The 56,151-nt window shown below is 70.3% G+C and carries 49 protein-coding genes and 1 pseudogene; 30 read left to right on the forward strand and 20 right to left on the reverse strand.

From position 1 onward, the window contains the following. Window positions 1-457: 457 nt before the first annotated feature. Both ACZ6CZ_RS31435 and ACZ6CZ_RS31440 read right to left on the reverse strand, forming a co-directional pair. Entirely contained in the window at window positions 458-1,666 is a 1,209-nt protein-coding gene (locus tag ACZ6CZ_RS31435) for a hypothetical protein (protein WP_469027950.1), read from the reverse strand. Between the two features lie 515 nt (window positions 1,667-2,181). Beyond that, window positions 2,182-3,990 carry a serine hydrolase gene (locus tag ACZ6CZ_RS31440; RefSeq protein ID WP_469027953.1) on the reverse strand — a complete coding sequence of 603 codons (1,809 nt, stop codon included), beginning with the start codon at window positions 3,988-3,990 and terminating at the stop codon, window positions 2,182-2,184. Between the two features lie 1,127 nt (window positions 3,991-5,117). Here ACZ6CZ_RS31440 and ACZ6CZ_RS31445 point away from each other — a divergent pair. Further along, the gene (locus ACZ6CZ_RS31445) at window positions 5,118-5,912 is read left to right on the forward strand and encodes a nucleotidyltransferase domain-containing protein (protein WP_469027955.1); all 795 of its coding nucleotides are present in this window, start codon (window positions 5,118-5,120) and stop codon (window positions 5,910-5,912) included. 53 nt (window positions 5,913-5,965) lie between these two features. Continuing rightward, window positions 5,966-6,154, forward strand: a pseudogene (locus ACZ6CZ_RS31450) (F0F1 ATP synthase subunit beta); the annotation flags it as partial. A gap of 184 nt (window positions 6,155-6,338) precedes the next feature. On the opposite strand, the gene ACZ6CZ_RS31455 reads toward ACZ6CZ_RS31450, so the two are convergent. Beyond that, complete coding sequence (locus tag ACZ6CZ_RS31455) at window positions 6,339-7,070, reverse strand: hypothetical protein (protein WP_469027957.1); 732 nt, start codon at window positions 7,068-7,070, stop codon at window positions 6,339-6,341. A gap of 302 nt (window positions 7,071-7,372) precedes the next feature. Then, entirely contained in the window at window positions 7,373-8,608 is a 1,236-nt protein-coding gene (locus tag ACZ6CZ_RS31460; RefSeq protein ID WP_469027960.1) for a hypothetical protein, read from the reverse strand. A 399-nt stretch (window positions 8,609-9,007) separates the two neighbouring features. Here ACZ6CZ_RS31460 and ACZ6CZ_RS31465 point away from each other — a divergent pair, with 399 nt between their 5' ends. Then, window positions 9,008-9,313, forward strand: coding sequence for a hypothetical protein (locus tag ACZ6CZ_RS31465; protein ID WP_469027962.1), 306 nt, complete (start codon window positions 9,008-9,010; stop codon window positions 9,311-9,313). Between the two features lie 48 nt (window positions 9,314-9,361). On the opposite strand, the gene ACZ6CZ_RS31470 is transcribed toward ACZ6CZ_RS31465, so the two are convergent. The 3 genes from ACZ6CZ_RS31470 to ACZ6CZ_RS31480 all read right to left on the reverse strand — a co-directional run bounded on the left by ACZ6CZ_RS31470 (window position 9,362) and on the right by ACZ6CZ_RS31480 (window position 13,378). Beyond that, a complete protein-coding gene (locus tag ACZ6CZ_RS31470) occupies window positions 9,362-10,126 on the reverse strand; it encodes a class I SAM-dependent methyltransferase (protein ID WP_469027964.1) in 765 nt (254 codons plus the stop codon). Between the two features lie 454 nt (window positions 10,127-10,580). Then, the gene (locus tag ACZ6CZ_RS31475) at window positions 10,581-11,852 is read right to left on the reverse strand and encodes a lipase/acyltransferase domain-containing protein (protein ID WP_469027967.1); all 1,272 of its coding nucleotides are present in this window, start codon (window positions 11,850-11,852) and stop codon (window positions 10,581-10,583) included. A 266-nt stretch (window positions 11,853-12,118) separates the two neighbouring features. After that, window positions 12,119-13,378 (reverse strand): cytochrome P450, encoded by a 1,260-nt coding sequence (locus ACZ6CZ_RS31480; RefSeq protein ID WP_469027969.1) that lies wholly within the window; start codon window positions 13,376-13,378, stop codon window positions 12,119-12,121. Window positions 13,379-13,652: 274 nt separating this feature from the next. Here ACZ6CZ_RS31480 and thrS point away from each other — a divergent pair, with 274 nt between their 5' ends. Then, the gene (gene thrS / locus ACZ6CZ_RS31485) at window positions 13,653-14,915 is read left to right on the forward strand and encodes a threonine--tRNA ligase (RefSeq protein ID WP_469027972.1); all 1,263 of its coding nucleotides are present in this window, start codon (window positions 13,653-13,655) and stop codon (window positions 14,913-14,915) included. A 45-nt stretch (window positions 14,916-14,960) separates the two neighbouring features. Here the strand turns inward: thrS and ACZ6CZ_RS31490 are convergent, their stop codons facing one another. Beyond that, a complete protein-coding gene (locus tag ACZ6CZ_RS31490) occupies window positions 14,961-15,377 on the reverse strand; it encodes a nuclear transport factor 2 family protein (RefSeq protein ID WP_469027974.1) in 417 nt (138 codons plus the stop codon). A 36-nt stretch (window positions 15,378-15,413) separates the two neighbouring features. Here ACZ6CZ_RS31490 and ACZ6CZ_RS31495 point away from each other — a divergent pair, with 36 nt between their 5' ends. The 3 genes from ACZ6CZ_RS31495 (at window position 15,414) to ACZ6CZ_RS31505 (ending at window position 18,398) form a co-directional block, all read left to right on the forward strand. Then, window positions 15,414-15,911: a MarR family winged helix-turn-helix transcriptional regulator gene (locus ACZ6CZ_RS31495; protein WP_469027977.1), complete on the forward strand. Its 498-nt coding sequence runs from the start codon at window positions 15,414-15,416 to the stop codon at window positions 15,909-15,911. 125 nt (window positions 15,912-16,036) lie between these two features. After that, complete coding sequence (locus ACZ6CZ_RS31500) at window positions 16,037-16,729, forward strand: FadR/GntR family transcriptional regulator (protein ID WP_469027979.1); 693 nt, start codon at window positions 16,037-16,039, stop codon at window positions 16,727-16,729. A 436-nt stretch (window positions 16,730-17,165) separates the two neighbouring features. After that, window positions 17,166-18,398 carry a cytochrome P450 gene (locus ACZ6CZ_RS31505; RefSeq protein ID WP_469027981.1) on the forward strand — a complete coding sequence of 411 codons (1,233 nt, stop codon included), beginning with the start codon at window positions 17,166-17,168 and terminating at the stop codon, window positions 18,396-18,398. A 71-nt stretch (window positions 18,399-18,469) separates the two neighbouring features. On the opposite strand, the gene ACZ6CZ_RS31510 is transcribed toward ACZ6CZ_RS31505, so the two are convergent. Together ACZ6CZ_RS31510 and ACZ6CZ_RS31515 are read right to left on the reverse strand one after the other, a co-directional pair. After that, the gene (locus tag ACZ6CZ_RS31510; protein WP_469027984.1) at window positions 18,470-19,657 is read right to left on the reverse strand and encodes a cytochrome P450 family protein; all 1,188 of its coding nucleotides are present in this window, start codon (window positions 19,655-19,657) and stop codon (window positions 18,470-18,472) included. Between the two features lie 96 nt (window positions 19,658-19,753). After that, complete coding sequence (locus ACZ6CZ_RS31515; protein WP_469027986.1) at window positions 19,754-20,248, reverse strand: MarR family winged helix-turn-helix transcriptional regulator; 495 nt, start codon at window positions 20,246-20,248, stop codon at window positions 19,754-19,756. Between the two features lie 138 nt (window positions 20,249-20,386). Between ACZ6CZ_RS31515 and ACZ6CZ_RS31520 the strand changes: the two genes are divergently transcribed. Beyond that, a complete protein-coding gene (locus tag ACZ6CZ_RS31520) occupies window positions 20,387-20,923 on the forward strand; it encodes a GNAT family N-acetyltransferase (RefSeq protein ID WP_469027988.1) in 537 nt (178 codons plus the stop codon). A 27-nt stretch (window positions 20,924-20,950) separates the two neighbouring features. On the opposite strand, the gene ACZ6CZ_RS31525 is transcribed toward ACZ6CZ_RS31520, so the two are convergent. Together ACZ6CZ_RS31525 and ACZ6CZ_RS31530 are read right to left on the reverse strand one after the other, a co-directional pair. Continuing rightward, window positions 20,951-21,445: a DUF5946 family protein gene (locus ACZ6CZ_RS31525; protein WP_469027991.1), complete on the reverse strand. Its 495-nt coding sequence runs from the start codon at window positions 21,443-21,445 to the stop codon at window positions 20,951-20,953. A 5-nt stretch (window positions 21,446-21,450) separates the two neighbouring features. Further along, a complete protein-coding gene (locus ACZ6CZ_RS31530) occupies window positions 21,451-22,038 on the reverse strand; it encodes a hypothetical protein (RefSeq protein WP_469027993.1) in 588 nt (195 codons plus the stop codon). A gap of 272 nt (window positions 22,039-22,310) precedes the next feature. Between ACZ6CZ_RS31530 and ACZ6CZ_RS31535 the strand changes: the two genes are divergently transcribed. The 6 genes from ACZ6CZ_RS31535 (at window position 22,311) to ACZ6CZ_RS31560 (ending at window position 27,126) form a co-directional block, all read left to right on the forward strand. After that, window positions 22,311-23,417 (forward strand): tetratricopeptide repeat protein, encoded by a 1,107-nt coding sequence (locus tag ACZ6CZ_RS31535; RefSeq protein WP_469027996.1) that lies wholly within the window; start codon window positions 22,311-22,313, stop codon window positions 23,415-23,417. Between the two features lie 39 nt (window positions 23,418-23,456). Next, entirely contained in the window at window positions 23,457-24,521 is a 1,065-nt protein-coding gene (locus ACZ6CZ_RS31540) for a tetratricopeptide repeat protein (protein ID WP_469027999.1), read from the forward strand. A 215-nt stretch (window positions 24,522-24,736) separates the two neighbouring features. Continuing rightward, window positions 24,737-25,249, forward strand: coding sequence for a DUF6529 family protein (locus ACZ6CZ_RS31545; protein WP_469028002.1), 513 nt, complete (start codon window positions 24,737-24,739; stop codon window positions 25,247-25,249). Window positions 25,250-25,321: 72 nt separating this feature from the next. Next, window positions 25,322-25,828, forward strand: coding sequence for a Rieske (2Fe-2S) protein (locus tag ACZ6CZ_RS31550; protein ID WP_469028005.1), 507 nt, complete (start codon window positions 25,322-25,324; stop codon window positions 25,826-25,828). A gap of 17 nt (window positions 25,829-25,845) precedes the next feature. Further along, window positions 25,846-26,487, forward strand: coding sequence for a hypothetical protein (locus ACZ6CZ_RS31555; protein ID WP_469028007.1), 642 nt, complete (start codon window positions 25,846-25,848; stop codon window positions 26,485-26,487). Window positions 26,488-26,757: 270 nt separating this feature from the next. Continuing rightward, complete coding sequence (locus tag ACZ6CZ_RS31560; protein ID WP_469028009.1) at window positions 26,758-27,126, forward strand: hypothetical protein; 369 nt, start codon at window positions 26,758-26,760, stop codon at window positions 27,124-27,126. Window positions 27,127-27,782: 656 nt separating this feature from the next. Here the strand turns inward: ACZ6CZ_RS31560 and ACZ6CZ_RS31565 are convergent. The 3 genes from ACZ6CZ_RS31565 to ACZ6CZ_RS31575 form a co-directional block, all read right to left on the reverse strand. Next, complete coding sequence (locus tag ACZ6CZ_RS31565; RefSeq protein ID WP_469028012.1) at window positions 27,783-28,544, reverse strand: hypothetical protein; 762 nt, start codon at window positions 28,542-28,544, stop codon at window positions 27,783-27,785. Then, window positions 28,535-29,089: a sigma-70 family RNA polymerase sigma factor gene (locus ACZ6CZ_RS31570; RefSeq protein WP_469028014.1), complete on the reverse strand. Its 555-nt coding sequence runs from the start codon at window positions 29,087-29,089 to the stop codon at window positions 28,535-28,537. Before ACZ6CZ_RS31570 ends, ACZ6CZ_RS31565 begins: the two co-directional genes overlap by 10 nt. Before the next feature lie 448 nt (window positions 29,090-29,537). After that, entirely contained in the window at window positions 29,538-30,758 is a 1,221-nt protein-coding gene (locus tag ACZ6CZ_RS31575) for a cytochrome P450 (protein WP_469028017.1), read from the reverse strand. 500 nt (window positions 30,759-31,258) lie between these two features. Here ACZ6CZ_RS31575 and ACZ6CZ_RS31580 point away from each other — a divergent pair, with 500 nt between their 5' ends. The 3 genes from ACZ6CZ_RS31580 to ACZ6CZ_RS31590 all read left to right on the forward strand — a co-directional run bounded on the left by ACZ6CZ_RS31580 (window position 31,259) and on the right by ACZ6CZ_RS31590 (window position 33,254). Further along, entirely contained in the window at window positions 31,259-31,594 is a 336-nt protein-coding gene (locus ACZ6CZ_RS31580) for a peptidase inhibitor family I36 protein (RefSeq protein ID WP_469028108.1), read from the forward strand. Window positions 31,595-31,872: 278 nt separating this feature from the next. Beyond that, window positions 31,873-32,511, forward strand: coding sequence for an RNA polymerase sigma factor (locus ACZ6CZ_RS31585; RefSeq protein ID WP_469028111.1), 639 nt, complete (start codon window positions 31,873-31,875; stop codon window positions 32,509-32,511). Further along, the gene (locus ACZ6CZ_RS31590; RefSeq protein ID WP_469028019.1) at window positions 32,508-33,254 is read left to right on the forward strand and encodes a hypothetical protein; all 747 of its coding nucleotides are present in this window, start codon (window positions 32,508-32,510) and stop codon (window positions 33,252-33,254) included. Before ACZ6CZ_RS31585 ends, ACZ6CZ_RS31590 begins: the two co-directional genes overlap by 4 nt. A gap of 276 nt (window positions 33,255-33,530) precedes the next feature. Here the strand turns inward: ACZ6CZ_RS31590 and ACZ6CZ_RS31595 are convergent, their stop codons facing one another. Continuing rightward, on the reverse strand, window positions 33,531-34,598 hold the full coding sequence (locus ACZ6CZ_RS31595; RefSeq protein ID WP_469028022.1) for a tetratricopeptide repeat protein: 1,068 nt from the start codon (window positions 34,596-34,598) through the stop codon (window positions 33,531-33,533). Between the two features lie 562 nt (window positions 34,599-35,160). Between ACZ6CZ_RS31595 and ACZ6CZ_RS31600 the strand changes: the two genes are divergently transcribed. The 4 genes from ACZ6CZ_RS31600 to ACZ6CZ_RS31615 all read left to right on the forward strand — a co-directional run bounded on the left by ACZ6CZ_RS31600 (window position 35,161) and on the right by ACZ6CZ_RS31615 (window position 41,039). Then, window positions 35,161-37,800, forward strand: a complete 2,640-nt coding sequence (locus tag ACZ6CZ_RS31600) for a LuxR C-terminal-related transcriptional regulator (protein ID WP_469028024.1) — start codon at window positions 35,161-35,163, stop codon at window positions 37,798-37,800. 148 nt (window positions 37,801-37,948) lie between these two features. Beyond that, window positions 37,949-39,028 carry a monodechloroaminopyrrolnitrin synthase PrnB family protein gene (locus tag ACZ6CZ_RS31605; RefSeq protein WP_469028026.1) on the forward strand — a complete coding sequence of 360 codons (1,080 nt, stop codon included), beginning with the start codon at window positions 37,949-37,951 and terminating at the stop codon, window positions 39,026-39,028. A gap of 110 nt (window positions 39,029-39,138) precedes the next feature. Then, the gene (locus ACZ6CZ_RS31610) at window positions 39,139-39,648 is read left to right on the forward strand and encodes a GNAT family N-acetyltransferase (protein WP_469028029.1); all 510 of its coding nucleotides are present in this window, start codon (window positions 39,139-39,141) and stop codon (window positions 39,646-39,648) included. Window positions 39,649-39,842: 194 nt separating this feature from the next. After that, window positions 39,843-41,039: a cytochrome P450 gene (locus tag ACZ6CZ_RS31615; RefSeq protein ID WP_469028031.1), complete on the forward strand. Its 1,197-nt coding sequence runs from the start codon at window positions 39,843-39,845 to the stop codon at window positions 41,037-41,039. A 493-nt stretch (window positions 41,040-41,532) separates the two neighbouring features. Here ACZ6CZ_RS31615 and ACZ6CZ_RS31620 read toward each other — a convergent pair whose 3' ends face one another. Then, the gene (locus tag ACZ6CZ_RS31620) at window positions 41,533-41,832 is read right to left on the reverse strand and encodes a hypothetical protein (RefSeq protein WP_469028033.1); all 300 of its coding nucleotides are present in this window, start codon (window positions 41,830-41,832) and stop codon (window positions 41,533-41,535) included. Between the two features lie 225 nt (window positions 41,833-42,057). On the opposite strand from ACZ6CZ_RS31620, the gene ACZ6CZ_RS31625 reads away from it, so the two are divergent. After that, window positions 42,058-42,339, forward strand: a complete 282-nt coding sequence (locus tag ACZ6CZ_RS31625) for a WhiB family transcriptional regulator (protein ID WP_469028036.1) — start codon at window positions 42,058-42,060, stop codon at window positions 42,337-42,339. Window positions 42,340-42,359: 20 nt separating this feature from the next. Here the strand turns inward: ACZ6CZ_RS31625 and ACZ6CZ_RS31630 are convergent, their stop codons facing one another. Then, on the reverse strand, window positions 42,360-43,133 hold the full coding sequence (locus ACZ6CZ_RS31630; protein ID WP_469028038.1) for a class I SAM-dependent methyltransferase: 774 nt from the start codon (window positions 43,131-43,133) through the stop codon (window positions 42,360-42,362). Between the two features lie 224 nt (window positions 43,134-43,357). Between ACZ6CZ_RS31630 and ACZ6CZ_RS31635 the strand changes: the two genes are divergently transcribed. Continuing rightward, entirely contained in the window at window positions 43,358-44,800 is a 1,443-nt protein-coding gene (locus ACZ6CZ_RS31635; RefSeq protein ID WP_469028040.1) for a pyridoxal phosphate-dependent decarboxylase family protein, read from the forward strand. Window positions 44,801-44,810: 10 nt separating this feature from the next. On the opposite strand, the gene ACZ6CZ_RS31640 is transcribed toward ACZ6CZ_RS31635, so the two are convergent. Continuing rightward, window positions 44,811-45,269, reverse strand: coding sequence for an ATP-binding protein (locus ACZ6CZ_RS31640; protein ID WP_469028043.1), 459 nt, complete (start codon window positions 45,267-45,269; stop codon window positions 44,811-44,813). Between the two features lie 597 nt (window positions 45,270-45,866). On the opposite strand from ACZ6CZ_RS31640, the gene ACZ6CZ_RS31645 reads away from it, so the two are divergent. Next, complete coding sequence (locus tag ACZ6CZ_RS31645) at window positions 45,867-48,521, forward strand: helix-turn-helix transcriptional regulator (protein WP_469028045.1); 2,655 nt, start codon at window positions 45,867-45,869, stop codon at window positions 48,519-48,521. 24 nt (window positions 48,522-48,545) lie between these two features. On the opposite strand, the gene ACZ6CZ_RS31650 is transcribed toward ACZ6CZ_RS31645, so the two are convergent. Next, the gene (locus ACZ6CZ_RS31650; RefSeq protein ID WP_469028048.1) at window positions 48,546-48,698 is read right to left on the reverse strand and encodes a hypothetical protein; all 153 of its coding nucleotides are present in this window, start codon (window positions 48,696-48,698) and stop codon (window positions 48,546-48,548) included. A 561-nt stretch (window positions 48,699-49,259) separates the two neighbouring features. Between ACZ6CZ_RS31650 and ACZ6CZ_RS31655 the strand changes: the two genes are divergently transcribed. From ACZ6CZ_RS31655 to ACZ6CZ_RS31680, 6 genes are all read left to right on the forward strand, one after another. Continuing rightward, entirely contained in the window at window positions 49,260-49,649 is a 390-nt protein-coding gene (locus ACZ6CZ_RS31655) for an SsgA family sporulation/cell division regulator (protein WP_469028050.1), read from the forward strand. A gap of 1,066 nt (window positions 49,650-50,715) precedes the next feature. Further along, entirely contained in the window at window positions 50,716-51,798 is a 1,083-nt protein-coding gene (locus ACZ6CZ_RS31660) for an LLM class flavin-dependent oxidoreductase (RefSeq protein WP_469028052.1), read from the forward strand. A gap of 183 nt (window positions 51,799-51,981) precedes the next feature. Further along, window positions 51,982-52,221, forward strand: a complete 240-nt coding sequence (locus ACZ6CZ_RS31665; RefSeq protein ID WP_469028113.1) for a ferredoxin — start codon at window positions 51,982-51,984, stop codon at window positions 52,219-52,221. Window positions 52,222-52,380: 159 nt separating this feature from the next. Further along, window positions 52,381-52,878: an FCD domain-containing protein gene (locus tag ACZ6CZ_RS31670; RefSeq protein ID WP_469028055.1), complete on the forward strand. Its 498-nt coding sequence runs from the start codon at window positions 52,381-52,383 to the stop codon at window positions 52,876-52,878. Beyond that, window positions 52,875-54,293 (forward strand): hypothetical protein, encoded by a 1,419-nt coding sequence (locus tag ACZ6CZ_RS31675; RefSeq protein WP_469028057.1) that lies wholly within the window; start codon window positions 52,875-52,877, stop codon window positions 54,291-54,293. The genes ACZ6CZ_RS31670 and ACZ6CZ_RS31675 overlap by 4 nt, the downstream gene beginning before the upstream one ends. After that, entirely contained in the window at window positions 54,290-56,140 is a 1,851-nt protein-coding gene (locus ACZ6CZ_RS31680; RefSeq protein ID WP_469028059.1) for a GMC family oxidoreductase, read from the forward strand. Before ACZ6CZ_RS31675 ends, ACZ6CZ_RS31680 begins: the two co-directional genes overlap by 4 nt. Window positions 56,141-56,151: the final 11 nt, after the last annotated feature.

Raw genomic sequence — 56,151 nt, forward strand, 5'->3', positions numbered from 1 at the left:
CACCCGCTGAATACGAGGCCAACCACTACCTCGCCAACACGAAACCCCAGGTCACAACCACAATCTGAAGTCTCTACCGAACCCGGAACGGTTCACGGTGCCGTGGCCGGAGCCGCTGGTCACATTTGCTTTGACCACTGGGCGTGAGGGCCAGTGCGGGTGAGTCTGCGGGGCATGAGTGATGAGCGCTGAGGTCGGATGGGCATCCGAGTGCCGCGGGAGGCGTTCGCAGTCGCGAGAGCATGCCGGCGTCGCTCGTCACGAGCCATCGCTCACGTAACCGCCGACCAGCCGTCGGACGGCGGCTCGCGCGCAAGGGGGACACGATTCGACGGTGCTCGCTGTCAGGTACGGACAAGCGGCCACTGCCGACTCCCGTTCCGCCGGTGCGATACGTCACGCACCGAACCGGCGTTCCGGGGGACCGTCAGTCCTGCGCTGCCAGCTTCCGGCAGAGTTACTGCTTGGCGATGTACTGCAACTCGAAGCCGCTGTCCACGTTCAATCCGCTGGCATTCTGGCAGACGACGGTGAGGTGCCGGTCGAACCGGCCCGGCGTCGAGGTGGGCACAGTCACCTCCTGGGTCTTCGAGCAGTACGCGAAACCGCTGCTGGTAGCAGTGACGATCGTCGCGCTGCTGCCGATTCCGGAGCCCTGAGCCGGGAGCCGGACGATGTAGTTGCCCTTTCGGGTCGGGTCGTGCTTCACGGTGATCTTACCGGACGTCGTGCCGTAGATGCGATTGCGCTGCCCGCTGGGCGTGATCGTACCGGCGGTCAGGAACGGCACACTGACATGGGCGTCGGAAGCGACGGACTTGAGTCCGATGATGCTCGCGCCGCGTGAGTAGCTCAGTTGCAGTCCAGTGGGGTCGACGGGCTTGGCGACCCCATCAATGATGGAGAAGTTGTCGCAAGCCACCTTGAACTTCTCGTTCTTCCCCGCGTTGACGGACCTGTGTGACAGGAAATGGCAGTTGGTCCGCTCCCCGACCCGCTCCGGGTCCTCGCTCGTCACGGCGAAGCTCTCGCCTCCGGCTCCCGCCAGCCGCGGGGTGACGACGGTGTAGCGCCCCTTGGCGGTTCGCTCGAGCGTGCTGCTGTCCGTTCTCCCGTTGGTCCTGTGGAACGTGGGTTCGAGCTTCCCGTTCACGTTGAGTGGGAACTCCCGTCGGACCAGGGTCACCTGGCCCTCCTCCGGTACGCCCTGGCTGTACGTCTCATCGAAGGAGTGGTCCGAGGGGGCACCCCCAGCATCCACACAGATGGCACCGAAGAAGAGGTCCTTCCCCGCACGCGTGATCTCGGTGGCGTGGCAGGAGCTGTGGTTCTTGATTCCCGTGCTCATCGCATGGGTGACTCCGCCGACGAAGCCGGCCGCGGAGGACCCTGGAGTGGCACCGCGGACCGTGAAGAAGTAGGCGCCCTTCACCAGGTGGTTCATCGTCACCTCGGCATCGTGTGCGTCGGCGAAGCTCGTCGACGGAAGCGTGATGTCCTGTCCGTACGTGGCCGCCAAAGTATCCGACACGGTGATGAACCCGCCCGCGACCTCCAGCTGCTGAGCAGCCTGAGCGACACCGGCCGCCGAAGCCAGGGACATACTCCCGAGACTCGCCACCGTCAGCAGGGCTGCGGCCAAGGAACGGTTGTACTTGGTAGTCATGTATGCCTTCTCAGGACTGGTGCCTATGTTGCCCCGTAGTACGCAGCGGAAGCCTGTACCAGTCTGAGTAGGTGGCACTCAATGCCGGTCGTGGCTGGTCGACCAGACTCATGGGCTTGGGCCACTCCATCGACCGTCCCCCGAACGACGACACTCCGAGACCGGCACACCTCGACCGCTGGGCGCTATGGCTCGGGGCTCCGCCTGTGCCGCAGCCAGACGACACCGTCGTGCGCGACGAGGCCCCACGGGCCGGGTCCCGGTGACGCTGCTGCGAGGGCTCGGCCGCTGCCTGCACCTGGCACCGGGACGCGTGGACCTGTGACACGCACTCGCTGCGGGCGCCGCTGATCACCTTCGAGCGACTGTCCGGGGCCAGCGGGTCGATGGACGCACCGTTGCGCGACCTCGTCCACGACGAATGCGCTCGGGTGCATGCGCTGTACGACAGAGTCCGCCGGTGTGCCTTCCTCGGATTCCCGCGAGGCACACCGGCGGACGACATATGCGCAGGATTACTTCCAGGTCTCGAGAGCCGCCCGGATCTGCGGGCGGAGCGAGTCGGCCAGCGCCTTGTCACCGACCTTCACCAGGTTCTCGAACTTCGGGTCATGACCGTCGCAGGGGGTGCTACCGCCAGTGCACTTCATCGGCCCTTCGAAGAAGTACCCCTGGACGAAGTCACGCGTCGACACGGCACCGGACGAGGTGCGGACGGGCAGGGAGACCCAGCCGTCGCTGGAGCGCGTGATCTGCCAGGTGTCGCACTGCATCGTCCCGTCGCAATACACCTTGTTGTATGTCCCTCCCTTGAGGCGTCCCTGCACCTGGGCGTAGAACGCCGACGCGAGGTCGGGTCGGCCGATGGCGGCGGCTTCTTCTTCGATGACCGTCTTGAACAGCGGCTGCCCGTTGACCATGCTGTCGACGAACGCCTGACGCGTCTTGTCATCGCCGGGGCCGAGTACGGACTTGGTGGGGTGGAACGCCTGCTCGTAGAGCTTTCCGAAGTCCTGAAGGGTGAAGGAGTTCCTGTCGGAGGTTTGTCCCGGGGCCTTGACCGAGCACCCGAGTCGAATCTCGTACTTGGTCTTCGTCATACCGAGCTTGGCAGCGGTGGCGTTGACCGCCGCGAGGCCTCCGACCCGGTCGAGCATCGCGTCCGTCGCTCGGTTGTCTGACGCCTTCATCATTGCCTTGGCCGTGGTGAACACGGGGGCCTCAACGGGGCTGGACAGAATCGGCTTACCGTCATCGGCGTACGCGCACACCTCGCCGTCCGTCGGCGCCGAGGGGTTGACGTAGTACTTCATGTAATTGCTGTAAGCATCCTTGTCCTCCCTGACGCGCATTGCCTCCGTCAGATGGACGAGCACCTTGGCGGCACTGGCGGGGTCGTGCACCCGCTGGCTGTTGAGATCGACGAGCACGGGCCCGTCCACCTGCTTCAGGTACAGTCCGTACGGGTTGCCTTCCGCGACCTCGGCCATGTCACTGCGGATCTGCCCGACCTCGTTGGTCTGGTCGTCGATGAACAAGGCGGTGGCCCGCGGCTGGTTGGTGGCATTCTTGTAGTGCCGCACCTGCAGGGCTCGCGCACCTGTCTGTGCCTGGAGATCCGAGATCTCCTGGTCCGTCGCGTTGACGAGGTTCCACCACGCCTTCCCTCCGTTGAGGCCGGCCGGCTCGGTGACCACCGCGAAAGTGTTGGGTGCGTCCGGTTCCAGCGAAACGAACCGCCAACCGCTCTTCGCCAAGTTCTTCAGCTGCTCCGGGGACTGGTTCGTGAACCAGGTCCCGCCCGTGGCGTCGACACCGGTGTTCTTCAGCAGTACCGCGTCGTAGCGGCCGCCACCCACGGGGTCGAGATCCACGACCTTGCCCTGGAAGGTCGACTGTGCCGAGGTGATCTCCGCAGGTGTTTTGTTGGTGACCACCGTGAAGGTGCGCTTCACATCCCCGACGTTCTCCACCATGGCCGCCGCGTACCTCACCGCGCCGGAGGAGTCCACGTAGCGCTCCACGTCGACGGGCCGCTTGTTCTCCTTGATGAACTTCAGCATCATCGACGCGTACGTCTCGCCGTAGGTCCAAGAAGCGCTGCCCGAGAGGGCTCGCCGGAAGACACCACTGTTCTGCACCAGTTGGGCCGTGAAGCGCCCGTCGCTCTCCGGCTCTATGTCGATGACCCGGGCGTTGTTGTCCGTCGCCCACTTGTTGATGTCGGCTGGGAGGGTGTTGTTGAACGTGCCCCATCCCGTGACTGCTGTCGAGTTGCGTTCCGGGTCGACAGCGGGAGCTGCCGACGCCACGGTCGACGTCATGACGACGAGGATCGCCGCTCCCAACAACGCGGTACGACAACGCATCTGCTACTCCCATGTCGAAGCGGGCCGGCAGTCTCGACGCCGGTCCTCCTGGCTCCCCTGGCATGTCGCAGCCCGGGGACGTTTACAGTCGGTTACATGGCTGAGTACGGGAGGCCCGTTCCTATGGGTCTGAGCAGTCGTTGCTCCACCTCGAGGCCTTTCCCTACCTCGCTCGTCCGAGCCTTGATGACCGGCGCGTTCCGCGGCGGACCGGACGGCCACCTCCGCAGCGTCAGAACGTGTCGAGCCACGGTGCCGGACGCCGTTCGCCGTGACGGTCCCGCACCTGCCGGCGGCGGCCCGAACCACCAGAGGCCGAGGCGTAACGCACTGGCAAGCAGTGAGCCTTTTCCAACCTCACGTCTATGCTGGTCAAAGGCGTGTCGGGCAGCGACAACGCCGACCAGTGGCAGGCCTGTAACCAGCAGATCCACAGTCGGCCGCCGCGCCGCGAACGCCCCGCCGGCATGGTCGACGTACCCGGCGGCCAGGTTGGAAAAGGCTCAGTGGGTGCCACCCTGGCTGGTAGGGCGCCGGGGGGGGAAGGGGAGGGGAGGGGTGCCGGGGGAGGGGTGCCGCATCGGATCGGCTGGCACTGGTCCTGCTGTGCCTGCGTGCACGGCGGATGGGCGAGTGCCTCGATTGGGTGTTCGTTGGCGAAGTCAGTGGCCTGTCACCGTAGGGCTGCGGTCACGCTCGCGCGTATGCCCGACTGGGATGTGCGCGTCGGGGCAGTCGTACTGGGCCGCCACCGCGCAGCAGGGGCGGTGACGGTGGGGTGGAGCACCTTCGGGTTCCGGCGGTCGCGACAGCTACCCGGTCCGCGGTGGCACACGAAGATCCTGATATCACTGAGCTTCCCGCAGCAGTCGCTCCAACGCCCGCCGCCGATGCGGCGCCTTTCCAACTGGCCAACGAAGGCGACTCGTGCGGGCTGTCGCCGCGATGCTGGCGCGGCACTTCTACAGCGCGGAGGTGTCGGGTTCCTTCCGCGCCGCTGCCTTCCGCGTTGTGATTCCCTCGGGGTTCCCGCCTGATGGCGTGGTACGTTGTCAGACTTTGTTCCTATCAGAAGGAATGCCATGGACGCTCCCTCCCTGCACAGCCGCTTCCTCGACGACGTACTTCCTCGGATCCGGCAGGATGTGCGAGTCGCTGGTGTTGCGGTCGCGGGGTCGATCGCGGTGGGAGCGCCTGATGTCTACTCCGATGTGGACCTGATCGTGGTCATCGACGACGAGGCGTTCGACTCGGTCATGCCGGAGCGGCTCACGCTGATCGGTTCATGGGCGGCCTTGGTGGCCGGGTTCACCGGGGAGCACGTCGGTGAACCTCGTTTGATCATCACACTCGTCGGGCCGCCCCTGCTGCATGTTGACTTCAAGTTTGTTCGCACTTCCGACTTCGCCGAGCGGGGCGAGGACCCGGATATCCTGTGGGACCGGGACGGCGGCCTGGCCGACACCCTTGCCGAGGGTCCGCCAGCGCCCCCCTCGCTGGACCTGCAGTGGATCGAAGACCGGTTCTGGATCTGGGTGCACTACGGTGCGACGAAACTCGGTCGCGGTGAACTGTTCGAGGTCATCGGCTTCCTCACCTACTTGCGAGAGGCCGTGCTGGGCCCTCTGGCAGCTCGCCGGGTGGGTGCGATCCCACGCGGTGTGCGCCACCTCGAATCCATCGCCCCTGATGAAGCACGCGACCTCAGGGCAACCTTGTGCAGTTACGACCGGCACGATGCCGGTCAGGCGCTCCTTGCCAGCATCGAGCTTTACCGACGGTGGCTCGACGACGCTGAGGCGGTGATCGAACGCCACCACCATGCCGAGGAACTCGCCGTGCAGTACCTCCAGGATGTCATTGCTCAGACGAGTTGACCGAGCCGCCTCGGAGCGCACTGCTCGGCGGCCTACAGCTTCCAGCCGGCGTTTCAGGAGTGGTGGAGCGTACTCATGAGGGGAACACTCTGATCGGGAGACGACGGAATCGGCGCCATCGACACGACCGCGCTGGTGTTCGCTCAGGGAGATGAGCCCCCGGGGACGCGTCTGTCGCAGAGGCCATGGCAGCCCTCGCGATGGCCGAGTACGTCCGCGATGTTCAGGAGCAGGACGTCCTGCGCGACGAGGGGGACATGCTCCAGGAGACCACCTCGGTGCCTGCGGCCATCGCTGACGGCGCCTACAAGTTTTCTCTGGAGCAGGCATTCTTCCGGTGCGGCGGCGTCGAGGACCGCAAGCAGAATGCGAAGCGTCTGATCTGACGCCACCGCGGCTTCCGGACCGCGCACGCGCGACTCCGGGTTAAGGGATCCGGGTGACTTTCATCGTGTAGCTGACGTTGCACTTGGCGGTGCCTTCGGATCCGGAGAAGGATCCCGCGGAGACCGGGGTGTTCGCCAAGGCGCTGGTGAGGGTCTTGTTCACCTTGGTGACGCAGACGGCGTCATCCCCCCACATGTCGTCGTGGTCCCACCAGTCCGCACCGATCGAGAAGTTGTCGCCGATCTGCGCACGCATCTTGATGCTGCTGGCGTTTCCTGAGGTGACCGAGTTGATGTCGGTGCACTGGTCCCTGTCGATGCTGTGGCAGAAGCCGTAGGGCACGTTGCTGGTGCTCCGCGAGACCAGGTCGGCAGCGACGTTGTACTTGCCCGCCCCCGCGCCCTTCAGATAGCACTGGTCCCAGTAACCGCAGTCCGTCCACGTGCTGCCGGCGGTTCCTGACCGGTGCCAGTTGTACGAGCTCAGGTAGTCGCGGTACGCGCCGTTCGACGTCATCGGCTCGTAGTTGTTCCAGTCCGGCCGGTTTCCGTTGATCAGGGAAAAGCTGCCGTAGGGTTCGACGTCATCGCACCCGTCGACTTCGAGAAAGTCGCAGTCGTGGATATCACTGAGGGTCAGGTAGTCGAACTGCACCTCGATGTCGTACCACCCGGTCGAGGCCCGTGCTGCGGACGCCGAGTACAGCGTCATGGATAAGGAAATGACGCCTGCCGCGACGGCAGAGGCCGCGACTTTCTGTATGTGCTCCATTTTGTTGAGCCTCCTTGTTCCTGAAGCGTATCTGGCGGCGTTTTCGGCTTGAGAGTAGAAAATGCTCAATTACCGGACGATGGCGAGGGCTTTCGCGCGTCGGCGTGCGCATGATCCTCACCGGCGTGGCACCGCCGGCCGGTCATCGGGCAGCGGACCGTCATGCTTCGCGACTCGCTGTCCCGACTCCGTCCGCACCGGTCCGGTGAACCGCTGCACCCAAACCGCTGGTGTAGTCGTAGGAGCCATGGCCTGCTTCTGTCCTGCTCGCCTCTCGTCTCCGAAGTGGTATATCGCAAGGTTCAGCGTCCGGCGGCAGCGCCGGAGCCGGGCGACCTCTGGAGGCCCGACACGTCGACCGCCTCGAAGTCGCGGCCGGACAAGGAGTCGAGCTGGTGCAGCGCCTCGTTGTTCCACCGGTCGTCCTGCGTGCCGCTGACGTACCAGGCGGAGCCGTTGTCGGCGACGATGGCGCCGTAGGTCTTGAGGGCCTGGGCGATGGCCTTCGCCTGAGGGGCGAGCCCGGAGATGTCGGTACCGGCCTTGAGCCGTAGACGCAGCCCCATCGGCGGCAGGTTGCTGTCGGTCGCGCTGGACGCCTGGTGCCTGGCCGGCCACAGGTAGGCGTGTTGGGTGCGGGGCACGGTGATGCGCAGGGCGTGGTCGATCGTGCCGGTGGCGGCCTCGTCGTAGCGGGCGAGACCGGGCAGGATGGGCAGGCCCGCGGCATCGGCGGAGGTCCAGCCGGCGGGCCGCAGCGCATTGGACCTGAGGTCGAAGACCGCTCCCGAGCCGGCACGCCAACCGCGGCCCGACGGACGGGCGTCGTAGAGTTCGTACACCTTGCAGGCCGCCTTGTCCAAGGCGATGACATGGCGGTCACCGGTGGCACTCGGGCCGCCTTCGACCAGAGCGTCGGCCGGGACGGGGTAGGGCCCCCGGTCGCTCTCCCCGGCGTAGTCGAACGAAACAGGGACGGCAGGGGTGCCCGCCGGAACCGAGGTGATCGGTATGCCGAACGGAGCGCCCTGCCAGGTCCCTGAACCGAAGTCGGCGCGCAGGCTCTTGTCCGCACCGATGGAGGCCACGTAGGCGGTCGACCGCCCGGACACGGGCAGACCGTCCACCCGGGCGCGCCAGATGCTGTCGGCGGGGGCGACCGGACAGCCGCCGAGGTCCTTCGCAGCATCGGCCGCTGCCGCGCGTGCGCGGGCGGGAGGGCGCAGGCGTGGCGCGGCCGAGGGCGCGGGCCGCGGAGACGAGGTGGCGGTCGCCGCCGGTGCGGCAGTGGCCGCGGCCGTGGCGGGCTCCGAACTCTCCGAAGCGGCGGACCGGGGGGACGCGGAGTCCCGCGCTGCGTCCTTGACGTCGTCCGCAGCCGTCACGGAGCCGGGTCCGCCGGCCGGGCCGCCGTGCAGCACCATGGCCACTGCGCCCGCGGCGATCGCCACGGCCGTCGCCACGGCGAGGGCGGGTCCGTGCCGCCGCGGCCGCGAGTGCCGGCGGCGCGGGGAGGCGTGAGTGGGGTCCTGGGCCATGTGCGGTTACTCCTTCGGTCGGTGTCTCCGAGGAGTTGCGCTGCAGGCGTGCCGTCCGTCGGGCATCCGCGCACGGAGACCGGCGTCAGCCTGCCACGGAGCCGGGCCGACCTGGGGTTGGCGGGACAGTTGGAGTAGGAGTTACTCGGCACGGACGGAATTACGGGATGCTGGTGCGCAACGGTTCGTTCACGGGATGCCAGTACGCACGCGTGCGCGCCCGGCCGGCAGAGGCGGGTGGTGAAGCCCCCGCCGGTGCCACGTCCGCCCCCTTGTGCAACTTGGTGAGGAGGGGTCTGTCGCTCATGGGACCGGCCAGTGGAGGGCGGCAGCAGGATTTCGGCGCCGGGTGTGGCGAGGGCTTGCACGACCGAGAGCAGCCCCTGCGTCGATCCGGGTATGACGAAGATGAACTCTGGTGGTGTGCCGTGGCCACTGCCCGTGTTCAGCTTGTCGGCGGGCGTACTGCGCGGACCGGCCGAGCCTTCGCACGCCGTGCAGCGGATACGCCGGGTCGGGGCAGCCCGTTCGATGCCGTCGCCCAGTTCCGCCGGCGGCTGGAAGCCCGGCTCCCTGTTGTGCAGCTTGATCACGGGCTCGGTGTGGTTCCTGCCCGCCGCGGCGACGGCGCGGAACATGGCGCGCACGCTCGAGCCGGGATCGTGCCGTCCCGCGAAGCGGGCCATTCGCGAACCAACTCGGTGATCGGGGCCGTCGCGTCGCCATCGGCGGACCCGGCGGCGCCGAGGAGGTTCACGGCCAGAGAGGACGCCCCGGGCGGCGGCCTGACACGGTGATGAACAACCAGCACAGGTCGGTGGGACAGCGGCTCTCCAGCATATGGCTCAGCAGGGACAGTTCGTCCGGCGTGTGCGTCCCGCGTGCTTCCACGATGGGGAGGTACTGGCGGAAGACCTGGCGCCAGAACGAGTTCACTTCCGGCGTCGTGCCCAGCATGAGCGGAGTGAGGCGGACGTCGATGTCGACGCATCCGGCCCGCTGCATCAGTGCGGGCACGGACCGGGCCCAGTGGACGTCGCAGCCCTGCTCCTCCAGGAGAGAGGTCAGGGTGCGGATGGCCAGCTGCAGCGATTCAGCACTCCGGTCCGATACGGGCAGGACGTAGAAGTCCTCCACCACGGCGTATCCGGCCGGCCGTACCCACGAGACGAGCCGGTTCAAAATCGCGTCCCGGTCCGGCAGATGGGCCAGCAGGGCGCGGGTGTGGACCAGGTCGAAGGAACCTTGCTCGAAGGCCTCGAACCGGGCGTCGAACGGTCGGATCTGGAGGTTATCGAAGCGTCTCGCGTCCAGATAGCGGGTGTCGATGTCGGCGGCGATGACGTGTCCCCGGGGGTTCTGCTCGGCCATGCCGTAAGCCACGGAGCCGGCGCCCGCGCCCAGTTCGAGGTAACGTCCGGTCGGGCTGGTCCCGAGCCTGCGCAGTACGGACCAGGTCACGGGGTCCAGCATGTGCTGCAGTGCGTGCAACCTGGCGAGTTCGCCGGGAATATCCATGTTCAGGATTCCCGTGGGGTACGGGTCGTCAAGGGCGTCTGTGTGAGTCACTGTTTCTCCCGGATCCTGTGCGGCGGCAGCCCGTGGGCCCAGGCGGCCGGAGCACCGGTACTCTCACCATGGGTCACGGCCCCGCTACGGCGGCTGAGCAACGGGTACTCAACGTGACGGCTCCGCCGCGGGCGGGGACAGCCACGGCAGGACCCGGAGGTGCAAGCCGGGCCCACGCGAAGCGGACCGGTGGATCAGGACGCGCGGACGACGATCAGGTCGCGGGGGTCTTGGGGACGGGGGCCGCCGCGGCGGTGAAGCCGGATGAGTCACTGCTTTTCCCGGGCCGTCGGACGGACCGGAAGAGGCCGTCCGGAAACGGACGGCCTCCGTGCGCAGGTGGCGGCTCAGGCCGACCCGATGGGCGTGACGGCCGGCTCGCGCCCCGGCCGCGGGCCCGGGCTCAGCTGCAGATCAGGCGACCTCGCTGGGCATCCGCGGCCAGGTTGTCGATGACGCTCCTGTCGAACGGGAGCGTGAAGTGGTTGATGTTCGGGCCACTCTTCTGGCTGGTCGTCTCCCGGAACTCGAACCGGTGGCAGCTGGGCGTCTGAGCCTGCGCCGGCCAGACATCCTTGATAGCGCGGTTGGTGGTGTCCTCCTGGTTGCCGTCACCTGAGGCGGTGATCCAGTTCGCCTGGCCCGGCGCGACCTGGCCCACGGTCAGGGTGGGAAGGTTCATGCCCACCACGGTGTCGACCCCTGTGACGGATTCCGCGTAGACGTCGACGTTCGGCAGGTGGGCCGTGTCGTACTTCAGCAGGCCGATGTAGTGGTCGGCGATCTCGTTGGCCGAGGCGGACATCCCGGCGTCCTTGAAGAGCGTCTTCCAGTCGGCGGGCGTGTAGTGCTTGCCCGTGCCGCCGTCCACCAGCACGTCCTCCGAGGCCCCGAAGACGGCGGGGTCCGCGGCGCTCATGTACGTGGCCGGAGAGGCCAGGTGCATCAGCGTGCTGCTCTGCGCGTTCTGCTTGGTGGCCGGGAAACCGAGGTCGGAGACGTTCACGCCGGTGAACATCGCTGGGTAGAGGAGCCCCTGCCCCGGCCAGTTGCCGGCGAGCGCGGTGAAGCCGTGGACATACTTGGCTTTCCAGGTATCCGTCATCTGGCTCAGGAAGTAGTACGTGTACAGCGGGCCGTTGGAGTGGCCGACCAGCTGGACGGGGGTGTTGCCGTTGGTCTCGTAGGTCTCCTCGACCAGGCGCTTCGTCCGGTTGACGAAGTTCTCGCCGGCGTCGATGGCGTTCGTGAGGTCCGGGGTCAGATCGGCCTGGTAACCGGCGACCTTGATGTTCTGGTTCCTGGTCCAGCCGCGGTTCTCCAGCTCTTGGTACAGCTTCTCGTAGTACGGCGCGCTGGAGGTGTTCCCGTAGTCCGGGATGCTGACCTCGACGCCGTCCTGCCGGGAGAAGCGGCTTTCCATCATTGCGGAGGAGTTGTCGTACTTCAGCGTCAGCAGGTGGTCGCGGCAGATCTGGTTGAAGGGCGTCGTGTCCGGGAGCTGGGGGTTCCTGTAGTAGTCGTCGAAGGTACCGCCCCCCGTCGGGCAGTTCACGGTGTCGGCCGGGTGGTTCTCCTGGACCGTGACCCGGGTCTTGGTGAAGTGGAAGGCGGGGAACAAGACGATGGGGGTCTGGGCGGGGGAGGTTACCGCCTGGGAGGTTCCGGCTCCCATGAGCGGAAGGACGCTGGCGGCCAGGACCGCAGCGCACAAGCTGCGTAACCGGAGCTTGCGAGACAAGGTGTACTCCTGAGTAAAAGTGAGCCGAGTGATCGCTCAGCCTTCTGGGAGCGGACCGCTCATGGCCGGCCGGCGACGGGCCGCCGTGTTCCGGGCCCGGCGATGACCGGGTGGCCCGCACGCTGAGCACACCACGGGAAAGGCGAGAGCACGTGAGCAGGTGCTACTCGGGTGCGTGACGGCGCAGTACGCGGACGCCTCTAGTGGGAACTGCCCAGAGTGACGGTGAGCTTCTCCAGGCTGCGGAGCATGTACCCGCCGGGCAGGTAGACGGGCTCGAATTTCTGGTGCAACGTCATGTCCGGGTACCTGGCGATGAGGCGGCGGAGGACCGAGCGAGCCTCCAGGCGGGCCAGGGGCGCACCCAGACAGAAGTGGATGCCGTACCCGAACGCCTGGTGACGGTGGGCGTCCGCGCGCCCGATGTCGAAGGAGTCGGCGTCGCCGGCCCACGCGGGATCGCGCCCGGGCGCGCCCGTCATCACGTGTACCCGTGCGCCGGCCGGGATCCGGACGTCGCCCCACTGAGTGTCGCGGACCGCGTAACGGGTGGTGCCCTGGGCTCCTGAGTCGTAGCGCAGGCCTTCCTCGACGGCGACATCGACCAGACGCGGATCGGCGACCAGGCGCCGCCACTGCTCGGGGTGTGCCAAGAGGGCGTGCAGGATGTTGGCGATCGAACTCATGGCTGTCTCGTGGCCGGCCGCCAGGAGGAACCGCAGGGCCGCCACCGCCTGGCTCAGCGTGCACGTGCCCCCTGACGCGGCGCCGGCCAGCACGGAGGCGATGTCATCCTTGGGGTCGGCCGCGCGCGTCGAGAGCAGGGCCCGGTAGTACGCGTCGTACTCCACGAGGGCCTGCGCGCAGAGCACCTGTTCGGCGCCGCTGAGTGGGACGACGAGGAGCGCCATCCACTGGTCGTGCCACGTCTTGATCCTCGCGTGGTCCTCGGCCGGTACGCCCATCAGGTCCCCGATGACGCGCATGGGCAGGGGGCAGGACAACGACTCGACGAGATCCGCCGTTTCCTGCCCGGCGAACTCGCCGATGAAGGAATCGACGAGTTCCGTCAGGGCGGGTTCTAGTTCGTTCATCGCGGTCGCCGTGAAGCGGCTCGCGAGGACGGTCCGCAATGCCGTGTGCTCCGGGGGATCCATGGCGAGCAGCGCCGGCGTGAAGTAGTCGGACTCTCGCAGGACAGCGACGCATTCGGCGGTGAGTTCGTGGTCGCTGTCAAAATTGCGTTCCGTGGAGAAGTCCTGGTTGTTCTTGAGGATGGCGACGACCTCGTCGCGGCCGGTCACGACCCACAGTCCCAGGTCATCGACGTAGCTGACGGGGCTGGCCGTCCGTGTGGCGCGGTAGGTGTCGAAGATCTTCGCCATGAAATGGGGGTTGCGGGAATCCAGTGCGTACTGGATATCGGCCGGGCACTCGTCGCGTCCGTCGATGTGGTTCATGGGAGATCACCGGCTCGTCGGGAGAGGGAGGGCTCCGGGAGGAATACCGGTCCCAGGGAAGTTTCGGCGTACGGTACGGCCAGCGATCCACCAGGGAATGAGTAGCCCTTGCTCAAAGAAGGTGGCTCGCGGTATCCGCTGTACTCGTCTTTTGGAATGCTGCTAACGTGCACGGCATGAAGCGCGCTGCCATGACGACGACGCCGGAGAGTGTCCCGGCGCGCTGACCGATGTCTGAGTCCGAAGCCCCGGGGCGAGTGCCCGGGGCTTCGCCGTGTGGTCACTCGCCCGTCCCTGTGAGGAGACCGCCATGCACGACCACCGCAAGCTGGGCCGAGAACTGGGTCTGTTCGACACCGATCCGCTGATCGGCGCCGGACTGCCGTACTGGTTGCCCGACGGGGCGACCGTGCGGCACACCCTGGAGGAGTACATCAGGAGCGCCGAGCGGCGGGCCGGATACCGGCACGTCTGCTCACCCGTCCTCGGCAAGCGGGCGCTGTACGAGCTGTCCGGCCACTGGGAGCACTACAGCGACGACATGTTCCCCCCCATGGACCTCGGGGGCGAGCAGATCGTTCTGAGGCCGAGCCTGTGCCCGCACCACGCGGTGATCTACCGCTCGCGCTCCCACAGCTACCGCGAACTGCCCCTGCGCATGGCCGAATTGGGGGGCATGTACCGGTCCGAACTCTCCGGTGTGCTCGGCGGGCTGACCCGGGTGCGGGCCATCCAGCTGAACGACGCGCACATTTTCTGCCCCCTGGAGCAGGTGGCGGACGAGGCACGGTCCGCACTGGCCATGGTCCGCCGGGCCTACGAGGCCCTCGGAATCACCCCGAGCCGGTACCGCCTGTCGCTCCCCGGGCCGGGCGGCAAGTACGTCGCCGCACCGGAGAAGTGGCAGCGGTCCATCGCCCTGCTGACCGAGGTGCTCGACGCATCCGGCTTGTCCTACGAGAAGGCGGAAGGAGAGGCCGCCTTCTACGGACCCAAGATCGATATCCAGATCACCGATGGGGCGGGCCGGGAGTGCACTCTCTCCACCGTCCAGGTCGACTTCCACCAGCCCGAGCAGTTCGGCCTGGAGTACATCGGACCGGACGGTGCCAGGCACCGGCCAGTCATGATCCACCGCAGCATCATCGGCAGTGTGGAACGTGCCGTCGCCCATCTGATCGAACTGCACGGCGGCGCCTTCCCCGCGTGGCTGGCCCCCACGCAGCTGCTGGTACTGCCCGTCTCCGACGCCGAGGTGCCGCAGGCCGAGGCCCTGGTACGGCGCGGCGCGGAGTCCGGCCTGCGCGCGGAGATCGCGGCCCCCGACCGCGGCACCCTTGGTGCCCGCATCCGTGCGGCCAGGCTGGTGCCCTACCAAGCCGTCATCGGGGCCAGGGAGGCCACCGAGGACCTGGTCGCCCTGCGCCTGCGGGACGGACGGCGGCTCGCCGCCCTGCCGGCCGAGGAAATCCTGACCGGCATCCGCGCGCTGGTGGAAGCGCACAGCACCGTGCTGTGGAGCGGCGTCGCCGGGTAGAGGCCGATGGTTCTGCGCGTCCCGCGGGCCCGGACGTCCGGCGTATCAGGCGGGCATGAGCCGTTCGTAGCAGTCGTAGTTCCGCTGAGTGATGATCTTCCCTTCGCGAAACTCCAGGAAGGTCGCGATATGGGCCCGCAGGGTATGTCCTGCGGGCAGGTCGCCCAGCGGAACGGCGATCGTCCCGGTCCAGAGCACTTCGAGGGCGACTTGATTGCCCACAGCAAGGGCGTTGAGCACCTCGAAGCTCTGTGCGCTCAGTGCCTCGCGGCCGGCGCGGGCGGCGGCGCACAGGCCGGCCAGGTCCCGGACATTGCCGTCAGGGAACAGCGCGTTGGGCAACTCATGGTGGATGGCGTCGGGATGGAAGAACGCGGAGAGTTCCTCGCCGGTGGCGAAGCCGGAAACGGCCTGGTGGTAACGGACAGCGGTGTCGATGTCGGGGTGTTGTTGCAGTGGCATGCTAGACAACCGTAGTTGCACAACTATGGTTGTCAAGTGCAGGATGTCCTCATGCAGCCCTCGCTCGACCCGCGTCAACTGGACACCGGAACTCTCGCCCTCTTCGTCGGCCACGGCGCCGCCCTGCTGGTTCAGGAGCAGCTGGCCGAGCAGGGCTTCGGCGATCTGCGTTTCTCGCACGGCTACGTCTTTCAGTGCCTGATCGACGATGAGCCCACGGTCGGCGAACTGGCCGCGCACCTGGGCATGACCCAGCAGGGCGCTTCCAAAGCCGTGACGGAACTCGAACGCCTCGACTACTGCGAGCGCGTGCCCGATGCTGCCGACGCCCGGATCCGCCGCGTCCGGCTGACCGGTCGCGGCCAGGACGCCGTGGCCACGGCGCGGCGCGCCCGCACCGCTCTGGATCAGCGCCTGGCCGACCGTTTCGGCAAACAGCTCCTGGACGAGCATCGCGACCTTCTGGTCCGGCTCCTGGATGAGCTCGGCGGAACCGCGGCGGTCGAGCGCCGGGCCGTACGACCACCCCGGTAGCCTCCGGGCACGTGCGCCCACAGGAAGAAGCAGCACGGGGGTACCGCATGCCCGGGATCTCGTGCGGATCTCCTCCGCCCTCCAGCCACAACCGTCGACGATCGCTCGGAAGGAACTCGTGCACCGTGGAACCCATCGAGCGCAGAAGCGTGGTCGACGTACTGGAAGAACGCCTGCGCGACGACATCCTGGGCGGTGTCCACCCGGCCGGGGCATACCTGCCTTCCGAACGCGAACTCGCCGCCGGCTACGGGGTCAACCGCGCCACGCTCAAACACGCTCTGTCCCGTCTGGAACAGGCCGGGCTGCTCACGACCCGGCACGGGGTCGGCAGCCTGGTGCGGGATTTCGTCAGGTCGGGCGGGGCGGACCTGCTCCCGCTTCTGGTCCGGCAGGACGCGCGCTGGCTGGACGACGTCTTCGAGGCGCGCAGGGCGATCGGCAGCGTCATCGCCCGGCAGGCGGCGAGTCGGGCCGGTTCTCGCGGCGGAGCCTTCCAGGAGGCCGTGCGGACCGTAGGTCGGGCCCCCGACGCGCACCTTGCCCAATCGGCGGAAGCGGATGTGCACCGCGAGCTGGCACGGCTGTCCCGGAACCGGGTGTACGTCCTGCTCACCAACACGCTCCTCGGAGCCTATCTGCCCGTCCGGCACCTGCTCACCGGACCGTTCGAGGATCCGGTCCTGGCCGGTGAGCGCCTGCTGCCTCTCGCCGCGGCGGTCGAGGCGGCAGACGCGGCCGCCGCCGGACGGGCGGCTTCGGACTACCTCGACCTGACCGGCGGGCTCATGTTGTCGGCGCTCCGGGACCGTGAGTGAGTACAGGCCCGCCGCCCGGGAGAGGTGCGGGCCCGGCCCGCATGCGCCGGCAGGCCGACGCTCATCCCCCTCAGGGAGGTCCGGCTCCGGCCGTCATCAGCCGCGGTGGGCACTGGTGGTCCGTGCCCCGGGCGCGACCGCGGCACACTGCGGTGGCGCCCACGCGTTCGCGTTGTGAGCGGTAAGCGTACGGTCCGGGTCGCGAGCACGACCGCGAGATGGACGTTCTCCAGTGCCTGGGGCGGGAGGTCCGCGCATGGAGCGAGAGGAAAGTCGGCGAATGATCGGCACGACGGCCACGCCCTGACTTCTCCCGGCCGGGCATCGCGTGCCGGCCGGCGCCGCACCGGGACCCGGGGGCCGCGTTGGGTAGGTGCTACTCACTCCCGGTGGGACGGGGCGTGGTCGGGTTCGGAGTACGACCAGGGGAGGGCGCATGGACACCGCACCGACAGCCGCCGTGACACCGGACGACCTGATCGCCGCCGTCTTCTCCGAGGCCGGTCGCGAGGACCCCTACAGGTTCTACGACCAGCTGCGCCGATCGGCTCCGGTCCACCTCGGCGCCGACGGCGTCGCCTACGTCAGCACCCACGCCGGATGCGAAGCCGTCCTGCGGGACGGCCGGTTCGGCGCATGGGGCGGCGACCACATCGGGGCGCTGCGGCCGGACTGGCGTGTCCATCCGTCGTACACAACCCTGTACGGCGGCATGATGACCAAGAACCCGCCCGAGCACACCCGATTGCGGCGGCTGGCCATGGCGTCGTTCACACCGGCCAGGGTGGCCCGGATGCGCGCCGGGATCGAGGAGCTGGTCGGGCGTTACTTGGACCGCCTCGAGGACGCGGGCTCGGACGGGACGGCCGTGGACTTCATGGAGCACTTCGCCTTTCCCGTCCCGGTCATCGTCATCGGAGATCTGCTCGGCGTTCCGGAGGGCGACCACCACGAGCTGCGGTCGATCGTGCGGGACTGGGTGCTCGTCTTCGAACTGCGCCCGACGCCGGACGAGGTGGTGCGGGCGGACCGGGCCGCCACCCGGCTCTGGGAGTACCTCGGCGACCTCGTCGAGGAACGCAGGGCGATGCCCCGCGAGGACCTGGTCTCGGCCTTCGTGCGGCCCGGCCAGCCCGACATGTTCACTCCGGCCGACCTGCTGAACATGCTGGCCTCGCTCTACAGCGCCGGCTTCGAGACCACGACCAACCTGTTCGCGAACGGATTGCGCGTCCTCTTCGCGCACCCGGAGCAGGCGGACGTGCTCCGCCGGGATCCGGCGGCGGCCCGCAGCGCGACGGAGGAACTGCTGCGGTTCGACGCGCCCATCCAGATGTCCTTCAGAGTGGCGTTGGAGGACGTGGAACTGAACGGGGTGGCGGTCCCGCGGGGCACCCCGGTCGTGGCGATGACCGGCGCGGCCAACCATGATCCTCGCGTCTTCGACGCTCCGGACCGGCTGGACGTGCGCCGGTCGCCCAACCGGCAGCTGGCGTTCGGGCACGGTGTCCACCACTGCCTCGGCGCGGGTCTGGCCCGGCTGGAGGCCGAGGTCGTGCTGCCCGCCCTGCTGGGGCGGTTCCCGTCACTGGCACCGGCCGGCGCACCGACCCGGCGGCCGGGAGTGGCCCTGCGCGGATTCGACGAGATGCCGGTGACCCTCATCTGAGACGCGAGCAAGCGGTCGCTGCCGTCCGGCCGGCCTGTGGCTGGCACCCGCATAGCCGGGTCACGACCCGCCTACCCCGCGCCGTCCGCGTGGCCGCGCAGAGGCAGCGACTGCAGAGAGCGGACCACAGAGCCGGGCTTGAGCCGCAACTCGTCAGGATCGACGGCCAGGCTGATCGAGTCGTAGCGCCCGACCAGTCCCAGCAGCGCCTCCTCCAGTTCCGTCTGCGCCAGCCAGGCCCCGAGGCAGCGGTGTATTCCGGCGCCGAACGACAGGTGCGCGGGCCTGGGGTCGAGGGACAGCGAATCGATGTTCGCGGCGTCGGTCGAGGGGAGGACGGCCTCACCGGGCCGGACGGTCACTGAGCCGATGCGGACCGGCACCCGGGCGACCCTGGCCAGGGCGCCTCCGATGATGTTGAACGGGGTGGTGCGCAAGTAGTGCGACACCGCCTCGGAGACGTCCTCAGGGCGGTCGCGCAACCGCTGGTGGGCGCCGGGCCTGGTGGCCAGGTCGAGCAGGTGGAAACCGAGCTGGCTCGCCGAGGTCTCGTACCCGGCGACGAGGATCAGGGCGAGCAGGGACACGGCTTCGTCCTGGTCCAGCTCTCCGGCCGCGATCAGCCCGGCCAGCTCGGAGCACAGGCCGTCACCCGGGCGGTCGGCGCGCAGGGCCAGGATGTCGGAGAAGTAGCCGATGAGGGCGTCGTGTGCGGCGTACACCGCAGCCGGTTCCGCGGCGGCGCTGATGGCCAGGTCCGCCCATGTGTGGAACTGCTCGCGGTCCTGGTGTGGCACACCGAGGAGCTCGCAGATCACATCGACGGGGACCGGCAGGCAGAAGGCCTCCACAGCGTCGAAGGTCTCCGGGGCCTCGGGCAGGGCGCGCAACCGGTCCTGTACGAGCGCACGGACGCGGGGGCGCATGGCCTCGGCGGCGTTGCGGCTGAACAACCCGGTGACGCACTTGCGGATCCTGGTGTGGTCCGGCGGGTCGAGGGAGAGCAGCGAGGTGCGCACCAGGAGGCTGGGCAGCATCTCGGAAACGGCCTCGACGGCCAGGGCGCGGCTGAACCGCGCGTCCCCCAGGATGAGGCGGACGTCTTCGTACCGGTGGACCAGCCATGCCTTGCCGCCGTGCGGCAGCACGACCGGTACGGGGTCCTCGCGGTCCTGGACCAGTTGCCGGTAGCGCGCGCCCGGGCCGGAGACGGTGGTGCTCTGGGCGAACGGGAACGCCGCGGTCTCGTCTGTGGTCATGCCGTCCTCCCCGCGTACCGCGCCTGCGGACGCGGCATGACTCTCGTCGCCCTCTCCGTCACCGGACCTGAGTAACCGGTACTCCAATGCCGTGGCTCAGCCCCGGAGGTTGCGGCGGGGCGGGTGCACGGCGACCACGTCCCTGAGATGAGCGCGGGTGCGGTCCATGATGGCGGCCAGCTGTGCCACTTCCCGGGGAGTCAGCACGTCGACGAACCCCTTGCGCACCACATCGAGATGCCCCGGGGCGGTGTGGTCCAGGACCCGCAGGCCGGCCGGGGCCAGGACGGCAAGGACGCCGCGCTCGTCGTCGGGGTCGGTTTCCCGGCGCAGCAGACCCGCCTTCTCCATCTGGGCGACCTGGTAGGTCAGACCACTCCGGGAGCAGATCATGGCGTGCGCCAGCTCGGTCATACGGCTGCGGTGACCGGGGCTCTCGTGCAGGCGGGTGAGGATCTCGTACTGGACCTGGGTCACCGAGCCGGCGTCCCGCAGCTGCGCGTCGACGAGCTTGGCCAGCAGGCTGCTCGTCTCCAGGAATCCGGTCCAGGCCCTCATCTCGGTCTCATTGAGCCACCGTGGTTCCGTCATTCCGGGATCCTACCTCCGGCCTCGGCACCCCTCCGCAAGCGCGTCCGCCCAGATTTGTCCGGATGCCGCGCCGTCCGGTGGAGAATCCGACCGGTAGGTGCCTTACTGCTCAACAGATCGTCATGCCACACTTGGCATATGCTGACTACCGCTCGGCTGAGGGTGCGGCGCTTCCGTCCGGACGACGCTCCCGTATTCGCCGAGTACCGCTCTGAGCCTGCCATTGCCAGGTATCAGGATTGGACCCCGCCCGTCTCGCCCAAGCGGGCCGCGGCCATGGTCGCCGACTACGCCGGGGGCAGCCCCCTGGAGCCAGGCTGCTTCCACTGGGCGCTGGAGCTGACGGCCACCCGGACGCTGATCGGTGACATCGGCGTGCACCTGCAGACCAACCTCCTGCAGTGCGACGTCACGTGCACGCTCGCGCTGCCGTACCACGGTCTGGGTTACGCCACGGAAGCGATGACCGCTGTCCTCGCGCACAACTTCGCCGTCCTCGAGCTGAAGAAGGTTTCCGCCCACTGTGACGCCAGGTCGGTCGCCGCGGCCCGCTTCCTGGAGCGTGTGGGGTTCCAGTTGGAGGGGCGTCTGCGTTCGCACCGGCTCGCCAAGGGCGAATGGACGGACGACCTGGTGTACGGCCTCCTCAGCTCGGACTGGCACCGCCTGAAGTGACCGTCCGGGCCGGCGGCGTCGGCACCTTCACGAGCCGCGGTCCCGCTCGGCCTCGTCCAACCAGGTCCTGACGGCCGGGTGATGGGGTGCCCAGGCCGCCCACACCGATTCCGCGTAGGCACGCTGGTCGCACCGGCCTGCCAGGACGTCGGCGACGGTGCGGGTGCCCTGGAGCGGCGGTGGTTCCAGCCACGGGAAGTCCCGCTGCACCGAACGCAGGAACGCCACCGCCGTCTCGGGACGCGCTCCGCGTTCGACGACGCGGCACAGACTCATCAGATGGCCCGCGACCGAACGGCGGGACTGGGGCCCCGGAACGCCGGGGTGCTGAGCGGCGTAAGCGTCATGGGCGGGAGGGGTGATTCCCGAGACCAGGAGTTCGCCGAACTGGCTCCAGCATCCCGGTGAGGCTCCGATGTACCGGTGCGTGGCGCCTGTCCCGCTCGCGGTGACACCGCAGCCCGGACACCGGACCAGCGGTGTCCGCACCTGTGCGGCCTCCGGCCGTTCCGTGTCGGGCATCGTGGTCAGCCGAGGCGGCCGAGCGCGGCCCGGGCCAGCTCCTTGAGCTGGTCCAGGGGGATGCGGCCGGACAGAAGGTAGACCTGCGCCGTGCCTCGCACCACCGACACGACGGTCTGCGGTCTGCCCGCGCTGCGATCCGTGAAGGTGTAGCCGGCGTCGCCCAGTCCCGGCAGGTCCTGTACGGGCTGGCGTCCCTTGTTCGCTTCCGCCTCCTGCTTGCCGATCTTCGTGCTCAGCCGTACGAGCAGTCCAGCCTGCGCGTAGGAGCAGGTGGTGATGTCCTCCGTCACCGCGGGACCGGGTTCGCCCTTGCCGGAGGCCGTCCCGGTGACCGCGGCGAGGTCCTGTGCGGTGACGGCCGAGCACGCGTCCGCCGCCGTGGCCGAGCCCGGAGCGGAGCTGCCGGACCCGCCGGCGCCGCCCCTCGAGGCCGAGCCGGCGGAAGGGGCCGGGGGAGCGGCCTCGGAGTGGGAGGGTGAGCATCCGGCCAGCGCGGCCAGGAGGACCGCGGCGGCCCCCGCACCCGCTGCGGCGCGTGCGAGGGCGGCGGACCGGCTCAGCGTGCGGAAGGCCGAAGGGGCGGTTCTCATAGGGTTTCCTGACTGCCGTGGACGAGGTGCCCTGCGTGATCGGGGCTGCTGTCCGCACCATTGGGTCCGCTGGCGGTCGGGGGACGCATCAGTAGCGACTACTCACGGGCGGGGCGCAGCGCTGCCGTGCGGTCACGGTGAGCAATGACTACTCACCCGCCTGCCGAACAGGCGCTGCTCTAATCGGCGCAGATCCCGTGACGGAGGACACCGCCCCCGGCCGGCCCGTGCCACCACCCGCGCGGAGCGGCAGGGCAGAGGAGGCGAGCGCAATGACGGCGGCTCAGGTACCGGCGACGGGCGCCCCGCGCCACGAGACCGTCCTGGACGGGCTGCGGCTCGCCCTGCGGGAGTGCCGCTTCGACGACGCCCGCGGCCTGCTCGACCGGGCCTGGTCGCTCGCCCAGGGGCAGGGCACGTTCTCGGTCGTGCAGACGGCCTTCAGCTACGGCATGTTCGCCGAGCGGGTGGGCGACCTCTCGATGGCGGAGAAGATGTACCGCGTCGCCCTGAAACGGGTGTCCGGGCTCTCCACGCGCTTCTCCCAGCCTCTGCGGCTGCGCATCCACGTCCGGCTCGGGGCCGTCTACTGCGGCATGGGGCGCCACTCCGTCGCGGAGCAGATCCTCACGGACGCGCACCGCGCGTACACGGCCCTCGCGACGGCGCCCGCCGAGGACCTCGCCGACGCGTGCACCGAGTTGGGGGTGCTGGCCCGGGTGACGGGCCGGTACGAAGAGTCCGAGAGGCTGCACAACCAGTCGCTCACCTTGCTCACGGCGGTTCTCGCCCCCGACGACCCGCGGCTCGCAACCGTCTGGGCGCACATCGGCAACACGGCTCGGGCCATGGGAGAACCCCGGCGTGCCGAAGGGTACGTCCGCAGGGCGCTGCGCATGCACAGCGAAGCGCTCGGCGACACCCACGTCGACGTGGCCTCCGACCGCATCCTGCTCGCTCAGACGCTGATCGCCAACGGCCACGACGGGGAGGCCCGGGCTCACCTCGCCGAGGCCCGGGACGTCCTGCGGCACTGCTTCGGCCCGTACCATCCCGCCGTCGGTGAGGTGCACGACCTCCTGGGCAGCCTCGCCTACCGCCGCAACGACTACCGGGCCGCGCAGAAGCACTTCGCCCGCGCCCTCGAAGTCAGACAGGCCGTCCTGGGTCCCCACCACCAGGATCTCGTCGCCACCCTCAGCAACCTCGCGCTGCTGCACAAGAAACAGCACGAATACGAGCGGGCGTACGGCTACTACAGCAGGGCCCGGCAGATCCTGACCCGCAGCATGGACCCCGACCGCACGACGCTCCGCTTCATCGACGATGCCCTCGCCCGCCTCCTCGACCAGGCCCGGACCACACCCCAAGGCCTCTGACCGACCCAGGTCCCGGCCGTACGACCCGAGGGACCAGACATGGCACCCACAACCCTCCAACGGCACCACGAGCACCTGCGCGCCGTCCGGCAGGCGCTCGACGCCGGACAGGTGCCCCGGGCCCGCGACCTCCTGGCGGCCGCGGAGCGGGAGGCACGCCACCTCGGCAGTACCGCCCGGCTGCAAGTGGCCATGGTGCAGGGCGAGACCGCGACGGCGGCGGGCGACCTCACCGAGGCGGAACGGGCCTACGTGCGCGCCTTCGAGTACGCCCTCACCCTCGGGCTCGCCCGGGACGACCCCGCCAAGACGCGCATCCACACGCGGCTGGGGGCCACTTACCGCGCGCAGGGGCGCTACGGCTTCGCCGACCGGGTGCTGCGCGACACGCTGCGCCTGGTGGAGCAGCGGGACAGCGCCGCACCGGCGGAGATCGCCGACATCTGCAACGAACTGGGCATGCTCGGCAAGTACACGGGCCGCTTCGACGAGGCCGAGGGCTTCTACCGGCGCGCGCAGGAGGCCCTGGCAGAGCTGCAGGAACAGGACGGTCCGATGGCGGCCTCGCTGTGGCACAACATCGGCGGCCTGGCCCACGCGCGCGGCGACTACGCGGCGGCGGAGGAGCCCGCACGGCGGGCCGTGGAGATCAGGGAGCGCCACTTGGGCGGCGACCACCCTCAGGTGGCCCTCGACCGCGCGGCGCTCGCCCCCGTGCTCGCGGGCCTGGGCCGGACGTGCGAGGCGGAGCAACTGCTGCACCAGGCCCTGGCGGTGTTCCGCCGGACCTGGGGGCCCGTTCACCAGGAGGCCGCGGTCACCTTCCACAACCTGGGCGCGATAAGCCACCAGGACGGCCGGCTGTCCGACGCCGACGACTACTTCGCCCAGGCACTGGAGATCAAGGAACAGCTCTACGGACCCCGCCACCCCGACCTGGCCATCACCCTCGCCAATCTCGCCTTCATCCGACGGCGGCGCGGACGCGAGCCCGAGGCACGCGCCCTGTACGAGCGGGCGCGCGACATCCTCACCGAGGCGGTCGAAGGGGACCACCCCGTGCTTGCGGCGGTCCTCCGCGCCTTGGAACAGCCGGGCGATTGAGCGGAAGCGGACCTTTCCCCGACGGCCTGGTAATCATGGGTACTTGTTACTCAGGCGACCCCGCCGAGCCGACGGCAGTATGTGCCACAGGTTTTCCGCGACACGCACGGAATGTGCGGCGGATCGTTTCACCTGAAAGGACGGCCATGCCGATGGCGGCGGAAGAGAATACCGCAGCACTTCAAGCGAGAGGCGGGGGGAAACTGGCCGGGGCAGTGCTCCTCGGCGCCCTCGTGGCCGTGGCGGTCGGGGTGTACGGCAGTTCCCACGAGGCGACCGGCCGCCCGCTGGCTCTGGTGATCGGATTCAGCGGCATGGCTCCCATGAAGGCGTGGCTCGCCACCGTCAGCGCGTTCTTCGCCATCGTCCAGGTGATCAGCGCCCTGTGGATGTGGGAGCGTGTGCGCAGCTGGGGGCCGCCACCGGCGGCCGTCGCGCCCCTTCACCGGTGGAGCGGGACGATCGCCTTCCTGTTCACCCTGCCGGTCGCCTACCACTGCCTGTGGAGCATCGGGTTCGCCACGTTCGACACCCGCACCACAGTCCACTCGCTCCTCGGCTGCGTGTTCTACGGGGCGTTCGCCACGAAGATGCTCGCGCTGCGCAGCCACGGCCTGCCCAAATGGACCCTCCCCGTTTTCGGCGGCCTGCTGTTCGCCACGCTGATCGGTCTGTGGCTCAGCGCTTCCGTCTGGTATTTCTCCCAGCCGAACGTCCCCCTTTTCTGATTTCCCGCGGGCTCCTTCGCGCGGCGTACCCCGCCCGCACGCCCTCCCGAGAACCTGGAGTTCCCCATTCCCATGTCAGAAGACGATCGCAGAGCCGACGACCGGGCGACCGCCCGGGAAACGCCCACCGGGCGCCGTCACCTCCTTGCCGCCGGAGTGGGCATCACCGCAGCGGTGGGCCTGAGCGGCTGCGTCATCAGGGAGCCGGAGGCCGCGCAGCCCCCCGCCCAGGCCACCTCCCAGCCCTCCGGCGACGCAGAGCAGCCGGCAGGGTCCGCTCCGGCCGCAGCCGGCCCCGCGGTGGCCAAGGCCGCCGACGTCCCGAACGGCGGAGGAAAGGTCCTGGAGAAGGAGAAGGTCGTCCTCACCAGGGACGCGGGCGGTCAGCTGCGCGGCTTCACCGCCGTGTGCACCCATGCCGGCTGCATCGTGGCCTCGGTGGCCGGCGGGACCATCAACTGCCCGTGCCACGGCAGCAAGTTCGACGTCGCGACCGGTCAGCCCGTGGCCGGCCCCGCCAAGGCTCCGCTCAAGGCGGTCACCGTGCGCCAGAGCGGCGACTCCATCTACCTGAAGTGACGGCACAGATGTCCCTCATGAACCGGCTCCCCACCACCCTCTGGATCGTCGGAGCCACCGTCGCGGTCGCGGCCTTCAGTCCTGTCGTGGGCAACGCGGTCACCGACCCCACCCCGGGTGCGGCCGCGGTGCAGCCCGCCGCCCCGGCGCCCGCACCCGAGGGCGACACCGCCCTGCCGCCGTCCGGAGCGCCGGCCCTCTCACCGGGGCCGCAGGAGCCGTCGGGCGGCGCGGATGCCGGTACGCCCGATCCCTCCGCACCGTCGTCGGCGGACGGGCAGCGCACGACCGTCGCTGCGGTGGACAGCCCGCTGGGACGGATCGCCGCCGACGGCCGCGGCCGGACCCTCTACCTGTCTACCCTCGACAGTCCCGCCCCTCCGACCTCCGTCTGCCAGAGCCAGAAGTGCCTGAGCGCGTGGAAGCCGCTCACGCTGAAGGGCGCCAAGGACAAACCGGTGGCCGGGCAAGGGGTGGAGGCGTCCGCGGTGGGCTCGTTCCGCAGGCCGGACGGGACGTGGCAGGCGACCCTGGGCGGCTGGCCCGTGTACTGGTTCGCCCAGGACACCCGGCCCGGGGACGTGAAGGGCCAGGGCCTCAAGGGCACCTGGTACGTCCTGTCACCCGCCGGCAAGAAGATCGCCGCCGCGCCGTCCTGAGGACCCGCGCCGCCCCGCACGCGGCGCTCGTGCGGACGTCTCGGAGGGGGCCGGCCTCGGCCCCCTCCGGCGCGTTCGGTGCCGGGATGGCCGGGACGTTGAGTGGTGATTGCCCATGTGGCCGTTCAACGCGGTCGCTTCCATGGAGGACAGCACGGTACTCCGCACGTCGACGGCCCGCGGAAGGGGCCGGAGCGGCCCGGCGCCGCGCCACCCCGCCCGTCAGCCGTACGACGGCGCCCACCCCCTCACGGAAGCTGGGTCATCCCTGTGCACGCCGAATCCCTGCCCATCGACCTGCTCATCGGCCCGCACCGCGCCGGTCAGTTCATCGCCTCGCGCGTCCGGATCCTGACCGATGAAGACCTCATCCCCGAAGCCGCCGCCTACGCCGCGGTCTGCACCGCGGTACTCGACAGCGATCCCTGGACCCTGGCCGAGACCGGACAGGTGTGGAGCCTGCGGACGGACATGGAGGAACGGCTCGACGAGGGGTGGCCCCTGACGGTGTACGTGGTGATGCGCTCGCCCGGTGACCACGCCACGGTCACCATCGAGGACGAGAACCTGCAGCGGTCCCGGGTGCCCCTGGCGATGCTCGCCGCCTATCGGCTGGACCAGTGGTTCTGGGCCCGGTGACAGCGGGCCGCGGCCCTCATACGCCAACCATGACGGATGCGAGCAGCGCCGCCACGGCGAGGAACGTCAGGATCAGGGTCCGGACCCGGTGGGCGTGGGATGAGGGCCGGGCGGCATGTACTCCGTGCCGCCGGTGGACTGGTACGACCGGATGCGCCATGGCTGCCTCCCAGCGTGCCGTTCGGCCGGGTGCCCGGCCCGGGTAGCTCGGACCACTGTCACGCCGCCCGCCCGGCCACCGGATGAGTAGGCACTACTCAGTTAGGTAATGGCTACTCAATCGCTCTCCACGCCGTAGGGGTTCACTTCAGGTAGGGAAGAGAGGGGCTGCGCGGCCGGCGCGGATCACGGAAGGAGGGGAGGGGTTGGCGGTTCCACCGTGTGCCGGGTGGCCCCTCGCCGTCCGCCCTGCGGGAAAGTGCAGGTGATCGGCCGTGTACACAACCTCGGCCAGCTTAAGAACCGGTCGGTGACCAGTACCGGCAACACACCCTGACCGGTGCGGGAGGTGGCAGGCTCTGACCGTCCGCCCCCGGGAACGCGTCCTCTCCGTGGTCCCGGGGGCGCCCCGCACCCACGGTCACCCCTTCCCTCCGCCGGTCGGACATCCCCCGTCCGACCGGCGGAACCGCTTCCCCGGTGGGGCCGCGGAAGCATCACACCGCGATCGTCGCCAGATCGCGCCCGTCGGTGGTGCGCACGGTGAGCTTGCTGATGAGGGCCGCATCCAGATCGGTCGACGTCTCCAGCGCCAGCGGATCGGGGTGGCCCGGCACGCCGTAGCCCGGCTCCGGTACCTTCCAGTCGCCCATGGGGTGTTCCCGTCCCTGGTGGTCGGTGGCGATCAGCCGGCAGCGCTGGGGCCCCTTGACTCCGCTCAGGGACAAGGACACCGCCGTACCCCAGGCCTTGGACCGCAGCGACGCGGTGGCCTTGACGCCCGTCGCCGGATCGGTGACCGCGCGCACGTCCGCGGCAGGCTGGGAGACCGCGGGCGCCGCCTGAGGAGCGGAGGCGCCGCCCGAGGAGGAGGCGACGACCGCTCCGGTCCCTGCGATGACGGCCGCGGAGGCGGCGAGCGAGAACATCAGCCGGACGCGCCGCTCGCCGCGCCGGCGCAGCGCCACGGCGGCCAGGGTGCGCGAGAGCAGTTCGTCGTCCGCCTCGAGGGTGCCCAGGACGGCCGGCGCGCTAGCGGCGTCCGGCTCCGTCCCCGGCTCCGCGTCTCCGTCTCCCTGTACGGGAGCGGCCAGGACGGCCAGGCGCTGCGCTGTCGGGGCGAGTTGCTCCGCCTCGCGCGTACACCGGGCGCACCCGAGAAGATGACCTTCGTAGGCCTCGGATTCGGCCTCGTCCATGCGGCCCAGGACGTATGCGGCCACGTCGAGGTGGGTGTCGTGCGTGGTGGTCACGTCCATGCCGCCTTCCGGCCTTCGGCCTCCGAGAGGGCCAGCCGCATGGCGTGCAGGGCGTAGTACACCCGCGACTTCATGGCGCTGGCCGAGATACCGAGCTGTGTGGCCGCCTGCGCGATGCTGCGGTCCTTCAGGTACGTTTCCGTCAATGCCTGGCGGTGGGTCTCCGAGAGGGCCTGCATCGCGTCGGAGACCACGATGACCTCCAGCGCCCTGCCCATGTCGTCGTCGCCGGGGATGACCTCCAGGGCGTCCGCGCCCGACTCGGCGGGACGGCTGGAGCGCGCCCGGTGCGCGTCGATGACCAGGCGCCGGGCCACGGTGAACAACCAGGGCCGAATTCCGGCCGTGTCCATGGCCGAGAGCTTCTCGGCGTGCTTCCACGCCCGCACCAGGACTTCCTGCACGATGTCCTCGGCCAGCTGGCGGTCGCCGCCGCTCAGGCCCGTCACGAAACGCAGCAGTGCCGTGCCGTGCTCACGGTACAGACGTTCCGTCAGATCGCCCGCGTCGGCGGGCAGGTGAGTACTGCCGTGGGACCGGTCCACGCGTCCACCAGATCCTTTCATCGAGTTGGCGCGCGACGCGTGCGCGGCACGGCGTGCGCGGTTCGGAGGGTGGGGGATCGGGATCACCCCGCACCCAGGGCCTCGTGGGTGAGGCGTACCGGGCACGCACCGCCGGGAGGGCGGTGCTGCCGCGGTGGTGCCCTGTGCGCCCGTACGGAGCGGGCCGCGGGGCACTGTCCGGCGCCCTCCTGGTCGGCCGCTTCGGGCATCGGCGCCGCGGTGGCGGCCGTGGGGCCGTACCTGGGCGGGGAGGGACGGGTACATGGGCTCGACTCCTGGAGCGGCCCGCGTCGGGCGGGCGGAACGGTCTGGACGCGCACCGGGGACTGTGGCCTGCACGCATGTGGTGGTACGTGCGCGCGGCCGCGACCGGGATGAGCAGACGTTGCCCATGACGCGGACCACACCCCCTGGGGAGCCGGGCGGGTCAGCAGTGGCGGGGGCCCGGCTCCACGGGCAGGGACGTCAGACCGCGCAACGTCCAGCTGTTCACGTAGGTCAGGCCGTCCCGGGGTGCGCCCAGTCGCATGCCCGGGTAGGTGCGGATCAGCGAGGGAACGGCGACTTCGGCTTCCAGCCTGGCGAGGGCGGCTCCCAGGCAGTTGTGGATGCCGTGGCCGAGGCCGAAGTGCTTGACGTTGGTCCGTGCGATGTCCAGCCGGTCCGGCGCGGTGATGGAGGTGGGGTCGCGGTTGGCGGACATGACGCACGGCATCACCGGAGTGCCGGCGGCCACCGCGGTGCCGGCGATCTCGGTGTCCCGCACGGGGAAGCGGATCACGGGGACCACTACGGAGCCGGAGTGCCTCAGGAACTCCTCGACCGCCTGGCTGTCCAGGGCGGGGTGGCTGCGCAGCAGCTCCCGCTGGTCGGGGTGGTCGAGCAGGGCGAGGACGGCGTTGCCGATCAGGGCCCGCGTCGTGTCGATGCCGCCCAGGATGATGACGGCGACCAGCGCCACCAGTTCGTCCAGGGACAGGCTCTCCTCGTTGCGCCAGGCATGCACGAGGAACGAGGTCAGGTCCTCGGCGGGAGCGCGTTCCTTGTCCAGCACGAGGGCCCGGCTGAGGTGGCAGATCTCGTCGAAGGCGTCGGGGGAGGCCTCGGACCGCGACGGGTCCGCGGGGAACGCGCGCTCCACCGCGTCGACGATGCTCAGATGCGCGTCCAGGGAGAATCCGAGGACCGCGCTGATGATGTCGGTGGGTATCGCGCCGGCGAAATCCTCGATGATGTCGATGCTCGGCTTGTCCTCGAAGCCCCGGAGCCGCTCGGCGACCTTCTCCTGGACCAGGAGGCGCCAGGACGCGACGCGGGAGGGGACGAAGTACGGCATGACCGCGCGGCGGATCCGGGTGTGGTCCGGTGGATCGCTCAGGGTGATCGCCTTCTCGAACACTCCTCCGTCCCCGATGACCAAACCGGCCTGACGGAAGCCGTCGTTGGCCCAGGCCGCCTGGCGGGTGCTGAAGGTGTTGTCCCCGAGCACGTGCTTCACGTCGGCATGACGGGTCACCATGAGCGTGGGCACGTCCCCTACGGGGAACGACAGCTCGTGGACGGGGGAGTTCTCGCGGAGCCAGGCGAACGTGGGAAAAGGGTCCTGGAAGTATGCGGTGCTGAACAGGGGGGCGTACGGTCCGGACACGCGGACTCCCTCATCGGCGCTGCGCCGGCGGTGCCGGTCGTCGAGCGTTCATGATCCCCTTCAGTGCCGCTGCCGGACATGAGTAACCGGTACCCACAGGCCGGACCACAGGTGCCCGCCCCCGGGTGCGGGGGATTCCGGTGCCCGTCTCACCGCTGGCGACGCGCCCTGCGGGTCCGGGTCGAACTCGGTGGTGCGACGCTTGCCGACACGGCCTGCCTGCTGATGTCCGGGGCGGCTGTGATCGCCGCGTCGGTCTTCCTGCCGGCCGTCATCGAGCAACGTAGGCCGAATGACAGCGACAGGTGTGTGCAGTACCGGCGCCCGGGTGCCGCAGTGGCAGGCGGCTGTCCATGTGAGTAATTGATGCTCAATACGTTAGGCCTCCGGAGCCGGTGTAATCGGTTCGCGAATGCATTTTCTATTCAGAGATGGGATTGAATATGATGGGCAAGCAGATTTCCGTGGCGCTCGGTGTGGTGGTCGGCGTCGGCATGGCGATGCTTCCCTCAGCGGCCGGTGCTGCCGAGTTAACGTGCACCGCGGGTGCCGTATGCACGTACGAGAGCGCTGAGGGCGGAACCCCGAATTCGGTTACGTACCCCACTCCGGGAGATTGCAAGAGCACCCCCGCGGCCCGCGCCGTGGCGAACCGGACGGACAGCTCCGTCAAGGTGTACGCGGTCGGCAGCGGCGGGCAGTACCAGCCGCTGGTCGAGATCCAGCCGGGTGGGACCGCGCAGGCGGGCGTCACCGCGGGATGGGACTCCTCCGCCACGGGCGGTGTGGTGTGCGCGCTGGCCCCCAACCACAACCAGATCCTCCTGGGCGTGTAGGGCCGGCATTTCACCCAGCGGCACGGTCCGGATCGTCAAGGTGCCCCGCCTCCATGAGGCGGGGCACTGCCGTCTGCGAGGTCTGCTGCTGCCCCTCAGGACCCGTTCTTGGGCGCAGCTCTTCGCGCGCGGGCAAGCACAGCGCACTCAGGCGTAACCAGTTTTGTGGAACACGCTGCCCTGAGTTGGAGGCGTCGGTTGATCGCGGGGGCTTCCTGCTGGACCCGGTTGTGATGGTGATCACTGCAATGGGCAAGGCCGGCCGGACAGGACTGCGTGTGGAGATAACGCTGCGCGCCCGAGTGCGGGCCGGGGACCCGGTCGCATTCGGGCAGATTTTTGATGAGCATGCCAGGGTGGTGTACCGGCATGCGGTGCGCTGGACCGGCGACTGGGCCGCTGCCGAAGACATAGTGTCCCTGACTTTTCTGGAGGCGTGGCGGCTGAGGAAGAAGCTGCGCCCTGAAGGGGAGAGTCTGCGGCCTTGGCTGCTGGGGATCGCGACCAATGTGCTGCGTAATACGGCCCGCGCTGCACGCCGGCACCAGAAGGCGCTTGCGCAGCTGCCGCCGCGTGAGGCCGTGCCTGATTTCGCGGAGGAACTGGTGGGCCGGCTCTCTGATTCAGAGCAGCTGGCTGCGGCTAAGGCTGCGCTCGAGCGGTTGCGGCCGGCGGAGCGGGAAGTGTTTGCACTCTGTGTGTGGTCAGGTCTGGAACATGCGGCGGTGGCCGAAGCGCTGGGGGTACCGGTCGGCACGGTCCGCTCCCGCCTGTCTCGGGCTCGCGGCCGACTGCGGGAACTCACCGAGCAGGAACTGGCCCGGGTTTCAGAAAATATGCAACGCCATTCTGGCAGCGGACAGATACCGGGTGACCGCTCATCCGCGGTCCGGTCGAATCAGGAGAAGAACCGATGAATGCCGACCAGCAGCCGACGCAAGGGCCGGGACGTGAAGAGCTGTCCCGGCTGCTGCCGGCACCGGCGGACCCCGATCTCTCCCCAGGCCGTCATCGTCTGCTGAAGGAACACCTCATGAAGCACATGCAAGAAGAGTCACGTCTCACTGCCAGGCGCCGGCGGCTGGCGACGCGCTTCGCCGCCCCGGTGGCACTGGCGGCAGCTGTGGCCGGTGTCGCGGTGGGTATCGGCCAGTCGTCCGGGAACGCTGACACCCCTGTCGTCGCGGCCGGTCCTGACCGGATCAACAACGTGGCCTACACCCTCGATCAGGAGCCCGGCAGCGCGGTCAGGATGAGCATGCGGGTCCAGGGAGAGGAGAGGAAGTGCGTCAACGGCAACTGCACTGTCCCCGAATCCCGTCCTGCGCCTGTGAGGGTGGTGGCCGACCCTGCCGAATTGCAGCACGACCTCGACCGCATGAACGTGAACGCCCGCGTCTACCGGGACGATCCCGGCTGCTCTGTCGACCAGAAGAACCTCAACCGCGACCACGACGCTGACCGGGCCGCGGTGGGGAAGATCCAGCGCGAAGGCGACCGGCTGGTCACCGTTATTCACCGGGACAAGATTCCAGAAGGCTCCACCCTGGTCGTAGTCCTTCCCTCCTCGTACGGGAAGGGTCATGGACTGTTCGGCCTCGACGTTCTCAAGGGAGAACTTCCCTCCTGCTACCACGCTCAGAACGGGGAACTGTCCTAATTCCAGGACTATGCCTTGGCCGGTGAGCCCACATCCCCTCGCCGGCCAAGGCACCTGCGCAGGCCGATGGCTGTCAGCAGTTCCCGGCCCAGGTGATCAGGGTTTCGCAGTGGTAGATCAGCCGTAGTCCCTCGCGTGGCGGTGGGAGCGCATCATCCAGGCGATGCTGCGCTCCCGGACCCAGCGGACGGGGCAGCGCCACGAGGCCGCAGGTGTCCTTCGCACCGCTGATCGTCTTGACCGTAAGGATCAGCAGGGCGGGGCCCGGACGCGAGCTCAGAACGCGGGCACCCGCGTTTTCCGGGCGGCGGACCGCAGCCCTGAGCGGATCCTGCGGGCCCGGGCCACCAGAGCGGCCGCCGCCTCGTCCTCGCCCCGCTTGCGCTGGATCACCGCGAGTTGCTCGAGCAGGTCCGCCACATCAGGGTGCGTGCCGCCGTGTGCGTTCTGTTTGATCATGAGCGCCTCGGAGAGGAAGCGTTCGGCGGACCGGTCGTGTCCCTGATGCAACGCGATGCCCCCCAGGTTGTGCAGGGTGACAGCCACTTCCGCGTGGGTCGGCCCGAGCGCTTTGCGGAAAGTGGACAGTGCGCGGTGCAGCTGTTCCTCCGCATCACCCAGCCGCCCGAGGCGCACCAGGGCCGCGGCAAGCACCGACCGGTCCGTGGCCACCGTCAGATGACCCGCGCCCAGTGCCGTGAGCCGGATGTCCAGCGCCTTGCGCGCCGCGGATTCGGCTGCCCCGGCGTCGCCGAGCCCCGCCTTCAGGCGGCTCCGTTCACGCCAGACCGGCGCCATCGCCGGGGCGTCCGGCCCGTGCGCAGTCTGCACCAGGGCGTGCGCGCGGTCCAGGAACGCAGCCGCCTGCACCCACTTTCCGGTACGGCGTCCGAGGAAGGCCAGTTCGAGGCAGACGCGGGCGATGTCGTCCGGGGCGGTGAACGGCAGCAGTTCGTACGCGGCGAGTGCTTCCGTCAGGACCTTCTCCGCCGTGGACACGTGTCCTCGGAGGAGGAGCAGACCGCCAAGCCGGACGCGGACGATGAGCTGGAAGGACACCGACCCCGGACAGCGCCGGCTCCTGGCGTCGACCAGCACCTGTCCCAGGATGGCCGCGGCGCCGTCCCAGTCGCCGCTCGCCTGTATTACCACTGCCTCCGCGAGACGAACCTGGGCGAGGGACTGCGGCCCGAGTCCGCGGGCGAGTGGTGTGGCGCGCTCCAGCGCGGCCCGGGCGGCGGCGAAGTCGCCCGCCTCCACGGTCCGGTAGGCCGTGGTGAGCAGTTCGCCCACCATCCGGTACCTGATGCTGCGGTCGGAGCGGGCCGCCGTATCGGAGTTCACAATGCCACCTCGCGGTTTGATCCTCGCAGCCGGCACGGCTGACGGCCGCCCGGGCGGCGGGCCGAACGCACGGCCCCATTACAGGCACCCCCGCACGGCCGCGTTATGAGTAAGGGATACTTACGTTGGCGTGAACTGCTCGGTCGGAGATGCCGCTCCGTCACTGGCCGCGGCACGCGTGCTGTTTGCACCTTCCCGGGTGCGGCGTCGGTGCGGCGCGGCCCCGCGATCCCGGGCACCCCCGGCGCTCCCGCCGCACCCGTCCCGGCACTCGGTGGGCAGGTACTTACTCAGGTCCGCCCCGTGCACCGTCGACGCTTCGCTGCAACCCTCCTGAGCTGCTGTTATCCGTCACACCGGTGGGTCTGACGGAGCGCCGGAAGTGGGGTAAGGCTGAGTAAAAATTACTCAGCCGACGGGGAGTGACGCGGGTGTGTACTTACCTCACTACGAGGCGGCAACCATCCCTCATTGCCATCCGGGAAACGACTTGCCACCCGGCCGGGATCCACGTCCTCTTGGAGGAAACATGCCTACGGGAGATCTGCCTTCACACTGGCCGATGGTGGGGCGCGACGAGGAGATCGCAGAGCTCAAGTCCGCCTGGAGCAGCCGCAAGAGCCGCATCCTGATCGTCTCGGGGCCGGCCGGCGTGGGGAAGTCACGGCTCGTCGACGAGTTCCTTTGCCTGCTGTCGGCACAGGGCGTTTCCTGTCAGCGCGTCGTCGCCACGGTCTCCGCCGCCGCGGTTCCGCTCGGGGCCCTCGCCCATCTGATACCGGACGGCGTCGACCTGTCCGACCCGGTACGCGGATTCGCCGCCGTGGCCCGGGCGATGGCGGGCGAGAACCAGTCCGACACCGCCATGCTGGTCGACGACATCCAACTGCTCGACGGCACCTCGGCCGTCCTGCTGCGCCAGCTGCTCGACGCGGGCGCCGTGAGGATCATCGCCACCCTGCGCACCGGACACCCCGTCCCCGAGGCCGTGGCCTCGCTGATCCACGGCGACGCCGCCCACTGGGTGGGTCTCGGCGAACTCGACGAGACCCGCACGGACCAACTGCTGCAGGCCACCCTGGGCGGGCCCGTGGCGCGCTCCGCGCTGCAGATGCTGCACACCGCGGCCGGGGGCAACGCCCTCTACTTGAGGGAACTTGTCCATGCAGCGCTCGTGACCGGACGGCTCAGCCACGACGGGGAGACCTGGGACCTGAGCGTCGACTGGGTCCCCGCCGCCACCCGGCTCAGTGCCCTCGTCGGAGCCAGGATGGCCGCCGTGGAACCCGAGGCGCGCATAGCACTCGACCTGCTGGCCGTTTGCGGCCCCCTCTCACTCGGAGACCTGGAGGCGGTCGCCAGCGCCGCCACCCTGGCACGGCTCGAGTCGGACGCACTGATCCAGTGCCGTACGGCCCGCCGGCGCACCGAGGTCTCCCTCGCGCATCCTTTGTACGGCGAGATCCTGCGGACCATGCTTCCTGAGCACCGCCGCAGGCAACTCCTCCTCCAGGAGGCGGAACGCGTCGCCTCCTACGGGGCGAGACGCCGCGAGGACGCCCTCAACATCGCCACGTGGCGGCTGGCCGCCATCGGGGAGGCCGACCCCGGCCTGCTGACGCAGGCGGCGGCCCTCGCCCGGCACGCCCACGACTACCAGCAGGTCGTCACCCTTCTCGACGCGCTGCCGGAAAGTCATCAGACCGTCGCCACCCGGCTCCAGTACGGAGAGGCCCTCATCGAACTCGCGCAGTGGGAAGAGGCCGAAAAGCTCCTGGCCGACGCGGCGCAGCACTGCGGCACGCCCGAGGAGGTCCTCGCGGTGACCGTCGCACGGACCATGAACCTGCTCTGGGCCGACGCCGTCACCGAACATGCCCTCGCCATCAACGACGAGGGACGCGCGCGCCTCCCCGGCACCCGGTACGGCCGCGTCCTGGACACCAACGAGGCACTCATCCGGACCGTCTCGGGCGAACCGCTGCGTGGGCTGGCCGTACTGGACGGCGCGCTCGAGCAGGACATCCGGCAGACCGCGGACATGAACGTCTGGCTGACCGGGGCCATCATGAAGGGCATGGGCCTGGCTTCGGTGGGCCGCACCGCGGAGGCGGTGCAGTGGGCACGGCACGCCTACGCCGCGCACCTCGAGGTCAACGAGCACGCCCTGGTCCCGCACCCCGCCTCCCAGCACATCGCGCTGTGTTTCGCGCTGACGGAGACCGGGGACCTGTCCCAGGCGCGGCGCGTCGGTGAGGCGGCCTACCAGGCGCTGCTCGCCGACCGGGCCCCTTTGCCGCGCATCTGGATGGCCTTCTTCGTCGGCCACATGGAGTGGCTGGCCGGGCATCCGGTGACGGCCCGCCGCTGGTTCGCCGAGTCCGTGGCCCTGTCGCGGCGCCAGAACCAGAGCAGGGCCCTGAACCTGGGCCTGACGGCGCTGGCGGCCGCGGCCGCGGTCACGGGTGACCTCGACACCGCGGCAGATGCCCTGCGGGAGTCCCGCGCATACCAGCCCATCGGCTTCCTGGCGGGGCAGGAGAGTCTCGGAGCGGCCTGGATCCTGATCTCCCAGAAAGATCTGACCGGGGCGAAGGCCGAACTGCGGGAGGGCATCACCCGCGCCCGCGGAACCGGACACACCTCGGCCGAGGCGCTGCTGCTGACAGAGCTGGCGCGGCTCGGCGAGGCACGGACGGCCCATGCGCGCCTCGGCGAGCTCGCCCAGCAGGGCGACGGCGCGCTGCTGGCAGCCCGGGTGCGGTTCGTCAAGGCGCTCGCCGTGCGCGACCCCGAGCGGTTGATGTCGTCCGCCGAGGAGCTGGGCGATCTAGGTGTGGACCTGCTCGCGGCCGAGGCGGCCGCCGAGGCGGCCTCTCTGTGGCACCAGTGCGGCGACCACCGGCGCGCCACCGCTGCGACGCACCACGCCCTGGTGTCCGCCGCCCGCTGCCAGGGCGTCCGCACACCGATGCTGGCGTCCCTGCGCGGCACCAGCACCCTCACCGACCGGGAGTGCGAGGTCGCCCGCCTGGCGGCGGTGGGGACCACCAGCAAGGCCATTGCCGCGACCCTGCACCTCTCGGTCCGTACCGTCGACAACCACCTCCAGCGGATCTATTCCAAGCTCGGAGTGGCCACCAGGACGGAGCTTCCCGCAGCCCTCGGCACCCCCGCCGTGTCCGAGGACTCATGGGCCTGAGGGCACGTCACCATGGACCGGGACCGGGCACAGCTGAGGTATCCGATACTCACGGAGGCGGCGGGGAGCGCCGCTAGGGTCGGGTCCGTTCAGACGCCGCCCGCGCACCGCACCGGGCGGCAACCTCCGGTGAAACGAGTCCGACGCGATGTCAGCGGATCTGGTCGTGGGCCGGGCGTTCACCGGCGGAGCGGTCGCCGGGGCGGACCCGCTCGCGTTCGACGCACACGTACCCTCCCTGGCCCTTCTCAACAAGGCCGGCGACACGGGCGGCCTGTTGCGGCTGCTGGCGCTGATCGTCCCGCGGCCACAGGACCTCGCGGCCCTCGGCGCCGCCGAATGCGCCGCCGCGATGCGCGACCTCGGCATGGTCATGGGGTCGCTGCGGCGGCACACGGTGGAGCCGGTGCGGGCCCTGCCGGCGACGGCCCCCGTGCTGAAGCTGCTGGGCGAACGCACCGGCATGGTGCCCAGGGACACGATCGTCCACTACACCGTGTGGAATCCGTGCGGCCCCAGGGAACGCACGCACACGGGATCGCAGGAGGAGTCGGCGATGCTGGCGGCGCTGCGCTGGTACGTGTGCGCCGTCGCGGAGGCCGCCGGCGCCGGCACCGAACTGGCCCGTCTCGCGGTCGAGGACGAATGCTTCCCCACCGTGGCCGACCGGCTGTCGGGCGCCCTGCGGGAGGCCACGGTCGCACTGGACGCGTTCGTCCTCGACGTCCCGCCCGCCTTCTTCGCCGACGTCCTCAGGCCGTACTACGACGCGATAGACGTGGATGGTGCTTCCTACCCCGGTCCGTCACCCGCCCACGCACCCCTGCCGGCGCTGGACCGTGTCCTGTGGGCGTGCGATGCCGGGCTCACCGCCCCCGCCGGGTACTGGTCGGTGGCGGCCGCGCACGCCCTGCCCTCCTGGCAGCCCTGGTACGCGCAGGGAGCCTCGGGCCCCTCGCTCGTGACGCGGGTGACAGCCGGCCTGGCCCGCGGAGAGGGCATGACGGCCGCCCGGGCGCTGCGCGAGGTCCTCTCGGCCCTGCTGCGCTTCCGCGGCAAGCACCTGACCCTCGCACGCCGGGCCTATCCCCAGCGTGACGCTGCCCACCGCGCCGGGGAACCGGGCTCGGTGATCGGCCTGCTGGCCGACATCACCGATCTGACCCGGGAGAACAAGAACCTCCTGGTGCGGATGACAGCCGGCGGCGAACAGCCTGCCCGCGCCTGATGACAAACCACCACCGGCGCGCCCGTACGAGAGGGGCGAACCGCGAAGCCGCGAGCCCGGGCACCCGCGGCCGCGCCTGCCCGACAGCCACCTTCCGGAGGGAGCACACCATGGACCTGTCGCTGAATCCCCCTGGGTTCACGCCGCGGGAGTTCCGCGAGCTGGCCGCACTCTACGAGTCCAACCCCGACTACTGCCGGGCCTCGGGAGAGTTCGAACCGGGGCGGATCACCGCCGCGCAGATGGAGACGGCCCTGCGCGAGGAGGCGGCGCTCGACGGCTCCGACATCCTGCTGGCCCGCGACGCCGACGGCCGGCTGATCGCCCTGGTCGAGCTGCTCACCCTGAACCCCGCCGACGGTTACCCCTGGATCGGACTGCTCATGGTCCACGGCTCCCTGCGGCGCCGCGGCACGGGGCGCGTCCTCGTGGACCTCGTCGAGCGGCGGCTGCGGGACGGCGGAGCCAGGTCGGTACGCCTGGCCGTGCTGCACACCACCCCGGGTGCGATGGCCTTCTGGACCGCTCTGGGCTGGCGGGCCGTGCGCGAGGCGGCGGACAACCAGCACGGCCGGTCCTGCGTGGTGATGCACAAGGACCTCGACGGCCCGGTCGCGTAGCCGCCGCGGCGTGGTCCGCCGACGGCGGCCCATGAGTATCCGCTACTCATGATCGCCGTGAGTCCGGGGTGGCACGGTGGGGGAGTGCCCCGCGTCAGCCGACATGACCTGACACCGGCCGGTCACGTTCACCGGCCGCGTCGCGTTCCCTGTCCCGTCCGTCGCCCTGCCGTGAACAGGTGAGGAGGTCCGCCATGACCTCGGCACGTGCTTTCGACCCGCTCGGCGAGGACCTCGCCGACCCCTACCCCTATCTGGCACTGATGCGGCTCAGCCGGCCTGTCTTCTACTCCTCCTTCCACGAGGCGTGGTGCGTCACCCGGCGGGAGACGGTGGAACGTGTCGCACGCGACACCCGCACCTTCTCCAGCGGACCGGTTGCCACCCGGCCCCGCAGACTTCCCCCGGTGGCGGAGGCGTACTCGGCGAAGTTCTTCGACAGCGCCCCGCCGCTGCCCTTCCTCGACTCCCCGCAGCACGGTCACGTCCGCGCGCGGGCGCTGCGGTGCCTGTCCCCCGCCGCGGTCGCCAGGGCCCAGGAGGCCCTGCACGCCGCCGTCGAAGCGCTCGTACCGCCCGGACCGCACCTCGACGGGTACGACCTCATCGGCAACTTCGCCTATCCCCTGGCGCTCACCACCACCCTGGTGGCACTCGGTCTGCCGGTGCAGGACCTGGCCCGGCACGATACCGGCCTGCGGGCCCACCACGCCCTGCTCCTGGCATGGCACAGGATCGACAACCACGAGGTGGAGGTGTTCGCGCAGAAGGCCGCGGCATGGCGGGAACACCTGCTGGAATGGGTGCGCCTGAACAGCACCGGTCCGGACACCGGTCTCGCCCGGTCGATGACCGGACCGGGGGCGGGGCCCGCGCTGACTCCGGAGGAGGTGGCGTCCCACGTGACAAGCATCCTCAGCGCCGGGTACGAGACCACCGCCCACGGTTTCGGGAACGTGTGCCGGCTGTTGCTGGCGAACGGGACGTGGGCGTCTGACAAGCCCTCGGCACCGATGGTCGAGGAAGCGCTGCGGCTCGACACGCCCGTCATGGCCCTGATGCGCGTTGCCCGGGCGGACGCGGAAGTGGGCGGGGTGACCGTCAGGGAGGGTGAGCGGGTGCTCCTGATGTGGGGCGCCGCCAACCGGGACGAGAGCGCCGCCGGTGACTGCCCGGACGAATTCCGCACGGACCGCCCCGCGCGCTCCTCCGTCACCTTCGGCACCGGCCCGCACTCCTGCATCGGGGCACCGCTGGCGCGCAGCGTCCTTTGCCACGCCCTCGACGTGTTCCGTGGGCGCTTCCCGAAGCTGTCGCTGGACGAAGCGGAGCCCGAGCGCGTGCCCCACGGCCAGTTGCGGGGCTTCGGCAGGCTCTCTGTCTCGGCGTGACGGTGCTCCTCCCTCCCGGTTGGGTCTGAGGCACATCCCGGTGTCCGGTGTACCGCGGACGTGTACGAGGGTGTCGCGAAGGAATGCCAGGTGGGCGCGCGACGGCAGTGGTGCACCGCATATCCGAACGGATGCGTCAGCTCGGATATGCGGAGACTTGGCGGGGCCCGCGGCCCCGTTCCAGAATCGCCGGGCGTCGGGTCCATCGATTGAGTAGCCGGTACCTATGTCGGCCACGGGGCGGATTTTTCCGGGGCCGGTCGTCCGGAAGGTCGCCGACGGCGACCAGAGCCGTGCCCCGGCGCGCGGGCGCGGCGACGATCTCGCTCGTGCAGGGGTATCCGGGGTCGGCGCGGTCGGCGGACAACTGGGGGCGGCGAGCAGCCGGTGCGCGAGGGACAGCCCTGTCGCGAGCCGTGCCTCGCGTCGGACGTTCCGTCCGGGCGGCTGCACGTCCGCACCGTCCTCCGGCTTCCGGCCGTGTCAGGGGCGGCTATCGGGCGGGTGACGTTGCGGCGGCGAACGCCGCACGTACCGCGCGCCTGCACCAGGTGATTCGGGTCAGGTACAGGTCGGGGTAGTCACCCGCGACCTGGCCCACCAGAGGGTAGAAGTCGTCCGCGACCCGTGTGGCGAGCAGGTCCCCGACGGCCGTGCGTACCGTCTCATCGTTCGGCTCGTCCTGCGCGCGCAGCGACGTGCAGAACAGCACGGCCGACAGGGCCCCCAGGTTGTGGTGGTCCGCGCTCCCGGTCACCCCTGCGTACACGGCGCTGGCTGTTTCCGTGGTCATCATCCGTCCCTCCTCGGTCCGGACTTCTGTTGCCGACGGCGGCCTCTCGGCCGTCCTTCCCTCTCAGCATCATGAGGACGCGGCAGCCGCACCTGAGTAACCACTGCCTGTTTCCGGGAATTTCCCTGAGGAGCGAGGGGCGGACCATTGAGCATCCAGTACTCATGCAGGCGTCCCTCCGGGAATTTGTAATGCAGAGGACCAGGACGAGAAGGGGGTGCGGCAATGGGACAGCCGACGAAGACGATGCCCGGACGATTCGACTACACCCAGGCGTGGCGCCCGAACGCCGCATGTGCGGGGCCGGGTATCGACCCGGAGCTGTTCCACGAACACGCCGGCGCCGGTGCCGTCGCCCGGGCCAAGGCGATCTGCCGGACGTGCCCCATCGTGGAGGCCTGCCTCGCCTTCGGGCTGCGTAACGAGAACTCCGGCATCTGGGGGGGGCTGACCGCCCACGAGCGCTACCGCATCGGGGGCAGGCGTCCCGCGGTGCGGAAGGGGTGACATCCGGACGACGGGCGGTGTCAGTGCTCGGGCAGCCGTGCATGGGCCGCTACGAGAGGGGGAAGGGCGAATGCCGCATCGGCGCCCAGGGCCCGTTCCCTGAGGGACACCGCACGATCGGCGTGGCAGGCGGCCGGCGCGTCGTCCGGCTGCGTGAAGTGGAAGTGGTGGTCGGTGTCTGCCGCGAGGTAGTCGTAGCCCTGCCAGCCGGGGCCGGCGCCCATGGGGGCCGACATCGCCAGGTGCGGAGCGGGGATGCCGGCCTTGAGGAACGCCGTGTGCAGCTCCAGCCCCATCCCGGCGCCGGGTGAGGACTGGGAGTCGGCGCGGGCCAGCAGGGGGGAGAGTCCCTCCAGGTCCGTGGGGTGCAGGGAGGAGGCGCCGGTGAGCCTGCGGTCGAACTCCTGGAAGGCGACCGTGCCACCGGGCCGCACGTAGCGGATGAGGCTGCGCAGCAGGTGGTCGGCCCGCGGCAGGTGCGCGAGGACCCACCGGCCCGCCACCGCGTCGTAGTCGCAGTCGAGGAAGGCGGACCGGACGTCCGTGTGGAGGAACTGGACGTTGTCCCGGCCCTGCTTGCCGGCCTCCTCACGGGCGATGGCGATCATCTCCGGATCGTGGTCCACCCCGAGCACCGATCCGCCCGGTCCGACCGCGTCGGCAAGGAGGAAGGAGAAGTCCCCGGTGCCGCTGCCGATGTCGAGGACCTTGGAGCCCTCGAGAATGCCCGCGGCGGCGAGCAGGGCGCGGGTGACGGGCTCGTAGAGGGTGCTCTGCAGGGAGATCCGGCTCAACCGATCCGGAGTGCTTGCCGACCTCCCGCCGTGACTCGAAAAATTTATCAACTCATTGTCATTTCTCTAAAAGAGACAATTCTTGCGCAATCATGGGCAGGCTATTCAATCAAGGTCGTGAGTAGTCGGTACTCAACCCGACGGCACCTCGACCGCCCGTGACCCCGGCGAGAACTGGTGGAACGGAGGATTGCGTCACGATGAACGGAAGAAGCGAACTGCCGATGAGTGAAGAGGAATTCAATGATCCGGGAATCAACCCACCCGCCGCCGAACGGGCCGCGATGCTGGAGTACGTATCCTCACTCGTGCTGGGTCACCTGGACGAGGTGAACACCCGGCCGATCGTGCCGATCGCGACGCCCGCGCAGATGCGGGAGCGAATAGCGGGCTACGACTTCGCGGAACCCCTGCCGTGGGCCGAGGTCCTCGACGACGCCGCTGCCATGCTCACCGAGTGGAACCTCCACACCAAGCACCGCCGGCACTTCGGGCTCTTCAACCCCCGCCCGGCCTACTCCGCGGTGCTGGGCGACATGATGTCGGCCGCCTACAACCCCCAGCTCGCGGCCTGGTCGCACGCACCGGGTGCGGTGGAGATCGAGGCGCACCTGATCCGGTACCTGGGCTCCCTTGTGGGATACCCGGCAGATGCGGCGGCCGGATCGTTCACCAGCGGAGGTGCCGAGGCGAACCTCACCGGTCTGCTCCTCGCGCTCTCCCGGCGCTTTCCCGCGGTCGCCGAGGGCGGCGTGCGAGCGCTGCCGGGCCGGCCGGTGTTCTACGCGAGTGCGGAGAGCCATCTGGCCTGGCTGAAGATCGCCCATTCCACGGGGCTGGGCCGCGACGCGGTCCGGCTCGTGCCGGTCGACCGCGCCCTGCGGATGGACGTGCGCGAACTCGGGCGCCTGATCGAGGCGGACACGGCCGCGGGGCACCTTCCCTTCCTCGTGGCGGGGACGGCGGGCACGACCAGCGCCGGCGTCGTCGACCCGCTGCCCGACATCGCGAGGACGGCGCGCGAGCACGGGCTGGCCTTCCACGTGGACGCGGCCTGGGGCGGGGCCGCGCTCGTGTCGCCGAAGCTCCGGGGCGTCCTCGCCGGCATCGAGCAGGCGGACTCGGTGACCATCGACGCGCACAAGTGGCTGTCCGTACCGCTCGGCGCCGGCGTCTTCGTCTGCCGTGACCTCGAGGGGCTGCGCCGGGCCTTCCGGGTCTCGGCGGCCTACATGCCCGCGGCGGTGGACGAAACGGTCGATCCGTACTCGTCGAGCAACCAGTGGTCGCGCCGGTTCGTGGGGTTGCGGTTGTTCACCGCGCTCGCGGTGTCGGGACGGCCCGGGTTCGCGTCCATGGTGGAGCACCAGAGCGCCATGGGGGAGCGGCTGCGGTCGCTGCTGGTCCGTGCGGGATGGAGGCTGGTCAACACCACGGCCTTGCCCGTCGTCTGCTTCACCGGGCGGGGGCTCGACACGGGGCAGGATGCGGCGGCCCGCCTCGAGCGCGTCGCGGCCCGGGTCGTGGAGCGCGGGAACTGCTGGATATCGGCTACGCGGCTGAACGGGCAGCCGGCGCTCAGGGCCTGCGTCACGAGCTTCGAGACGACCGAATCAGACGTGGCGGCCCTGGTGCGGGAACTCGACAAGGTGCTGGCCGGAAGGTGAGGAGCCGGTCTCAGGCGGTCGAAAGGCGGGCCCACCGCGTGGTCCCGCAGTCCGCCGGTTCGGCGCCCGTGTCGTCGGCGACGGCGGTCACGAGGAGCAGGCCCCGCCCGTGCTCGTCGTCGGGCAGCGGGGCGCGGGCGGCGGCCGCGGCGCCGCCACCGTCCGTCACGCCCACCCACAGATGCCGGGTCTGCGGTTCGTGGCGCAGGTGGAGCACGACCGGCGGGGCGGCGTGGAGTACGGCATTGGTCACCAGTTCCGAGACCACCAACCGCAGGTTGTGCGTGGTGTCCTGGCCCAGGTGCCACTTACGGGTGGCCGAGACTGCGGTGCGCCGGGCCGCGGAGACGGACTCCAGTTGGTGGGGGAAGTGCCAGCTCGTTCTGGTCGGTGGCTCGTCCTCGGCCCCGGGGCTGCCAGGAGCGGACGGTATCGCGTCAACCAGATCGTCGTGTCGCGCCGTATGCACCGTGCATCACATCCAGGTCGTCGTGGGCTGTCCACAGGGCCGCATTTCCGGCCTCTTCCACGATGGCCCGAAATGGCGAGGCGCAAATGAGCAAGAGCTACCCAAATCGGCCCGCTGCTGCGGGGGCAGAAGGGGTGTCAAGTTCGCGTGGGGAGGGAGGTGCCGGAGGGGTGGGCGGGGACGGGACCGTGGCAGACGGCCGCGAACGGCGGCGGGCGGCGGTGCGGATGTCCGAGCCGGTCCGTGGGACTGGAGCGATCAATATGACAAATGAGGTGATCTGTCGATTCGCCCGTTCGGGATTTCGTCAATCGATTCCCGCAACAGCGATCTTTCAGTATCTTTGGGGCGGCGCGGACCCGCATCAGCCGCGGAAACTCTCTCTCCTGCCGGAGTAGGTGCGGTTGCGTGAGCGGCAGCAGGAACCGGACTGTGCCGTTCTGGCGAGGGTAAGGAGATGGGGCGACGTCGCGTCGGCGAGGCGCCCAAGTTCAGATGACGCGGGCCGGTCACATCGAGTGCCAGACGAACTGGAGTGCCGGTCCCTGCTTGGAGGAATCGATTATGCGAGGCCGAGACGGCAGTGGGACTTGGCCGTTGGTCGGGCGGCAGGCGGAACTGAGCCTGTTCGTCTCCCTGCTCAAGGACAAACACAGCCACGGGCTCGTCATTTCCGGTGGCGCAGGGGTGGGCAAATCGCGTCTTGCGGAGGAGTGCCTGGCCAAGGCGTCGGCGGCGGGATTCTCCGTGGCGCGTGCCGCGGCGTCGAGCGCCGCGGCCTCGGTTCCGCTGGGCGCTATCGCCCATCTCGTTCCGCCGGGCGTGTCCCTGTCGGACCCGGCCACCGGCTTCGCTCGCATGGCCGAGGAGCTGCGGGGGGAGGACAACCGCCGGTGGGTCGTCCTGGTTGATGACATGCACCTGCTCGACGCCACCTCCGCGGCCCTGCTGAAGTCCCTGATGCAGGACGGCGCCGTCCGGCTGGTGGGCACGATCCGTGCGGACGAACCCATGCGCGATGCCGTGGCCTCCCTGCTCCAGGGTGACTCCGTCAGCCGTGTCCACCTCCAGGTCCTCACGGAGGAGCAGGTCGCGACCCTGCTGCGCAACGCGCTCGGCGGTCCCGTCGGTTCGGCGACGGTGCGCCAGCTGTTCACGTCGTGCAACGGCAACGTGCTCTACCTGAAGGAGATCGTCACGGGCTCGCTCGCGGCCGGCACCCTCGCTTCCGACGGCGAGGTCTGGGAGCTGACGGAACGTTCCTTCACCGGAACTCCGCGGCTCACCGAACTCATCGAGTCCCGCCTCTCCGGCGCGGGCAGTGCCGCACGGCCTGTCCTCGAACTGCTCGCCCTGTGCGCCCCGGTGCCCGAGCAGGACGTGCGTGAAGCCTCCCCATCGACCGGTACCCTCGATGAACTCGTCGAGGCGGGTCTCGTCCGCATCACGAAAGACGGCAACCGGTCCGCCGCCCAGCTGACGCACCCCCTGTACGGGGAGATCCTGCGGGCGAGACTGCCCACCCTGCGCCGGCGGGCCATCCTCACCGAGCAGGCCGCCCGCTTCCGGCGGCACGGCGCGCGCCGGCGTGACGACGCACTGCACATCGCCTCCTGGACGCTCGCGGCCACCGGCACGGCAGACTCCGAGCTGCTCATGCGGGGTGCGGAACTCTCCCGCTTCGCGCATGACTACGAGCAGGTCGTCACCCTGCTCAGCGTCGTCCCGCCCGACGAGCTGACCGTCCGCAGCCGCATCCTGCTGTCCGAGGCACATGCCCAGGCGGGCCGGCTGGACAAGGCGGAGGCCGAGCTGGCCGAGGCGGAATCGCGGGCGCAGTCCGAGGACGACCGGCTCGCCGTCGCCCTCGCCACCACGTGGAACGTGTACCTGCCCGCCGGGCGCGTGACCGAGGCGCTCGCGGCGAACGAGCGGACGCGGGCCTACGTGTCCACCGAGCGCGGCAAGCGGGTGCTGCGGGTCAACGAGGGGGCGATCCGGGCCGCTTCCGGACGTCCTGCCGACGGGCTGATCCTGTTGGAGGACCTGGAAGCCGACATCCGGGAGTCGCTGGACGTGAACGTCTGGGTCCGGGGGGCGCTGACCCGGACCGAGGTGCTCGCGCTGACCGGACGGTCGCAGCAGGCAGTGGAATGGTCCGAGACCGCCCACCGGTCGCACCTCACGGTCACCGAGTCGTCCCTGACCCCGCACCCGGCGCTGCACTTGGCCGTCCGCGCCGCGGCCCAGGCTGAGTCCGCCGGCCTGGAGGAGGCGCGGGCCACCGCCCTGGAGGCCTTCCGGCAGGTCATGGACGACATGGTCGACCTGCCGCGGGCCGTGGTCTCGCTCCAGCTGGGACGGATCGAATGGCTCGCCGGCCGCGTGGTCACCGCCCGCCGCTGGTACGCGGAGGCAGCTGTCCTGGCACGGGCCCACGGACTGACGCACGTGGTCCCGCTCGCCCTGGCCGGCCTGGCCGCGGCGGCTGCCGTGCAGGGTGACGTGGCATCGGCGGAGCGGGCTCTGAGCGACAGCGAGGAGTTCCCCGAGAGCCGGCTGTTCGGAGCCGAGCCCTTCCTCGGTGCGGCCTGGGTCAACGCCGCCCGCGGACGGCTGACCCAGGCCCGGGACGTGCTCGCCGCCGGAGTGGACAAGGTGGCCGGCAAGGGTCTGACCACCCTGGAGGCGATGCTGCTGACCGAGTCGGCACGCCTGGGCGGGGCCGCTGCGGTCGCCCGGCGACTGGCGGAGCTGGCTCCGGGGGACGAAGGGCTGTTCACCGCTGCACGGGCCAAGTTCGCGGAGGCGCTGGCCGGCGGCAAGCCGGACCTGCTCATGGACGCCTCCCAGGACCTCCAGGACGCGGGCGCGTTGCTGCTGGCGGCCGAAGCGGCCAGTGCGGCGGCGGCGGGGTGGACCAGGCGCGGGCGGCCCCATCCGACGAAGTCCGCCGCCCAGCGCGCCAAGGAACTGAGCGCCCAGTGCGAGGGGGCGCGGACCCCGCTGCTCACCACGGCCGAGGCCTCCGCCGCTCTCACGGCCCGGGAGACGGAGATCGCGCTCCTCGCCGGCGATGGCATGAGCAGCAAGGACATCGCGGACGCCCTCGGTCTGTCGGTGCGCACCGTGGACAACCACCTGCAGCGCGTCTACAACAAGCTCGGGGTGACCACCCGGCGCGAACTGGCGCATGCGCTGGACCTCAAACGCCGCGGCCCGGGCGGACGTGGCACCCGCTCGAGGACGTGACCACGGCGGCCCGGCGCCGTCCGTCTACACGCCGGGCCGCCCGCCGTCGTCCTCACGACGCTTGCGGCGGGACCGTACGGTTTGCATCCTCTTGGCCAGGTCCCACAGATTCCGGTCCTCGTGTACCGAGTAGTTCGCCTCGATCATGCCGACATAAAGGATGTCGATGGTCGGCATGGAGAAATTACAAGTGCAGCTGGGCTTGTGGACGGCAGGTTCACTCACGGCTGTCTACCTCCTGTGGCGGAAATTGCCGGTGCCATGATGTTCGCGGCGGATCGTGAGTGCGGAGTGAGCAGATCATACTCACTTGGTTCGGCCGCTCCGACGCGATGCGTGCGATGGACCGGAATCGTCGGCGATCGGCCGCGGGGGCGTTACGGGGGGAGTACCCGCTACTCACTGCACGGCGATTTCGACGCAATAGAATCGGACCGGCGCAAGGTGCGATCGTCATATGCTCGCCCACCCCTCCTGCGCCCGTAGGGCCGAGAGAGCGCTCCCAGGCGTCTCGGTCCTACGCCTCAACCCCGGCCGGGCCGGCCGGCGCAATTGCCGGCCCCGCCGCGGGCTGAGTACCGGATACTCATGCTGGAGCGGCCCGTGATGGACACGCTGTAGTTCTGCGGCATTCTCGGAACGGTTAACGCGGCATTAGGGGTGTGCGAATGATTTCGCTCGGGGTCGGCTATGGCGGAGAATGACGAAAGCGGCGCTGCTCCGCGCAAGTATATCGAAATGCATCTGCTCTTGACGTGGTGGGTCTCCGATGACCGCCGGGTGCCGATCATCGGTCGTTTCTCCTACTGCGCGGACGATCCGTTTGCGGCGGAGATAGAATTCATCCCGCACGACTGCCAGGGCACCCGGTGGAGGGTCGCCCGGGACCTCCTCGACGTCGACTCCGGGGTGTCCGGCCCCGGGGACGTGCAGGCCTGGGCCGGTAACGGCACCGGCGGGGAGCGGACCGTCTTCCTCTCCGTCGTCTCGGACGGCTGGAGTGCGCTGTTCGAAGCACCCCGAACCCCCTTGCGCGCGTGGCTGTCGGCGACGTACGACCTCGTGCCCGCGGGCACCGAGGGCGACCGCATCGACTGGGACAGGCACCTGGAACAGCTGCTCGGCTGACTCAGCTCAGCAGCGCCGCCACCGTCGGCACGGTGGCGGCGCTGCTGACCGTCACGAGCAGCCAGACGGTCTTCATGCGGCTCACTCCGGTGTGCCGCACCGTCATGCCCAGCACCGTCCATACCCTTGGAGACGGACACCACGGACTCAGGCTCCCGGACGTGGGGCGCGGCCAACAGCGCGGCGTCCACCATCGCCGAGGCGAACCGCTCCACGGACAGCCGGGCCGGGAGCGCCTGTCCCGTCACCGCGACCAGGGCGGGAACGACGCCCGCGGTCCGGACCGCCGGGCAGGGGCGGTCGCGCACTGCTGGTGCCGTCCGGTCGGTGCCGGGCAGGGACCGTCGTCACGCTTCCCGGGTGGGGACGGGAGTCCTCCCCGCACAGCAGGGTGGCGATGAGTGCGGCGGAGGGTTCGCGCGCGCTCGGTCCGGCGTGCCGAAGTTCGTCGCACTGCGCCCTGGCCTGGTCCTCGTAGAAGGATCGCTCGTCGTCGTGCGTGCCCGGCCCGTAGGTCACCGCGAGGAGGAGCCGGCCGGGGCGGCGGGCGAGGTGCAGGCGCAGCGGCGTGGCACCCAGGGCGATGGCCGCCCGTACGAGAACGCCGGTCAGCGGTACCGCCCGGAGCATGGCGTCCGGACCCGGCCGCCACAGGCGCAGCACCCCTTCGACCTGGAGCCGTGCCTCGTCCGCCGCCCACGCGACGGGACGGACGTCCCAGAGGAGCGCCGGGCCGAGCACGCCGCAGGTCGGCGGCAGCGGATGCAGTGCGTGCGGGCGTGCGGAGCGCGGCGCAGCCGCATCCGCCGCGGCAGGGGTCGCGGAAGCAGGGGGGAGGGTCACGGTCCCAGTCAACTGCGGGCGCCGGCCGCCGCCGTGAGCAATGGCTGCCCAACCGCAGCCCTTCCGATCCGGTCGGCCCGGTTGCGTGCTGGGCATCGAATACTCATGCCCGGCCGACCGGCGGGCCGTGACCATGTCCGAGTGCCGCACACCCTGGAGGCGGCGCAGGCGCGGCCGGTGCGTCCGGCCGACTCCTCCGACAGCTGCGGTGACTGGAGCCCGGATGAAGTTCGGCGTGCATTTCCTCCTTCCCTGCGGTAGCGGCCAGACGCCTTCCGCCCGGTACCGGGACGCGCTGGCCCAAGGCCGGCTCGCAGAGGACCTCGGCTTCGAATCGGTGTGGCCCGCCGAACAGCACACGGTCCCCACGCAGTCCGTGCTCTCCTGCCCGACGGTGTTCCTCGCCGCCCTGGCTGCGCGTACGGAAAGCATCCGCCTCGGTACCGCCATCGTCCAGCTGCCGCTCTTCCATCCGCTGCGGGTGGCCGAGGAGATCTGCACGCTGGACGTGATCAGCGGCGGCCGGGCGGAGCTGGGGGTGGGGCGCGGCACCCACCCCGCGCACTACGCGGGCTTCGGAGCCGACCTCGCGGAGAGCCGGGAACGGCTGGAGGAGGGACTGGACTACCTCCGTGCGGCGCTGCCGGGCCGGCCGTTCGACTTCCACGGCCGCCACTACACGGCCGAGGGCACCCAGGTCGTCCCCGAACCTGTCCAGCCCGGCGGGCCGGCCGTGCGGCTGGCCGCGAACAGCGTGGACAGCTTCCGTGCGGCGGGCCGGGCGGGGATGCCCGTCCTGACGGCCATCCACATCAACCCCCCGGCCGTGCTGGCCGGCCATCTCGAGGCGTACCACGCGGCCCGCGCCGAGGCCGGGCACCCGGCCGCGGCACCGGACGACATCACGGTGCTCGCACCGACGTTCACCGCGGAACGCGAGGAGGAAGTGGTACGGCTCATGGGGCCGGCGGTCGACCACTACGCGGCGCTGATGCGGAGCAACCTCACCACCGTCATGCGGCGTTCAGGCGATCCGGACGGTTTCTTCACCCGGCTCCTGTCCGGGCTTGACCGGCTCGACCTGGGCTCCATGCGCACCGAACAAGCCGTCTTCGGCACGCCGGAGACCTGTGCCGGGACGCTGGCCTCGCTGGCGGAGCGGCTGGGCACGGGGCGGTTCCTCGCGTGGTTCGACTTCGTCGGCACGACGCCGGCCGCCGACGTCGAGCGATCCATGCGCCTGTTCGCAGCGGAAGTGGCCCCCCGCCTCGCGGAGCGCTCCAAAACCCTCGCCTCCGGCGGCTGACGGCACACCGCACCGTCCGCCGGCGCCGGGCAAGGCGGGGACAGCCGTCTCTGGGTACGTCTTACTCAGGCGCCGGCGGCCCACCGGCCCCAGGATGGGCGACCGGTCCGTGTTCCTGCCGGCGTCACGCGGCCGGCAGGGGCGGGACATCCGGAACGAGAGGAGACGGCAGTGGCCAGAGCGGTGATCCGATTGGACAGAGTCCGGTGCCGGGGGACCGGGCTGTGCGCCGCCATGTCGGAGCGGCACTTCGAAGTGGACGCCTCCGGTACCGGCCGCGTGCGAACGGCCGAAGTCTCGTCCGAAGCCGACTACCTCGAAGTGCTCTCCATCGCCGAATGCTGCCCCACCGAGGCCATCACCGTCACGCCGTCGGGGCCGGATTCCGAGGTCCGGCCGGCCGGACAGCAGCCCGCGGGATAAGGGCGTACGGCCTGGCAACCAACACCCGGCACATGCCGCAGGGAGTGGCCGGATCGGCACGGAGGGCTACCGCCGCACCTTGCGGCCGGTAGAGCGCCCTCTTTACAGTCCTGGACCAGTGGTCGGACCACTGAACCAGTGACAGTCGAGGGGGCATACTTGCACAGGCACACCGACGCCGGGGTGGCACGTCCGTCCGGCGTGACCGGCATGACACCCCGGCCCGCTCTGCCCGACACGGTCAACATCGCCACATGGCAGCTGATGGCCCTGCGGCGCGCGCTGGGTACCCTCGTCGCGGTCGGGGCGGCCGCTTCGGCCGAGGCCGACCACAAGCGCGAGATGCACCGCCGGCTGGACACCCTGGGCCGGGCCCGGGGTGACGAAGCGGTCCAGTGGGCGACCCTGCGTGTCCTGCTTCTGCTCGCCCGCGTGACCCGGATCGACGGACTGCTGTCCCTCACCCTGAACGTCGACGAGGCGTGCACCCCGCTGTACCGCGCCACATCCGCGTTCTTCCGTAACGGCACGGTCGCCCGTGACCGTCTCAAGCCCCTCGCGGACGCGGTGCGCGCGAACGACCCGGGAGCCGCGCGCCGAGCCGCCGACGACTACTTCTCCGCCACCGAGGCACTGATGCTCGCGGGGCTCGCATGACCGCGCCGACCGCCCAGCAGACGGCAGGCAGTCCCACGGGACGGGGCACCCGCTTCCGGGAGACCATGACGGGCACCACCGAACTGCCGGGCGAGTCCCGGCCGCGCCCCACCCGCCTCCACCTCACGGCGACAGCAGCGGAGGTGATGCGCCCGCACCGCACGACGACGGCGGCCGTCACGGGGCGGATCCGCATCGCGGGTTGGGCCGAGGACGCCGAGGTCACCGGGGAACTGGAGATCTCGCCCCTCGCCCGCCGCCGGATCCGCTACCGCCTGGAGTTCACCAATGCCCAGGGTCGCGCCATCACCCTCGACGGATGGAAGTCCGTCAGCCTCCGCAGCCCCCTGCGGTCGATGACCGTGCTGCCCTACTGCCTCTACCGGCGCGGCATCCCGGTCGGCCGTGGCACACTGCGCCTCCCGCTCGGACAACTGCTCCCTTTCCTCGTCGGCTTCCGCTTCCCCGCCACGACCTCCGCCATGAACGCCCCGCGCTGGCAGGGTGCCCCGGGACGGCTCGACGTCTGGTACACGACCCTCACCGATCCCGTGACGGGAACCGGCGTCTGGCTCCACCACGAGCTGGTCGCCCCGGCGGACGGCGGACCACCGCACGCGCACGGCTGGGCCGCCGTCTTCCCCCGGCAAGGACCGGTGCGCCACGCGCGGTTCGGCCCCGCCCCCTGGGCCCCGGAGGCCGCGGGATTCACCTCGCCGGAGGCCTCGTACACGGCAGGACGGCTGCGCGGCAGCGCAGGCGACATCTCGTGGGACCTCACAGAGCGACCGTCCGGCGATCCTGTGTTCACCTTTCCGCGCTGGTGCTGGCGCTGGCCGCTGCTGCCCGCCGCGCAGGTCCTGCCCGCCGCCCGTGCGCTCTACGACGGCACGCTCACCATCGCCGGCGTGAGCACCGAACTGGCCTCCGCGCCCGGCGCCTCCGCACGCATCTACGGGCACGGGTACGCACGCCGGTGGGGCTGGCTGCACGCCGACCTCGGCGGGGGCGACGTCCTGGAGGTCGTCGCCGCGGCCTCCGACCGGCCCGGTACCCGTGCCCTGCCTCCTCTGGTGTTCCTGCGGTTGCGCCGCGCCGGCCGGACCTGGCCGCGGCGGGCCGAGCGCACCGCCATGGGCTGGGCGGGATGGGGACGCTTCCGCGCGGAACTCGGCCGCCCCGTCTGGCGGGTCCGCGGAAGGGCGGGCCTGCGCCGGGTGCGCGTCGAGGTGACCCTGCCGCCCGGACGCACCCTGACCCTGCCCTACCGCGACCCCGACGGCTCCGGACTGACCTGCCACAACAGTGAGTCCGCCGACGCCACCGTCGTCCTGGAACGCTGGTGGGGGCGGTGGCGGGAGGAGCGGCGCTGGGTGCTGGACGGGACTGCGCACGCGGAACTGGGGGAGCGGTGAGGAGCCGCACGGAGGCCGACCGCACCGCGTTCGGCGGACTGGCCCGGGCCCTGCTCGCCATGGAGGAGGAATCGCCGGGCTTCGCGAACGCCCTCGACCTGATGCTCGACGCCGTACCGGCACCGCATCGCACGGCACTGCGCGCCGCGGGACGAGGCTTCGACCTGCTGGCCCGCGGCCGGTACGGCGCGGGCGTCGGCCGGCTCCCGCCGCGGGAGCGCGAGGCCCTCCTGCGGTCCTTGGCCTCCCGGCCGACCGTCGCCCACCTCCTCGATCTGCTCAAAATGCCCGTCCTCCTGGCCGCGGGCGCCGCGGCCGTCGGAGCCGCCGCCGGCGGCGCGCGTGCCGGGCTGCCGGACGACCCGCCACTGGAGTGCGCACCCCTGCACACGCTGCCGCGCTGCTCGGTGACCGATGCCGTAGTGGTGGGGTCGGGCGCGGGCGGCGCGATGGCCGCCCGCACCCTGGCCCGGGCCGGTCTGCGCACGGTGGTGCTGGAGGAGGGCGACCATCACAGCACCCGTTCCTTCCGGGACCGCCCCGTGCTAGAGCGTTTCAGCGGGCTCTACCGCGACGGCGGTGCGACCTTCACCCTGGGACGTGTACCGCTCCTGCTGCCCACCGGGCGCGCCGTGGGAGGCACTACCGTCGTCAACGCCGGTACCTGCTACCGCACGCCACGGCACGTCGTGCGTGCCTGGACCGCGGACAGCGGGTTCGAGGCGGCCGAACGACTGGAGGAATGCCTCGACGAGGTGGAGATGAGCCTCCAGGTGGGACGGCAGCCCCTCGGCCTCGTCGGTCGCAACGGTGAACTGGCCCTGCTGGGTGCGCGCAGGCTCGGATGGCGCTCCGAACCCCTGCTGCGCAACGCGCCCGGGTGCCGGGGCGCGGGGGAGTGCGTGGCCGGCTGCCCGAGCGGCGCGAAGCAGAGCGTGCAGCTGTCCCTACTGCCGGAGGCCTGGGCGGCCGGGGCCCGGGTGGTCACGGGGGCACGTGCCGAGCGGATCCTGGTGGAGCGGGACGGGCCCGGCGGACCCAGAGCGGTCGGTGTCCGGGCCGCGGACGGGGCCGGGCACGTCGTGGAGATCATGGCGGACCTGGTCGTCGTCGCGGCGGGTGCGCTGCAGAGTCCGGCCCTGCTGCGCCGCTCCGGACTGGGAGGGCATCCCGGTACGGGTCGCAACCTCAGTGTCCATCCGGCGGTCAGCGTGGCCGGTCGCTTCGCCGAGCCCGTGGTTGGTCGGCCCGGTGCCTTGCAGAGCGTGTCGATGGAGGAGTTCCACGCGGACGGCGTGCTCGTCGAGGCTACGACGGCACCCCCGGGCATGACCGGCTTCGTCCTGCCCGGCGTCGGCGGGGAGCTGCGGGAAGAGCTGGAGCGCGCCGGGCGCCTGGCGACCTTCGGCGCGATGGTCGCCGACCTGCCGTCCGGCCGGGTGCTCGGCAGGGACCGGGTCCTGGTGCGCTACGACCTGTCCCGGCGGGACGCGGGCCGGGTGCGGCAGGCCATGGAGGCGGTCGCGTCAATGCTGTTCGCGGCCGGTGCCGACGAGGTGCTGACCGGCATCGCAGAAACCCCCCGCGTCCATTCGCCCGCGCGGATGGCGGACGTGATGGCGAACCTCCCGGTCGGCAGACTGCACCTGTCCGGGTTCCACCCCTCGGGAACGCTGGCCGCCGGCGGCGACCCGGAGCGGCATCCGGCGGACCGGCGGGGCATGCTGCGGGGCGTGCGGGGCGTGCTCATCGCGGACGGCTCGCTCCTGCCCTCCTGTCCGGAGGTCAACCCTCAACTGAGCATCATGGCGGCGTCCCTGGCGGTATGCCAGGAATATCTGGCATAGCGGTGGCCGGC

This window comes from Streptomyces sp. NPDC041135 (genome assembly GCF_055592085.1).

Coding starts and splice junctions, on each gene's coding strand:
- ACZ6CZ_RS31660 (WP_469028052.1), top strand. CDS start 50,716: ATGAAGTTCGGCGTGCATTTCCTCCTTCCCTGCGGTAGCGGCCAGACG.
- ACZ6CZ_RS31520 (WP_469027988.1), top strand. CDS start 20,387: ATGCTGACTACCGCTCGGCTGAGGGTGCGGCGCTTCCGTCCGGACGAC.
- ACZ6CZ_RS31610 (WP_469028029.1), top strand. CDS start 39,139: ATGGACCTGTCGCTGAATCCCCCTGGGTTCACGCCGCGGGAGTTCCGC.
- ACZ6CZ_RS31530 (WP_469027993.1), bottom strand. CDS start 22,038: ATGAGAACCGCCCCTTCGGCCTTCCGCACGCTGAGCCGGTCCGCCGCC.
- ACZ6CZ_RS31435 (WP_469027950.1), bottom strand. CDS start 1,666: ATGACTACCAAGTACAACCGTTCCTTGGCCGCAGCCCTGCTGACGGTG.
- ACZ6CZ_RS31600 (WP_469028024.1), top strand. CDS start 35,161: ATGGTGGGGCGCGACGAGGAGATCGCAGAGCTCAAGTCCGCCTGGAGC.
- ACZ6CZ_RS31460 (WP_469027960.1), bottom strand. CDS start 8,608: ATGGCCCAGGACCCCACTCACGCCTCCCCGCGCCGCCGGCACTCGCGG.
- ACZ6CZ_RS31565 (WP_469028012.1), bottom strand. CDS start 28,544: ATGGACGTGACCACCACGCACGACACCCACCTCGACGTGGCCGCATAC.
- ACZ6CZ_RS31635 (WP_469028040.1), top strand. CDS start 43,358: ATGAGTGAAGAGGAATTCAATGATCCGGGAATCAACCCACCCGCCGCC.
- ACZ6CZ_RS31605 (WP_469028026.1), top strand. CDS start 37,949: ATGTCAGCGGATCTGGTCGTGGGCCGGGCGTTCACCGGCGGAGCGGTC.
- ACZ6CZ_RS31590 (WP_469028019.1), top strand. CDS start 32,508: ATGAATGCCGACCAGCAGCCGACGCAAGGGCCGGGACGTGAAGAGCTG.
- ACZ6CZ_RS31470 (WP_469027964.1), bottom strand. CDS start 10,126: ATGGATATTCCCGGCGAACTCGCCAGGTTGCACGCACTGCAGCACATG.
- ACZ6CZ_RS31490 (WP_469027974.1), bottom strand. CDS start 15,377: ATGCCACTGCAACAACACCCCGACATCGACACCGCTGTCCGTTACCAC.
- ACZ6CZ_RS31580 (WP_469028108.1), top strand. CDS start 31,259: ATGCTTCCCTCAGCGGCCGGTGCTGCCGAGTTAACGTGCACCGCGGGT.
- ACZ6CZ_RS31455 (WP_469027957.1), bottom strand. CDS start 7,070: ATGGAGCACATACAGAAAGTCGCGGCCTCTGCCGTCGCGGCAGGCGTC.
- ACZ6CZ_RS31475 (WP_469027967.1), bottom strand. CDS start 11,852: ATGGGAGCCGGAACCTCCCAGGCGGTAACCTCCCCCGCCCAGACCCCC.
- ACZ6CZ_RS31655 (WP_469028050.1), top strand. CDS start 49,260: ATGCATCTGCTCTTGACGTGGTGGGTCTCCGATGACCGCCGGGTGCCG.
- ACZ6CZ_RS31480 (WP_469027969.1), bottom strand. CDS start 13,378: ATGAACCACATCGACGGACGCGACGAGTGCCCGGCCGATATCCAGTAC.
- ACZ6CZ_RS31675 (WP_469028057.1), top strand. CDS start 52,875: ATGACCGCGCCGACCGCCCAGCAGACGGCAGGCAGTCCCACGGGACGG.
- ACZ6CZ_RS31515 (WP_469027986.1), bottom strand. CDS start 20,248: ATGACGGAACCACGGTGGCTCAATGAGACCGAGATGAGGGCCTGGACC.
- ACZ6CZ_RS31550 (WP_469028005.1), top strand. CDS start 25,322: ATGTCAGAAGACGATCGCAGAGCCGACGACCGGGCGACCGCCCGGGAA.
- ACZ6CZ_RS31625 (WP_469028036.1), top strand. CDS start 42,058: ATGGGACAGCCGACGAAGACGATGCCCGGACGATTCGACTACACCCAG.
- ACZ6CZ_RS31540 (WP_469027999.1), top strand. CDS start 23,457: ATGGCACCCACAACCCTCCAACGGCACCACGAGCACCTGCGCGCCGTC.
- ACZ6CZ_RS31440 (WP_469027953.1), bottom strand. CDS start 3,990: ATGACGTCGACCGTGGCGTCGGCAGCTCCCGCTGTCGACCCGGAACGC.
- ACZ6CZ_RS31525 (WP_469027991.1), bottom strand. CDS start 21,445: ATGCCCGACACGGAACGGCCGGAGGCCGCACAGGTGCGGACACCGCTG.
- ACZ6CZ_RS31510 (WP_469027984.1), bottom strand. CDS start 19,657: ATGACCACAGACGAGACCGCGGCGTTCCCGTTCGCCCAGAGCACCACC.
- ACZ6CZ_RS31465 (WP_469027962.1), top strand. CDS start 9,008: ATGACGAAGATGAACTCTGGTGGTGTGCCGTGGCCACTGCCCGTGTTC.
- ACZ6CZ_RS31650 (WP_469028048.1), bottom strand. CDS start 48,698: ATGCCGACCATCGACATCCTTTATGTCGGCATGATCGAGGCGAACTAC.
- ACZ6CZ_RS31620 (WP_469028033.1), bottom strand. CDS start 41,832: ATGACCACGGAAACAGCCAGCGCCGTGTACGCAGGGGTGACCGGGAGC.
- ACZ6CZ_RS31615 (WP_469028031.1), top strand. CDS start 39,843: ATGACCTCGGCACGTGCTTTCGACCCGCTCGGCGAGGACCTCGCCGAC.
- ACZ6CZ_RS31445 (WP_469027955.1), top strand. CDS start 5,118: ATGGACGCTCCCTCCCTGCACAGCCGCTTCCTCGACGACGTACTTCCT.
- ACZ6CZ_RS31555 (WP_469028007.1), top strand. CDS start 25,846: ATGAACCGGCTCCCCACCACCCTCTGGATCGTCGGAGCCACCGTCGCG.
- ACZ6CZ_RS31535 (WP_469027996.1), top strand. CDS start 22,311: ATGACGGCGGCTCAGGTACCGGCGACGGGCGCCCCGCGCCACGAGACC.
- ACZ6CZ_RS31505 (WP_469027981.1), top strand. CDS start 17,166: ATGGACACCGCACCGACAGCCGCCGTGACACCGGACGACCTGATCGCC.